60 protein-coding genes (1 of these 60 cut by a window edge) are annotated in these 55882 nt (G+C 57.3%); 20 read left to right on the top strand and 40 right to left on the bottom strand.

Annotated features, from left to right (window positions below):
- Window positions 1-495: 495 nt before the first annotated feature.
- From AC13E3_RS17035 to AC13E3_RS17090, 12 genes are all read right to left on the bottom strand, one after another.
- Window positions 496-1491 carry a branched-chain amino acid ABC transporter permease gene (locus tag AC13E3_RS17035; RefSeq protein WP_136632273.1) on the bottom strand — a complete coding sequence of 332 codons (996 nt, stop codon included), beginning with the start codon at window positions 1489-1491 and terminating at the stop codon, window positions 496-498.
- Window positions 1492-1493: 2 nt separating this feature from the next.
- Window positions 1494-2381, bottom strand: coding sequence for a branched-chain amino acid ABC transporter permease (locus AC13E3_RS17040; protein ID WP_069184247.1), 888 nt, complete (start codon window positions 2379-2381; stop codon window positions 1494-1496).
- A 105-nt stretch (window positions 2382-2486) separates the two neighbouring features.
- Window positions 2487-3698: an ABC transporter substrate-binding protein gene (locus AC13E3_RS17045; protein ID WP_069184246.1), complete on the bottom strand. Its 1212-nt coding sequence runs from the start codon at window positions 3696-3698 to the stop codon at window positions 2487-2489.
- A gap of 72 nt (window positions 3699-3770) precedes the next feature.
- Window positions 3771-4493, bottom strand: a complete 723-nt coding sequence (locus tag AC13E3_RS17050; protein ID WP_069184245.1) for an ABC transporter ATP-binding protein — start codon at window positions 4491-4493, stop codon at window positions 3771-3773.
- On the bottom strand, window positions 4490-5293 hold the full coding sequence (locus tag AC13E3_RS17055) for an ABC transporter ATP-binding protein (protein ID WP_069184244.1): 804 nt from the start codon (window positions 5291-5293) through the stop codon (window positions 4490-4492). Before AC13E3_RS17055 ends, AC13E3_RS17050 begins: the two co-directional genes overlap by 4 nt.
- Window positions 5294-5371: 78 nt before the next feature.
- Window positions 5372-6172: an alpha/beta fold hydrolase gene (locus AC13E3_RS17060; protein WP_482902271.1), complete on the bottom strand. Its 801-nt coding sequence runs from the start codon at window positions 6170-6172 to the stop codon at window positions 5372-5374.
- Between the two features lie 4 nt (window positions 6173-6176).
- Window positions 6177-6593, bottom strand: a complete 417-nt coding sequence (locus AC13E3_RS17065) for a PaaI family thioesterase (RefSeq protein WP_008175922.1) — start codon at window positions 6591-6593, stop codon at window positions 6177-6179.
- On the bottom strand, window positions 6590-8239 hold the full coding sequence (locus AC13E3_RS17070; protein ID WP_008175924.1) for an AMP-binding protein: 1650 nt from the start codon (window positions 8237-8239) through the stop codon (window positions 6590-6592). Before AC13E3_RS17070 ends, AC13E3_RS17065 begins: the two co-directional genes overlap by 4 nt.
- Before the next feature lie 172 nt (window positions 8240-8411).
- Entirely contained in the window at window positions 8412-9473 is a 1062-nt protein-coding gene (locus AC13E3_RS17075) for a proline racemase family protein (RefSeq protein WP_008175927.1), read from the bottom strand.
- Complete coding sequence (locus AC13E3_RS17080) at window positions 9473-10615, bottom strand: zinc-binding dehydrogenase (RefSeq protein ID WP_092030159.1); 1143 nt, start codon at window positions 10613-10615, stop codon at window positions 9473-9475. The genes AC13E3_RS17075 and AC13E3_RS17080 overlap by 1 nt, the downstream gene beginning before the upstream one ends.
- A 100-nt stretch (window positions 10616-10715) precedes the next feature.
- A complete protein-coding gene (locus AC13E3_RS17085) occupies window positions 10716-11819 on the bottom strand; it encodes an AI-2E family transporter (RefSeq protein WP_482902272.1) in 1104 nt (367 codons plus the stop codon).
- 141 nt (window positions 11820-11960) lie between these two features.
- Window positions 11961-12659, bottom strand: coding sequence for a DUF3592 domain-containing protein (locus AC13E3_RS17090; protein WP_482902273.1), 699 nt, complete (start codon window positions 12657-12659; stop codon window positions 11961-11963).
- 212 nt (window positions 12660-12871) lie between these two features.
- On the opposite strand from AC13E3_RS17090, the gene AC13E3_RS17095 reads away from it, so the two are divergent.
- Window positions 12872-13723 carry a formylglycine-generating enzyme family protein gene (locus AC13E3_RS17095; protein ID WP_291909580.1) on the top strand — a complete coding sequence of 284 codons (852 nt, stop codon included), beginning with the start codon at window positions 12872-12874 and terminating at the stop codon, window positions 13721-13723.
- Here the strand turns inward: AC13E3_RS17095 and AC13E3_RS17100 are convergent.
- From AC13E3_RS17100 to AC13E3_RS17135, 8 genes are all read right to left on the bottom strand, one after another.
- On the bottom strand, window positions 13720-16389 hold the full coding sequence (locus AC13E3_RS17100; protein ID WP_482902274.1) for a LysM peptidoglycan-binding domain-containing protein: 2670 nt from the start codon (window positions 16387-16389) through the stop codon (window positions 13720-13722). The two genes, AC13E3_RS17095 and AC13E3_RS17100, sit on opposite strands and share 4 nt — an antisense overlap.
- Window positions 16376-17236, bottom strand: a complete 861-nt coding sequence (locus AC13E3_RS17105; RefSeq protein WP_482902275.1) for a DUF4123 domain-containing protein — start codon at window positions 17234-17236, stop codon at window positions 16376-16378. Before AC13E3_RS17105 ends, AC13E3_RS17100 begins: the two co-directional genes overlap by 14 nt.
- Window positions 17205-19319, bottom strand: a complete 2115-nt coding sequence (locus AC13E3_RS17110; protein WP_482902276.1) for a type VI secretion system Vgr family protein — start codon at window positions 19317-19319, stop codon at window positions 17205-17207. The genes AC13E3_RS17105 and AC13E3_RS17110 overlap by 32 nt, the downstream gene beginning before the upstream one ends.
- Before the next feature lie 237 nt (window positions 19320-19556).
- Window positions 19557-20444, bottom strand: coding sequence for a 3-hydroxyisobutyrate dehydrogenase (mmsB, locus tag AC13E3_RS17115; protein WP_069184229.1), 888 nt, complete (start codon window positions 20442-20444; stop codon window positions 19557-19559).
- Window positions 20445-20471: 27 nt separating this feature from the next.
- Window positions 20472-21542 carry an enoyl-CoA hydratase/isomerase family protein gene (locus tag AC13E3_RS17120; RefSeq protein WP_136631622.1) on the bottom strand — a complete coding sequence of 357 codons (1071 nt, stop codon included), beginning with the start codon at window positions 21540-21542 and terminating at the stop codon, window positions 20472-20474.
- Between the two features lie 34 nt (window positions 21543-21576).
- Window positions 21577-22356 carry an enoyl-CoA hydratase gene (locus AC13E3_RS17125; RefSeq protein WP_069184227.1) on the bottom strand — a complete coding sequence of 260 codons (780 nt, stop codon included), beginning with the start codon at window positions 22354-22356 and terminating at the stop codon, window positions 21577-21579.
- Window positions 22357-22418: 62 nt separating this feature from the next.
- Window positions 22419-23585 carry an acyl-CoA dehydrogenase family protein gene (locus AC13E3_RS17130; protein WP_291909602.1) on the bottom strand — a complete coding sequence of 389 codons (1167 nt, stop codon included), beginning with the start codon at window positions 23583-23585 and terminating at the stop codon, window positions 22419-22421.
- A 93-nt stretch (window positions 23586-23678) separates the two neighbouring features.
- Complete coding sequence (locus AC13E3_RS17135; RefSeq protein WP_069184225.1) at window positions 23679-25172, bottom strand: CoA-acylating methylmalonate-semialdehyde dehydrogenase; 1494 nt, start codon at window positions 25170-25172, stop codon at window positions 23679-23681.
- A gap of 161 nt (window positions 25173-25333) precedes the next feature.
- Between AC13E3_RS17135 and AC13E3_RS17140 the strand changes: the two genes are divergently transcribed.
- The 5 genes from AC13E3_RS17140 to AC13E3_RS17160 all read left to right on the top strand — a co-directional run bounded on the left by AC13E3_RS17140 (window position 25334) and on the right by AC13E3_RS17160 (window position 29285).
- Window positions 25334-26209, top strand: a complete 876-nt coding sequence (locus AC13E3_RS17140; RefSeq protein WP_136631625.1) for an AraC family transcriptional regulator — start codon at window positions 25334-25336, stop codon at window positions 26207-26209.
- 103 nt (window positions 26210-26312) lie between these two features.
- Entirely contained in the window at window positions 26313-26741 is a 429-nt protein-coding gene (locus AC13E3_RS17145) for an SRPBCC family protein (protein ID WP_069184223.1), read from the top strand.
- Between the two features lie 147 nt (window positions 26742-26888).
- A complete protein-coding gene (locus AC13E3_RS17150; protein ID WP_291909611.1) occupies window positions 26889-27689 on the top strand; it encodes an oxygen-binding di-iron domain-containing protein in 801 nt (266 codons plus the stop codon).
- Between the two features lie 87 nt (window positions 27690-27776).
- On the top strand, window positions 27777-28502 hold the full coding sequence (locus tag AC13E3_RS17155) for a YebC/PmpR family DNA-binding transcriptional regulator (RefSeq protein WP_209398551.1): 726 nt from the start codon (window positions 27777-27779) through the stop codon (window positions 28500-28502).
- 36 nt (window positions 28503-28538) lie between these two features.
- Complete coding sequence (locus AC13E3_RS17160) at window positions 28539-29285, top strand: glutamine amidotransferase (protein ID WP_291909616.1); 747 nt, start codon at window positions 28539-28541, stop codon at window positions 29283-29285.
- Between the two features lie 21 nt (window positions 29286-29306).
- Here AC13E3_RS17160 and AC13E3_RS17165 read toward each other — a convergent pair whose 3' ends face one another.
- The 3 genes from AC13E3_RS17165 to AC13E3_RS17175 are packed head-to-tail and all read right to left on the bottom strand — an operon-like array spanning window position 29307 to window position 32072.
- A complete protein-coding gene (locus AC13E3_RS17165; RefSeq protein WP_069184220.1) occupies window positions 29307-29657 on the bottom strand; it encodes an FHA domain-containing protein in 351 nt (116 codons plus the stop codon).
- 10 nt (window positions 29658-29667) lie between these two features.
- The gene (locus AC13E3_RS17170; RefSeq protein ID WP_291909620.1) at window positions 29668-30423 is read right to left on the bottom strand and encodes a protein phosphatase 2C domain-containing protein; all 756 of its coding nucleotides are present in this window, start codon (window positions 30421-30423) and stop codon (window positions 29668-29670) included.
- A complete protein-coding gene (locus tag AC13E3_RS17175; RefSeq protein WP_482902277.1) occupies window positions 30423-32072 on the bottom strand; it encodes a protein kinase domain-containing protein in 1650 nt (549 codons plus the stop codon). Before AC13E3_RS17175 ends, AC13E3_RS17170 begins: the two co-directional genes overlap by 1 nt.
- 159 nt (window positions 32073-32231) lie before the next feature.
- Here AC13E3_RS17175 and AC13E3_RS17180 point away from each other — a divergent pair, with 159 nt between their 5' ends.
- From AC13E3_RS17180 to AC13E3_RS17195, 4 genes are all read left to right on the top strand, one after another.
- The gene (locus AC13E3_RS17180; RefSeq protein WP_482902278.1) at window positions 32232-33680 is read left to right on the top strand and encodes a phospholipase D family protein; all 1449 of its coding nucleotides are present in this window, start codon (window positions 32232-32234) and stop codon (window positions 33678-33680) included.
- 18 nt (window positions 33681-33698) lie between these two features.
- Window positions 33699-34763: a carboxysome shell carbonic anhydrase domain-containg protein gene (locus AC13E3_RS17185; RefSeq protein ID WP_069184216.1), complete on the top strand. Its 1065-nt coding sequence runs from the start codon at window positions 33699-33701 to the stop codon at window positions 34761-34763.
- A gap of 107 nt (window positions 34764-34870) precedes the next feature.
- Complete coding sequence (locus AC13E3_RS17190) at window positions 34871-35272, top strand: PA2779 family protein (RefSeq protein WP_291909629.1); 402 nt, start codon at window positions 34871-34873, stop codon at window positions 35270-35272.
- Between the two features lie 9 nt (window positions 35273-35281).
- Window positions 35282-36283, top strand: coding sequence for a PA2778 family cysteine peptidase (locus AC13E3_RS17195; protein ID WP_482902279.1), 1002 nt, complete (start codon window positions 35282-35284; stop codon window positions 36281-36283).
- Here AC13E3_RS17195 and AC13E3_RS17200 read toward each other — a convergent pair.
- The 3 genes from AC13E3_RS17200 to AC13E3_RS17210 all read right to left on the bottom strand — a co-directional run bounded on the left by AC13E3_RS17200 (window position 36280) and on the right by AC13E3_RS17210 (window position 38353).
- Window positions 36280-36819 (bottom strand): class I SAM-dependent methyltransferase, encoded by a 540-nt coding sequence (locus AC13E3_RS17200; protein ID WP_482902335.1) that lies wholly within the window; start codon window positions 36817-36819, stop codon window positions 36280-36282. The genes AC13E3_RS17195 and AC13E3_RS17200 overlap by 4 nt on opposite strands.
- 103 nt (window positions 36820-36922) lie before the next feature.
- A complete protein-coding gene (locus AC13E3_RS17205) occupies window positions 36923-37909 on the bottom strand; it encodes a CobW family GTP-binding protein (protein WP_482902280.1) in 987 nt (328 codons plus the stop codon).
- A 48-nt stretch (window positions 37910-37957) separates the two neighbouring features.
- Window positions 37958-38353 carry a hypothetical protein gene (locus AC13E3_RS17210; RefSeq protein ID WP_482902281.1) on the bottom strand — a complete coding sequence of 132 codons (396 nt, stop codon included), beginning with the start codon at window positions 38351-38353 and terminating at the stop codon, window positions 37958-37960.
- A gap of 134 nt (window positions 38354-38487) precedes the next feature.
- Between AC13E3_RS17210 and rluF the strand changes: the two genes are divergently transcribed.
- Complete coding sequence (gene rluF / locus AC13E3_RS17215) at window positions 38488-39426, top strand: 23S rRNA pseudouridine(2604) synthase RluF (protein WP_008175982.1); 939 nt, start codon at window positions 38488-38490, stop codon at window positions 39424-39426.
- 27 nt (window positions 39427-39453) lie between these two features.
- Here the strand turns inward: rluF and AC13E3_RS17220 are convergent, their stop codons facing one another.
- The 8 genes from AC13E3_RS17220 to AC13E3_RS17255 all read right to left on the bottom strand — a co-directional run bounded on the left by AC13E3_RS17220 (window position 39454) and on the right by AC13E3_RS17255 (window position 45562).
- Window positions 39454-39798, bottom strand: a complete 345-nt coding sequence (locus AC13E3_RS17220; protein WP_008175984.1) for a YdbL family probable chaperone protein — start codon at window positions 39796-39798, stop codon at window positions 39454-39456.
- 29 nt (window positions 39799-39827) lie between these two features.
- The gene (locus tag AC13E3_RS17225) at window positions 39828-40010 is read right to left on the bottom strand and encodes a YnbE family lipoprotein (RefSeq protein WP_014576371.1); all 183 of its coding nucleotides are present in this window, start codon (window positions 40008-40010) and stop codon (window positions 39828-39830) included.
- A 38-nt stretch (window positions 40011-40048) separates the two neighbouring features.
- Window positions 40049-41476, bottom strand: coding sequence for an intermembrane phospholipid transport YdbH family protein (locus AC13E3_RS17230; RefSeq protein WP_482902282.1), 1428 nt, complete (start codon window positions 41474-41476; stop codon window positions 40049-40051).
- Window positions 41477-41499: 23 nt separating this feature from the next.
- The gene (locus AC13E3_RS17235; protein ID WP_008175992.1) at window positions 41500-43068 is read right to left on the bottom strand and encodes a bifunctional GNAT family N-acetyltransferase/carbon-nitrogen hydrolase family protein; all 1569 of its coding nucleotides are present in this window, start codon (window positions 43066-43068) and stop codon (window positions 41500-41502) included.
- 72 nt (window positions 43069-43140) lie between these two features.
- Window positions 43141-43683, bottom strand: a complete 543-nt coding sequence (thpR, locus tag AC13E3_RS17240; protein WP_008175993.1) for an RNA 2',3'-cyclic phosphodiesterase — start codon at window positions 43681-43683, stop codon at window positions 43141-43143.
- 4 nt (window positions 43684-43687) lie between these two features.
- Window positions 43688-44446, bottom strand: coding sequence for an SDR family oxidoreductase (locus tag AC13E3_RS17245; protein WP_482902283.1), 759 nt, complete (start codon window positions 44444-44446; stop codon window positions 43688-43690).
- 30 nt (window positions 44447-44476) lie between these two features.
- The gene (locus AC13E3_RS17250; RefSeq protein ID WP_286803485.1) at window positions 44477-45169 is read right to left on the bottom strand and encodes an SDR family oxidoreductase; all 693 of its coding nucleotides are present in this window, start codon (window positions 45167-45169) and stop codon (window positions 44477-44479) included.
- Between the two features lie 66 nt (window positions 45170-45235).
- Window positions 45236-45562: a putative signal transducing protein gene (locus AC13E3_RS17255; RefSeq protein ID WP_264622635.1), complete on the bottom strand. Its 327-nt coding sequence runs from the start codon at window positions 45560-45562 to the stop codon at window positions 45236-45238.
- A 106-nt stretch (window positions 45563-45668) separates the two neighbouring features.
- Between AC13E3_RS17255 and AC13E3_RS17260 the strand changes: the two genes are divergently transcribed.
- Window positions 45669-46739, top strand: a complete 1071-nt coding sequence (locus tag AC13E3_RS17260; RefSeq protein ID WP_482902284.1) for an alpha/beta hydrolase — start codon at window positions 45669-45671, stop codon at window positions 46737-46739.
- Here the strand turns inward: AC13E3_RS17260 and arfB are convergent.
- Window positions 46736-47149 carry an alternative ribosome rescue aminoacyl-tRNA hydrolase ArfB gene (gene arfB / locus AC13E3_RS17265; protein ID WP_008175998.1) on the bottom strand — a complete coding sequence of 138 codons (414 nt, stop codon included), beginning with the start codon at window positions 47147-47149 and terminating at the stop codon, window positions 46736-46738. The two genes, AC13E3_RS17260 and arfB, sit on opposite strands and share 4 nt — an antisense overlap.
- A gap of 72 nt (window positions 47150-47221) precedes the next feature.
- On the opposite strand from arfB, the gene AC13E3_RS17270 reads away from it, so the two are divergent.
- The 3 genes from AC13E3_RS17270 (at window position 47222) to AC13E3_RS17280 (ending at window position 48977) form a co-directional block, all read left to right on the top strand.
- Window positions 47222-47890, top strand: a complete 669-nt coding sequence (locus AC13E3_RS17270) for an SOS response-associated peptidase (RefSeq protein WP_008175999.1) — start codon at window positions 47222-47224, stop codon at window positions 47888-47890.
- 86 nt (window positions 47891-47976) lie between these two features.
- A complete protein-coding gene (locus AC13E3_RS17275) occupies window positions 47977-48546 on the top strand; it encodes a DJ-1/PfpI family protein (protein ID WP_008176000.1) in 570 nt (189 codons plus the stop codon).
- A 50-nt stretch (window positions 48547-48596) separates the two neighbouring features.
- Window positions 48597-48977 carry a ribbon-helix-helix domain-containing protein gene (locus AC13E3_RS17280; RefSeq protein WP_008176001.1) on the top strand — a complete coding sequence of 127 codons (381 nt, stop codon included), beginning with the start codon at window positions 48597-48599 and terminating at the stop codon, window positions 48975-48977.
- A gap of 14 nt (window positions 48978-48991) precedes the next feature.
- Here AC13E3_RS17280 and AC13E3_RS17285 read toward each other — a convergent pair whose 3' ends face one another.
- Window positions 48992-50020: an Acg family FMN-binding oxidoreductase gene (locus AC13E3_RS17285; RefSeq protein ID WP_008176002.1), complete on the bottom strand. Its 1029-nt coding sequence runs from the start codon at window positions 50018-50020 to the stop codon at window positions 48992-48994.
- 174 nt (window positions 50021-50194) lie between these two features.
- Between AC13E3_RS17285 and AC13E3_RS17290 the strand changes: the two genes are divergently transcribed.
- The gene (locus tag AC13E3_RS17290; RefSeq protein ID WP_008176003.1) at window positions 50195-50695 is read left to right on the top strand and encodes a C40 family peptidase; all 501 of its coding nucleotides are present in this window, start codon (window positions 50195-50197) and stop codon (window positions 50693-50695) included.
- Window positions 50696-50715: 20 nt separating this feature from the next.
- Here the strand turns inward: AC13E3_RS17290 and AC13E3_RS17295 are convergent, their stop codons facing one another.
- Together AC13E3_RS17295 and AC13E3_RS17300 are read right to left on the bottom strand one after the other, a co-directional pair.
- The gene (locus AC13E3_RS17295) at window positions 50716-51189 is read right to left on the bottom strand and encodes a DUF4442 domain-containing protein (RefSeq protein ID WP_062785436.1); all 474 of its coding nucleotides are present in this window, start codon (window positions 51187-51189) and stop codon (window positions 50716-50718) included.
- 99 nt (window positions 51190-51288) lie between these two features.
- Window positions 51289-51894: a LysE/ArgO family amino acid transporter gene (locus tag AC13E3_RS17300; RefSeq protein ID WP_482902285.1), complete on the bottom strand. Its 606-nt coding sequence runs from the start codon at window positions 51892-51894 to the stop codon at window positions 51289-51291.
- Window positions 51895-51982: 88 nt separating this feature from the next.
- Here AC13E3_RS17300 and AC13E3_RS17305 point away from each other — a divergent pair, with 88 nt between their 5' ends.
- Genes AC13E3_RS17305 through AC13E3_RS17315 form a run of 3 tightly spaced genes read left to right on the top strand, consistent with a single transcriptional unit; the run spans window position 51983 to window position 53696 of the window.
- Entirely contained in the window at window positions 51983-52864 is an 882-nt protein-coding gene (locus AC13E3_RS17305) for a LysR family transcriptional regulator ArgP (protein ID WP_053114686.1), read from the top strand.
- Window positions 52865-52885: 21 nt separating this feature from the next.
- On the top strand, window positions 52886-53239 hold the full coding sequence (locus tag AC13E3_RS17310) for a gamma-glutamylcyclotransferase family protein (RefSeq protein ID WP_008176007.1): 354 nt from the start codon (window positions 52886-52888) through the stop codon (window positions 53237-53239).
- A gap of 37 nt (window positions 53240-53276) precedes the next feature.
- Window positions 53277-53696 (top strand): DUF2721 domain-containing protein, encoded by a 420-nt coding sequence (locus tag AC13E3_RS17315; RefSeq protein WP_008176008.1) that lies wholly within the window; start codon window positions 53277-53279, stop codon window positions 53694-53696.
- Here the strand turns inward: AC13E3_RS17315 and AC13E3_RS17320 are convergent.
- Window positions 53687-54277: a CPBP family intramembrane glutamic endopeptidase gene (locus tag AC13E3_RS17320; RefSeq protein WP_482902286.1), complete on the bottom strand. Its 591-nt coding sequence runs from the start codon at window positions 54275-54277 to the stop codon at window positions 53687-53689. The genes AC13E3_RS17315 and AC13E3_RS17320 overlap by 10 nt on opposite strands.
- A gap of 30 nt (window positions 54278-54307) precedes the next feature.
- Window positions 54308-55153, bottom strand: coding sequence for a crotonase/enoyl-CoA hydratase family protein (locus tag AC13E3_RS17325; RefSeq protein WP_014576353.1), 846 nt, complete (start codon window positions 55151-55153; stop codon window positions 54308-54310).
- 138 nt (window positions 55154-55291) lie between these two features.
- On the opposite strand from AC13E3_RS17325, the gene AC13E3_RS17330 reads away from it, so the two are divergent.
- A protein-coding gene (locus AC13E3_RS17330) for a ribonuclease Z (RefSeq protein WP_482902287.1) crosses the window boundary here: on the top strand, window positions 55292-55882 show its 5' portion. Its footprint extends 381 nt past the window's final position; only the first 591 of its 972 coding nucleotides appear in the window; its start codon is at window positions 55292-55294; its stop codon lies beyond the right edge, outside the window.

Genomic DNA, 55882 nt, shown 5'->3' on the forward strand with positions numbered 1-55882 from the left:
CTTAACCAATCCCGTTAGTCCCGAGGCCTTTGAAAAGGCCTCCGTTTGAGGCTGAGGTGTGTCATATGCATCGCGGTAAGTCCAAAACGGAGACAACTCCATTGGCATTGGTCGCCTTATCCGAATGTTCGCTTTGCGACCAGAGCTACTGGCGGCCAATTTATTGTGGCAACCTCCAGCTACAGTATGAGTATGGTGGGACGACCACTGCTCACTTTTAAGCATCCCCGAAGAAGCTATCTTTATCTGTGCTCTTACTCGATCACATCGCTGGTCGTGAAATACCTCGGGTGAATCGTCGCTTGCGGCGAGAGGGCAGAGCCCTTGGAGCAGGCGCTTCTCTTTTTACACACCGAATTACACACTGTGTAAAAACAAAAGATGCCCCAAAAGCCCTTGCTCATGGGGCACTCACTCACTCACTAAGTGAAGTACATAATATTCGCTATATACTCCCCAGAGGTGGCCCTTTTGGTTTTCAGGGAAAAAAGTGCGTCAGCCCAGATTCTTTTTCACGAACTTCTGGATCTCACCCACGATACCGCTTCGGAAAGCCAGAACCGTGATCACGAAGATGCCTCCAAGAATCGGATCTACCCAATCCCGTAAGGGACCTTGGGAAAGGTTGTACTCGATATTCACCACGAAGGTGGCACCCACCACCGGGCCAAGCAGGGTTCCCATACCACCGACCAGAGTCATCAGGATAACCTCGCCCGACATGTGCCAGTGCGCATCGTTCAGGGAAGCGAGCTGGAACACGACGGATTTCATGGAACCTGCAAGACCGGCCAGCGCTGCGGAAATCACGAATGCCAGCACCTTGTAACGATCCACGTTATAGCCAAGCGATACAGCACGGGGCTCGTTCTGTTTGATGGCCTTCAATACCTGACCGTACGGACTACTGACAATGCGCTGCACCAGCAGATAGCAGGCGATAAACACCGCCAGCACGAAATAGTACATGTTCAGGTTATCTTCGAGATTGATGAATCCCAGCAGCTCACCCCGGGGGATACCATGCATACCATCTTCGCCGCCCGTGAACTCGGACTGGACGAAGAAGAAGAAAACCAGCTGCGCCAGGGCCAGGGTAACCATGGCGAAATAGATGCCCTGCCGACGAATCGACAACAAGGCAAAGCCAGTGCCCAGAGCCGTGGCCGCCAGGGTGCCGGCGATGATCCCCATCTCCGTGGTAAGCCCGGAGTAGTTACTGAGCAGGTAACCGGTGGTGTAGCCACCTGTGGCCAGGAAGGCCGCATGACCGAATGACAGCAGGCCGGTGAACCCAAACAGGAGGTTGAAGGCCACCGCAAACAGTGCGAAGCACAGGATTTTCATCAGGAAGACCGGGTAAATCACAAACGGCGCAGCGAGCAGGATAAGCAACAGCACGCCGTTGAGCATCATTTTCTTGCGATCCTGGTTGGCCTGTTCCTGAACGATAGACTTGTGAATATCGGCGGAATTGACTGGCTGATTCATGTTTATGCCTCCTTACCGAACAAGCCACTGGGACGGAACATCAGAACCAGAACCATGACCAGGAAGATGACCGCCGAGGAAGCCGGCGGGTAGAAGGTTTTGGTGAGGCCTTCAATAACACCCATGAGAATACCGGTGATGATAGCGCCGCCAATGGAACCCATACCCCCGATAACCACAACCGCAAAGACCGTAATCAGGGTGGCAGACCCCATGACCGGGGTCACCGAGTAAATCGGCGCGGCCAGGACGCCGGCAAACGCTGCCAGCGCCACACCAAAGCCGTAAGTCAGGCTGATCAGGAGGGGCACGTTGATACCAAAACCCTGCATAAGCTGGGAATCCTCGGTACCGGCCCGCAGGTAGGCACCCAGCTTGGTTTTTTCAATCACAAACCAGGTTCCGAAGCACACGACCAGTGCCGCAACGATAACCCAGGCCCGGTAATACGGCATGAACATAAAGCCGAGATTCACACCGCCTTTGAACATGTCGGGCATGGTGTAGCGAAGGCCAGACACACCAAACCAGTTCACGAGCACGCCGGTGATGATCAGCGCCACACCGAAAGTCAGGAGCAGGCTGTAAATATGATCTTGCCCCGCGATGCGGCGCAGCAGGAAATACTCTATGACGACGCCGAAAGCGCCGACCAGCAGGGGGGCCAGCAGGAGCGCGACCCAGTAATTAACGCCCAGATAGTCAAACATCAGGACGGTGGTCATGGCGCCGAGCATGTACATGGCACCATGGGCGAAGTTGATGATCTTCAGCAAACCGAAGATGACCGCGAGCCCAAGGCTCAGAAGGGCGTAAAAGGCGCCATTGATGATTCCGATCAGGAGCTGGCCGGAGAGCACAGCTACAGGGACGCCGAAAATCATGGACATTGGGCTAACTCCAGAAGCAGCACAGGGGTTGGTTGTTGTTCTTACTCAATTCTCTGAGTTGCGGGCTCACCCTGCCCTGTTGCCGGGTGAGCCCTGATGCCGGTCTTAGTTGTTAACCAGCTTGCACTTGCTCTCGGAGAGCGGACGGTAAGATTCTTCCGCCGGAATAGTCCGCAGGATCTTGTACAGATCCCACTCATTCGTGGACTCAGCCGGGGTTTTCACTTCCGCCAGGTACATATCGTGCACCATGCGGCCGTCAACACGGATCTTGCCGTTCTTGGCAAACATGTCGTTGATGGGCGTATCCATCATCTGTTTGCGCACTGTCTGGGCATCATCAGACCCGGTCGCCTTGACTGCGTTCAGGTACTGCATGGTGCTGGAGTAGATACCGGCGTGAACCATGGTCGGACGAACACCGGTCTCTTCCATGAAGCGATCAGACCATTCACGGGTCTCGTCGTTCATGTCCCAGTACCAGCCGGTGGTCAACTGGATGCCCTGAGCGGTTTCCGCACCCAGTGCGTGCACGTCAGTCAGGAACAGCAGCAGAGCCGCGAGCGTCTGGCCAGACTGGGTGACACCGAACTCACTGGCTGTTGTGATGGCGTTGGTGGTGTCAGCACCGGCGTTTGCCAGGCCGATTACATCAGCGCCGGACGCCTGGGCCTGCAGGATGAAGGAGGAGAAATCCTGGGTCGGGAACGGATGGCGCACGGTGCCGATCACTTCACCGCCGTTAGCCTCAACAACGCGGGTAACGTCGCCTTCCAGAGCGTGGCCGAACGCGTAATCCGCAGTCAGCATGTACCAGGTTTTGCCGCCCTCTTTAACCACCGCACTGGCGGTACCGTTGGCCAGCGGATAAGTGTCGTAAACGTAGTGGATGTGGTTCGGGGTGCAGTGCTCGTTGGTGATACTGGAAGCGGCTGAACCGGAGATGATACCCAGGCGATCGTTCTCTTCCAGAATCTTGCTCACGGCAATGGAAACGGAAGAAGCCACCATACCGGCCACCAGATCAACATCCTCGTTCTCAACCCAGCGACGAACGGTGCTGGAGGAAGTATCGGGGCTGTTACGGTCATCAGCACTGACCACTTCGATCTTGGCGCCATTTACCTGACCACCAAAGTCAGCGATCGCCATTTCCAGGGCCTTAAGCCCGTTGGGGCCTGCCAGGTCACGGTAGGTGCCGGACATATCTGCCAGGTAACCGATCTTGACCGTGTCGTTGGAAATAGCCGCTTGGGCTCCGCTTGCCATCATGGCTGATGCAACGGCTGATGTCAGAAGCTTTTTCATCATTGTCATTGTTGTATCTCCGCTACTGTCTTGCGTTGGTTCGGGTTGTTGTTGCTTTTCTTGCTCTCGTCCTATCCGGGATCAGACCCCCAAATAGCGATCCAGCACCGACTGCTTGGAACTCAGTTCGTTGGCGCTGATTTCTTCCACAATCTGACCGTGCTCAACAACGTAATGACGGTCGGCTAACGGTGCTGCGAAGTGGAAATTCTGCTCAACCAGGACAATGGTCAGACCCTTGTTTTTCAGGGCAATCAGGACCTCACCCAGCTTTTCTACAATAACCGGGGCCAGACCCTCGGTGATTTCGTCCAGCAGCAGCATGTTGGCGCCTGTGCGCAGAATGCGCGCCATAGCCAGCATCTGCTGCTCGCCACCGGACAGCTTGGTGCCCTGGCTGAAACGTCTTTCATACAGGTTGGGGAACATGTTGTAGATTTCTTCCAGGCTCATGCCGCCACTGCGCACCACTGGCGGCAGCGTCAGGTTCTCCTGGACACTGAGCGAGGAAAAAATGCCCCGATGTTCGGGGCAATACCCGACACCCAACCTGGCAATGTGGTGAGGCGCACAAGACATGGTTTCCTCACCGTTAATCATGATTGAGCCGGTGCGCCGGCCAACCATATTCATAATGGCTTTGAGGGTTGTACTCCGACCTGCACCATTGCGGCCCAGCAAGGTCACCAGCTCACCACGGTGCACCACCATGTCGATGCCATGGAGGATATGGGATTCGCCGTAAAAGGCGTGTAATCCCGAGAGTCGGAGCTGCTCGTATTCGCGATCTGATTTACTGGTCATTGCGCCGCCTCCGACTGCTCGCTGTCAGCGGTAGTACCCCGCTCTCCACTACCATCACTACCCATGTATACCTCGCGCACCCTTGGATCTGCAGAGACCGAGGCGTAATCACCCTCGGTCAGGACAGCGCCCTGAGCCAGCACGGTGATGCGATCGCACAATTTGCTGACCACGCTGAGGTTGTGCTCAACCATCAGAACGGTTCGTCCCGCTGCCGCCTTGCGTACGAGCTCTACCACACGATCCACGTCTTCCGAACCCATGCCCTGGGTTGGCTCGTCAAGCAACAGGATTTCCGGCTCCATGGCCAGCGTGGTTGCCAATTCCAGTGCACGCTTGCGCCCGTAGGCCAACTCAACGGTGGTGGTGTTGGCAAACTCTGCAAGGCCAACGGCATCCAGAAGCTCCATGCAGCGCTGATTCAGCTTGTGCAGGGAATTGCCGGATTTCCAGAAACTGAAGGAGGTACCCTCGAAGGTCTGCAGGGCTACGCGGATGTTCTCCAGCGCTGTCATGTGAGGGAATACGGCAGAGATCTGAAACGAGCGGACAATGCCCTGGCGGGCGATGGCGGCGGACTTCATGGTGGTTATGTCCTGATCCTTGAACAGGATCTGACCACGAGTCGGGATCAGGAATTTGGTGAGCAGATTGAAGACCGTGGTCTTGCCAGCACCGTTAGGGCCGATCAGGGCGTGAATATGGCCTTTCTGGACCTTCAGGTTCACGTCGTCGACCGCAACAAAGCCCTTGAATTCTTTGACAAGGTTACGGGTCTCCAGAACGTACTGTTCACTCATGAGCCAATCTACCTTTGTTATTGTTGTGCGTTTTATCTGTTTACCAGATTAGATTGACGTATACGTAAACGTCAACACTTAATTGCAGTTTTTAAGTACACTCTCGCTACGCAAAAAGTCGTATAGAAGGTCTACTACCTGGTCCTGCTTCTCCAGGTGCGGAGAATGCCCAGCATCCTCCAGAATCACGCCGTGAGCGCCCCCGATGCCAGCAACGATGTCTGTAACCTGCTCAGGCACGCCGTATTCGTCGTTCTCCCCTTGAATGATCATAGCCGGACATTCGATCGCTGCCAGCCAGCGACGGAAATCCATCGCTGACTGAAAGCCCTCATCGCGCCAGACTGTCTGCCAGGCGTTGAAAAGGTCGTCGGTCCGGTCGCCATGATAGCGTGCCAAACGCTCCCGGATATCGGTCTCCCGATAACGAACAGCCATCTCCTCGATGCCGGCAAGGGTAAGGTGATCCGCATAGATATGCGCAGCCATGGTTATCAGAGCCTTCACGCGGTCACCCATGGTACCGGCCGTCACGAGAGCAATGGATCCACCATCACTGTGCCCTACCAGCACGATATCCTGAATTGCGAGCTTGTCCAGCAACCTGGGCAACCACCGATGACCGGCAACTTCCAGGTAATCATACGGGCGAGGTAGCTCTTCGTCAGAAGAGTGGCCATAACCCTGACGATTGTAAATCAGTGCGTCGCAGCCGGTGGCTTTGGCCAGTTTTTCCGGGAACTTCCGCCACAGGGCAATGCTACCGAGGGATTCATGCAGAAAAACCAGCACTGGCCCTTTCGACTCCTCATGCTGGATTCGCCTGACCTCCAGCTCCACACCCTCACCGACCGGCACCATCGTATCTCGAATCTGCATGGCGCTACCGGTTTGGAGGAATTGAATAGGTCATGGTGGAGTGAGCAACCGGCTCTTCGGCACCTTCCGAGTAAACGAACACTTCGCCCACGCCCATGGTACGGCCGACTTTCAGCATGGTGGCACGGGCCCAGATGGGCTGATGCGCCACCGGCTTGCGCAGAAAATTAATGTTCAGATTGGTGGTCACCGCCAGGGGAACCAGGCCAATCTTGCTCAACAGCGCCGCATAAAGGGTGACATCCGCCAGCCCCATCATGGCCGGCCCGGAGACGGTGCCCCCGGGCCTGAGATGCGCCTCATCCACTTCCAGTTTCATTTCTGCCCAGCCATCCCCGAGCTTCTGCAGGGTGCCGTAGGCCTCCCCCTGCGGAAACTGCTCGTCAAGGAAGGCCTGCAGCTCTTCGAACGTAATGATCATGCGCCGATTTCTTCCTTGGCCTGATTACGCAGGACAAACCGCTGGATCTTGCCGCTGGGAGTCTTCGGCAGCTCATCGACAAACTCAATCTCCCGGGGGAAGGCGTGGGTCGAGAGCCTGCGACGAACCAACTCCTGCAGTTCGTCTTTCAGGGCCTGTTCGTCTCCAAGAGCGTAATCGCCCTTGATCACCACATAAGCCTTGATGATGGAACCGCGCTTTTCGTCCGGCTTGCCGACAACGCCGGACTCCGCCACAGCGGCGTGCTCAAGCAGCGTGCTCTCGACGTCTGCCGGTCCCACCCGGTAGCCGGCCGTGGTGATGATGTCATCATCCCTGCCACTGAAGGAGAAGTTGCCATTGCCGTGGTTGATGACCATGTCACCGGTGAGGTAGTAGCCGTTAACGAACGGGTCCTTTTCACCCCAGGTGTAACCGTCGAAGTGAAAAAGCGGGGACGCTTTTACGTCAACCGCCAGCTGACCAACTTCACCCTCGCCTACAACCTCGTTTTTCTCGTTCAGCGCGACCACCTTGTGGCCAGGAGAAGCATAGCCCATGGAGCCTTCACGGACCGGATGCGCCAGACCGTGGAAGTTGCAGCAGGTCATGCCAGTCTCGGTCTGGCCGTAATGATCTTTAACCGGGCAGTAGTGACGGTTGCGAATCCAGTTCACCACTTCCGGGTTCAGAGGCTCGCCGGCACTGCTGGCAACCCGAAGGCCCAGGTTCTCGCCTTCCGGCAGCACGTGATCGTTTGCCTTGAGCAAACGGTAAGCCGTAGGCGCCGCAGCCAGGTTGGTGATCTTGTACTTGCGGATCATGTCGTAGGTGGATTCCGGGGTAAAACCACCCGGGTTGAAGTGCGTGGCGTGGCCCATCAGCAGCGGCCCAACCACGGCATAGTAAAGACCGTAGGCCCAACCGGGATCGGCCACGTTCCAGAACCTGTCACCATCCTGCAGATCAATGGCGTATTTCATGTAAACGTAGAACGCCAACAGCGCTTTGGCCGGTACCGCAACCCCCTTGGACTTACCCACGGTGCCAGAAGTGAACATCTGCAGGAATGGATCGTCGCCCTTGATCATGACAGGCTCGAAATCGCTCGACTGGGCCGCCAGGGTCTCTTCGAAGTCAGGGATGTCCGCGCCAATCTCACTGGCGTTTACACCCACAATCGGCGGGCAGACCTTGACGTCGTTCAGCTTGGGATAGTTCTCCGGGTTGGTCACCACCAGCTTGGTGCTGGCTCGCTCGAACCGGTACTCAATGGCCCCGGAACCAAAGGCCGTGAACAGCGGCTGATACACGGCACCAGCACGCAGGGTTCCGGCGATAACGATCAGCAGCTCCGGAGTGCGCGGCAGGAGTGCAGCCACCCGGTCGCCCTTTCCGATGCCCTGGGATTTCAGATAATTGGCAAAACGCGCAGAGGCCTCTTTCAGCTCGGCGAAAGTCAGAGTGCCGTCACCGCCATCTTCGGTTTCGTAGTAAAGCGCAACCCGACTCGGGTCATCTGCCCATTTGTCGCAGATTTCGTGACAGACATTGAGCCCGCTATCCAGACGTCCATCCAGGATGTCCGCTTCCAGAGCAGCAGGATCGAAGTTGTTGTAAACGTCGGTATATTCCGGAAGGCTCATTCTCAACTCCTGTTGTTTTTATCATTGAAAGCACGGGTCAAGGTTTAGCACAGGCTTCACTTTACGTAAAGGTAAACTTTAGACCAAAAAGGAAGAAATCTGTGTGGCTTTATGAGCAGGAAAAGCGGGTGCGACAGGCCTGCCGCACCCTTGAAGGGATCAAACACGAAAATCAGGATTTCGGCGTAATCTTCCCGGGATGGCGGCTTGAAAGTATGTGGTGCAGGGAGTCGCATTCCACCATGGGATCATCGCAATTGACCACGATGTCGGAGCGGGCAATGACATAACCCTTGCCGGTGATGCTGTTTTTGATCACCTGGTACTCACCCTCTTCCTCAACCGAAGTGAATTCACCGATAAAACCCGTCTCTCTGAGGGAAACGGTTTCCAGCTTGTCGCCCGGCTTGATACTGCCTTCGTAGTTCATCAACGCCAGACGGGCGGACGTGCCAGTGCCCGTTGTGCTCCGACAGATCACCCCGGGATGCACATAGGTTGCCGAGCGGGACCGGTAATAGCCCTCTGCCACATGTTCCACAGGGCCCATGAAGTGCAGGAACGGCAGTGGCCCTACGTCGCCAAGCGTATAATGGGAAAAGCCCCGCTCTGCCTGAATCGCCTCGACAATGGCGTGGGCGGTTTCTGCGAGTTTGCGTTCTTCGTCCAGGGTCAGATCGAAGCCCATGCTGGCTGCATCCACCAGCGCATAAAAGCCGCCGCTGTATGCAACACTGTAGGTAATCTCGCCCAGCGAAGGCACGTCGATGGTGGCCTTGTAGGTGTGGATATAGCTGGGCAGACCCTCACAGGTGATGGCTTCTACCACTCCGTCGTGCACCGTCGCCTCAATCTGGACCAGTCCGGCGGGCGATTCCAGTATAAAACTCTGCTGGCCTTCCTGTTTGGGCACAATGCCCGCTTCCAGCACCGCAGTAGCCGTGCAGATGGTGTTGGAGCCCGAGTAGATAGGGTAGCCCATGACTTCCATGATGATGTAACCGGCGGCAGCTCGCGGATCCGTGGGCGGCACCAACAGATCCACAGACATTTCCGGTATCCCGTAGGGCTCTTCCAGCAAAAGCCGGCGTAGACCGTCGGCGTCATCCCGCAGGTACTCCATCTGCGCTCGCACGGTATCGCCGGGCAACAGATCAATGCCACCGGTCACGATCCGGCTGACATCACCGCCGGCATGGGTATCCATCAACTGAATGGTCAGTTCCGGTTTCATCAAGCGCTCTCCAGTGACCAGGGTTGGCCGTGTTCTTCCCATTGTGAGTCGGGAACGATCACGATCTTGCCGAGATAATTGCTACCCCGGTTCACAAAATATTCTTCTGCCCGGTGCAGGTCAGAGAGCCGAAACGCACCGTGCAGAACCGGTTTCAGTTGCCCTCCCCGGATCCAGGCCATCAGTTGTTCTGCCTCTTCGCGGGTGCCATGAGATACCCCGAAAATCTGTACCTGGTAGAGGTAGATCCGGGTCCACAGGATTTCGCTGATGTTGCCGCCACTGGCCCCTGCAATACTCAGGCGCGGGTAGGTGCTGCGGGCGTTCATATCGAAGATCATGGTATCGATGAACACATCGGTCATCTCTCCGCCCACCAGATCCATCACCGCATTAATGGGCTTGCCTCCGGTTTCCGCTTTCACCCGATCTACAAAGCTGTCCATATCGGAGCGATCCAGCACCGCCTCGGCGCCCAGTTCCAACAGCGCTGCCGCTTTGTCCTGTTTACTGAGAGCATAGGGAATAGCCCCCATAATTCGGCAAAGCTGGATCAGGGCCGTGCCAACGCCCCCGCTCGCGCCGGTCACCAGGACCCGCTCTCCGGCCTTGATGTTGGCCGAGGTAAGCATGTGCATGGCGGTCTGGTAGGAACACATGCCCATGGACGCCACTTCGGCATCCGCCAGTTCGGCATTGGGTATGTGATGGAACTGGTCAGCCGGCAGCGCTACGTATTCCGCGTAACCGCCGTCGGCACCGTGGCCGTAGTAATCGGGCGTGAGATTGATGTCTCGGCGGTCATTGGCGTAGATGTTGAAATCCAGAAGGCCCCGTTCTCCAATGCGGGACTCATCCACACCGTCACCAACAGCCACGACACGCCCGGCGATGTCGGCCCCCTGAATCCGCGGAAAAACCAGCGTGGGCTTGCCGCCCATCTGGAAGGATGTCATTTCGCCTTTTTTGGTGGGATACAGCCCTTCCCGTGCCTTGCGGTCGGTGTTGTTCTTCGCCGTTGCCGTAACCTGAACAAGCACCTGGCCGGCTCCGGGCGCAGGAACAGGCACATCTTGGTACTCCAGTTTATCGACATCACCGTGACCGGTAAGAACCATGGCTTTCATGGTGTTCGGGATCATGGGCTGACGATCCTCCCTGTTTGCTGAATTTCGGGTATTCAAAGAGGATAGGTGAGTTTACCGGGCGTGTCAGTGCGTGTTGCGGGTATCCATTATCAGACTACCGGGCAATCACTTTATAGATAGGACGCAGCTTGGGAATCTGTTTGAGTACCACCTGGATGACCGTCATCAGAGGCACCGCCAGTAGCACGCCCACCGGCCCCCAGAGCCAGCCCCAGAAGAAGATCGAGACGAAGATGATCACCGGATTGATCGCCATCCGAAAGCCGTGAATCCAGGGTTCGATAAAGAACCCGACCAGCGTGGTCAAACCCAGGAAGCCAAGTGGCGCAATGGCCATCATCCAGAACTCATCAAGGCTAATGGCAGAGACAATCGTCAGCATGGAGATAGAGAGAATAACCCCCAGGTAGGGAATGAACCGGGCAAGCCCGGCGACCAGTCCCCACACAGCCGGATCCGGCAGCCCGACGGCCCAGCAGATCAGGCCCGTTGTGGTGCCGACGGCCAGATTACTCAGGCCGAGAACGCCCAGGTACTGGGCAATCTGATGCTGGGAATCGTGAGTAATCCGAAGTACGGTTTTTCGCTGATCAATCGGGAGCTGCCGGACAAAGTTCTTGATCAGACGATCTCCACTGACCAACAGGAAATAGGTCAATGCCAGTGCCAATGCCAGGCCGGCAATGCCGTTTCGAGCCTTGGTCATCAACTGGCTGCGCCAGGAGTCCGTTTGCAGAACCACCGCCGTTGGCTGTTGCTGTTCTGACTCTGAGAGTTCCTCCACCGACTTTTCAACTTGCTCAGCAGATTCGGTAACCCGGGCGATCTGGCGACTGATTTCACTTTCACCGACCAGCAAGCGCGAGATGCCCTGCGGGACCTCTTCCGCCCACTTCAGCGCAGGCGTTGCCACAGCCAAAGTTATGCCGACGATTCCGGCCAGTACCAACAGGACCAGAACCAGGGAACTGATCATCCGGGGAATCCGCCACTTAACGTAAGCCTTCTTGACCAGAGGCGAGAGTAGCAGGCTTGTCATCACCGCGAGAATGATGGGCAGGACGATCTGGTGAGCGACGTACAGGGTGTACAGGATGCCCAGGCCGAATAGCCCGTAGATCGGCGTGGCAAGATCTGATGAAATCAGCGGGCGCTTATTCTCGCCAACCGGTTCCTTATCTGTGGATTGGTCGTCCATGGTGAAGCCTGTATACCGTGGAAAAAAGCTGGCCTGGTAAATCCAGGCCAGCGTTAAAGACGGTCAGTCTACATTCACCATTGACCGGGCGCACCCAAGAGAGAGTTACGTGAGGTTCACATGAGTCGTATTTCAGCGCAATTAGCTCGCCATCTTCGGCAAAAAGGAGGTATCCACCCAGTACCGCTTGGGGTTCGTGGGGTTGATGTAAACGGGAATGGACTCGCTCTGGATATGGTCAGAGGGATCGAACCAGAGGTTGCCACTCCTGAAGACATGGACATCGGAAGTGACCGGATTTTGCCACTGGCAGACGATCTGATAGGGGCTCTTGCCGTTCATGACGATCATCTGGTTCTTTTCGACACCCTGAAACATTCCCTGAACCCGTTGCCCGGTTTTGCGAAGTTTGGCAGCCCCACTGTTCCTGACAGCCGGCACAACAAACATACCGGCTCCAACCATAAAGAAAACGCCTCCCAAACCGCCTACGATCAGGGTTACTCCCCACAGCGAAAAGAATCCATCAATTCTTGCAGACTCAGCATCGCCGGGCATGAACAACACACGAACTGTCTCTCCGCGACTATAACTCGGGGGATTGCTGCCGCTGGATGAGAGGAACTCTGTGAGCCTGCCTTTTTCGTCTTCAAAGCGGACGAGAGGATAGTAGGCATTGGAATCACTGGATCGTGATCGAATCAGGTCGGTTACAACACCCGGTTTGGCTGTCGCGGTTTCAAGAAACGTGGAAGTGCTCTGGAAAGAGAAAAAGGCGCCGACAAGCATGCCGACACCCACGATTGCAAAAATCACCCGCAGCGTATTGAAGGTTTTCATATCAGTTCCTTTGAAGTTTGCTTCCTTATTTCGAAAACACCCTGTTTTCGAACGTCGAAATTATACTTGATTCAACAGGGCTTGGAAGTCATGAGATGAGACGCGGTTCCGCCAATGGGCACAAACTGTCTCTCTGGTAATTCTGTTGCTTCAAGCAAGTTGATAGAATGCTGCTAACACATGGAGTGTTAACCCCACTGCACGGAGCAAGCATGCGTTACCTCGTTTTTTCTTCACTTGTTGTCACCTCTGCCCTTTCCGGATGCAGCCTCTATTACGAATCCCAGGCAAAAGACATGGTTCAGCGCCAGATGGACGCCATGGTTTTTGTCGAAGGTGGGGAGTTTATGATGGGGAATCCCGGGGGGTGGAGTGTTCGTAGCGACACCATCCCGGCTCATCGTGTCATCGTTGATGATTTTTATATTCAGAAATACGAAGTGACACAAGGGGATTTCGAGTTGTTCATGGATGTGACTAACTACAAACACTCGAACAACTCTTATGAAATTCTCAGGGAAAAACATCCAGAACGTTTCCAGCCGAACCTACCAGCGGTGGTGTCGTGGACGGATGCATCGGAGTTTTGCAGGTGGCTAGGGTCTCAAACTGATACGAGTATTCAACTTCCAACCGAGGCGCAGTGGGAATATGCGGCCCGAAGCGGAGGGAAAATGTTGCGCTATGCAACAGAAAACGGAAATGCGGAAGAAGGCATAACCATGGCGCCACGCCCATCTCAGTATCGAGAGCAGAAAAAAACGCTCCCAAAGCCGCCAGGAACCTTCCCGGCGAACCCACTTGGCCTTTACGACATGTCGGGCAATGCCGCTGAATGGGTGAGCGATTATTATCGCGCCGATTACTATGAGCGCTCCCCGATCAATAACCCAGAGGGACCCGAGACTCCAATCATAGAAAGCTGGAGCAACGAGCCATTCCGAGTCCTCCGAGGCGGCGATTTTAGAGATTTCTCTGGCAACACAACCGTCACAAGGCGCAAAGCCATAGAGCGGGTAACAAACGAATCCACTGGCTTTCGTTGTTCCTTCTCAGAAGATTAAACTACTGAAGAAAGCCAATTCTCAACCCTTTCAGATTGCGTCGATTGGAACAATCGACGCGGGAAGAGCTTGTAATAGTTGCTCATTAAATCTTGGAGCGAGCCCTTCCCTGAATCATTCCCAATTCTTTTCAGAACTTCTATGAGTTCTCGATGGCTGCGAATTGTTTCAAAAACTTCAATCATAGCTTTCGTTGCGATGTCACGATGCGGATCTCCTCGACCCAGAATCGGCCCACTATCCCGAACCATTATCGTCAGCAATTGCGCTTTGGCAGACGGAGTCAGTAACCTCAGTCGATTATTTTTCAGCACCCCCTCCGCAACCTTTCGTACCTCTTCATCTGCTCGGTAAAGCGAGCGCCAGAGTTCCAATAAAGTATCTGCTCCCTTCGCAACTAACGCCGAAAAAGCCTCCTCACTGCAAGCAAATATACTCAAGAGGCGAGATAAACTGTCGAAGGCCTCTTCAGAAATCCAGTCTAAAAAGCGAAAATCGCTCTGCTCGAGCGACCACCTAATGAACTTAATCAGCTCCCACACCTGCCCAGCATTCAGCTCAGCAGCAATGCCACCGCTCCCACCGGGGCCAAGAACCAAACTCCCCTTGAAGTAGGCAACGAGCCTGCCTTCAACAAGCTCAATTTTGTAGTCAAAACCTAAACCGATTCCGGATGAAACCGCAATTTCTGGCTTTACCTCAGCCAGCAATTCAAACTCGGAATCCCCTCTTGTTAGGTCATCAGTGGCTTCATCAACTTCCCTATAGACAGCCTTCCACTTAATCCCAAATCTGGCTTCATTACTTACAGTTGCGCCAGCGAAAGCTTCACCATTTGCCTCTCCAGAGATACCAACATTCCCGGGTGCGCTGGATAACTTCGCGTTTGAGGCGAGAGAAAGACAGGCACCCGCAAAGCCCTGAATCCGATACTCTGCATCTGCCCTGAAGTAACCACAATGAACCCGTATCGGATCACCCTCGTGGTTCTCGTACTCAAGAACAATCTTGGCTCCGGTCTCATCAGGAATCCGGGCGGCAAAGGTCGCTTCACCCTGCAGCAGGCTGTATGCGCTCTGCATCTGGGTACCGACGTAAACCTCACCCTTTTGTGGATCGTAGCGAGACTCCAGACTGCACTGAGCCGCAAACCGGAACATCTGGGCTTCGGCACTTGCGGCGAAACGACCATCTTCGGTTGAAGCTTCTTTTTTAAATAATTCAATTTCCAACTGGTTAAAGAAGTTGTCCTCTTTGCTCTGCCACTCAGCCAACTTCACCTTGAGCGACCGGTCGTTCTTAAGGCCGTTTTTCGCCTCGTCCCAGGCTCGTTCAAAGTCGGAAGCACTCATCACTGCACGAACATCCGAAGTCTTGAGCGCCTTCCAGTTACCGCGCAATTGATTCAGAACCTCCTGGCGGGCGTAGCGGTAACCCGCGCCACCGGTATGCTTAAGCTCAACCAGGGGGCGAGACTTCATCGAGCCGAGGTTTGGCTTGGCGAGAACATCGACGGCTGAAGGCGGACTGGTTTCCACCAAACGCCTAAGGGTTTTCTCTATATCTACGATAAGATCCCGTCGTTCCTGCTGTTCGTTACGGTGCTTTTCGACTTCTTCATGGTGGATTACGTTCCAAAGCCGGACGACCCAGGACACTCTCGCTGCATATTCGTTGACGTAATCCATGTAGGGAATCAGCTCATCATCGAGCTCGTTCAGTCGCTTCTTTTTGTCTACCAAAGACTGAAGATCAGCCTCAGCAATGAAATCCGGCCAACGCGTGTATTTCTTCAGTTCCTGGGTTTCGTGTTTGAGCCTTTGCACTTGGTGGCTATCTGCGTCCTGATCGTTCTGAACCATCCGATACTGAAGCTCAGCCTCCAAAGCCGCCCTGAGGAACCTGAGCCTCTCGTCCATTTCATCCAGATCTTGCCGACTGGCTTCAGTTATTAGCTCGTGGGCCTCAACCTTTGCCTTCACTCCGGGCAGTGTCGCTTCCAGTTCGGCACAAAGCGTTGTGAAAACTCTTACTGAGAGCAGGTCTTTCCTTTCAGTTAGGTTGGCTTCGCTCGCGGGCAACAGAATCTGGCTACGGATCTGGTTGATCTCATATTCAATCCGTTTTTCTCTACGGCGCTGATGCTCGAGTCGTTGTCGCTCTCGTTTCCAGCGGGCCTCGTAGTCATTGAGCAGCTCCTTTGCTGTAGAGCTTTGCTCAGTTTCGGGGAGTGCCCCCAACTTTCGAAGGCTGCCCCAAGCCTTTTCGCGCGCAGCAGGTATATCCTCTACAGGCCCCGCCTCGGCCCTTTTCAACTCAGCCAAAGGCTTGTTGAGAGTCTCAATCTCCCTATACAGATCCTGCAGCTGAGTGCGGCTAAGCGCATAAACCGTGTCCTCCTCACCAGTAACATGAACAAGCGCTTCGCACTCGATCGAGCACTGAGAGCACTCGAGATCATCTTTTGTATCATCGTTAGCCGACTGCGCTGCCGGAAGTACACCCCGATCAGCGGAGTTTTCAGGGATAGTTAGATTCCAGCCAGCCTCTATGTGGTTCACATCCTTGATAATCGGGTTCTCACTTTTGATCGCATCTAACGAGACCTGATATTTCGAAGCAATAGCTGAAAGTGTCTCTCCTGACTGAACTTCATGCTGTGGCATCCTTGCCCTCCAATATGGTCTCCATCGCATTCAAACGGTCCGCCGGCGTCATCTCCGACCTTCTAATCACTTCCTGAACATCTGCCCTAGCAATCGGATCAGAGCCAATGCGGATGCAAAGTCGTAACCAACGCTCTTGTAAAGAAACAGTTTCAAAACCAAGTTTCGAGGCTCTCTGAAGCTGCTCCAAAACCCAGACTCTTCGGTCTCCGGTTTCAGGCAAATAATCCCGATAGACTTGCTCATAGACCATTGCACGATCAGCCGATCTGAAGGCCGGCAACTCGGAGAGTTCAGCCTGAACCAACGAAGGTTGTTCAGGGAGTTCTTCCTTTATGGCGTTGTCAGGCGACCGGTATCCATGCCAACCAGACCCGTTATGCCAGTAGATCGTCACACCGGAACTAATGATCTGTTTTTCTCGCGCTGCAAAAGCCGCCAGCAATGGACGAAAAGATCTTGGATCGTAAAATCGGAAAAGGCGCTCATCTGACTTTCCAAGGGATAGCAACCATCCCTGAGCCCAATTGAAGACACATGTCGAGCTTTCCGGCGAGTCAATGACGATTCCCAGCGGCATAAAGCGCAATTTCTCTTTAAGCTTTTTAAGAAATTGGGTGTCTCCATTGAACGCCAAGAGTATGGGTCCCTGATTCCATGAGGCCTGCCATCGGGTATTCTCCAGAAGGCTCCACCACTGAACCGAGCCGTGCTGATCAGCTTCGTAAAGAAACCTGAGGAAGCGATCGTCGACCGCAAGGTCAATGATGGCAAAGTCCGCGCTGGAGGGTTCCTGGGCCAGCAAATCCAGACTATCAAGCGTGCTGATGTAGTTTGCAGCGTCCATTCTCGTCAAACTCACAATCGGAAACGACTGGCGCTCCCTGGTTGGCTGATTCCTTCAGCAGTGTTGAGTGATCTGCCAGAACCTGCGGAGCACTCTTTCCTGTATCACGTTGGTCGGTTTCCTCTAGCTGCGCAGCGCCCGAACTTCCGTCTTGGCCAACAATGCCGGCAGGCAGTGCAGGGGCTTTATCTGCCACCCCACTTCCACTCCCTGGCCCACCACCGGAATTCATGCGAACCGAAGGCCCGGAGACCGTAACGCCACTGGGATCCAGCTTCAGAAAGCTGCCCCCAGCCTTGAGCGTGAGTTCGGCGCCTGCTTCAATCACGACTTTCATGCCCGCCTTGTGGTGAATCTCGGTGCCGGCTTCAACGAGCTGATTTTTGCCCTGCTTGCTGTGAAGACTGCCACCGACCGATAGGCTGTAATCGCTTCCGACCGATTCTCGCTGTTCGCCATCGACCGCTCGGTGCGCATTGCCTTTTACCTGGCAAAAATCATGATTCTCCACGGTTCGGTGACTGTCATTCCTGATCACCTCGGTTCGGTTGTTTTCCGTCAGCAGGTCCAGATCTTTCTGGGCGTGAACGTAGATCTGTTCCTGGCCCGCCTCATCCTCAAACCGCAGTTCGTTGCTGCCCTCGCCTTTGTGGGTTTTGGTTTTAAGGGTGGTGCGGGTTTTGTGCTCCGGCAGCCCATAGGGTGGCGTGTTGGAGATGTGATGGGTTCGCCCGGTGATGATGGGCTGGTCCGGGTCGCCATCCAGGAAGGAGACAATCACTTCGTGGCCGATTCGTGGCAAGGCCATGAAGCCATACTGCCCGCCGGCCCAGCCCTGACTGACTCGGAGCCAGGCGCTGCTGTGCTCATCATTCTTTGAATATCGATCCCAGGGAAAGCGCACTTTCACCCGACCATATTCGTCGCAGTGGATCTCCTCGCCTTCCGGGCCGGTAACAATCGCGATTTGCGGGCCGTCCATAAGAGGACGGTGGGCCCTCTGCGGTATCCAGGTCAGATCGGCCGGTATTGCATTGAACTGGTTGTGGTAAGTGGTGGGTTCGCTGCCTCCCTCTTCTTCCAACGCCTGGGGCTGAGAACCAGTATGAGTAACTTCGGTTAGCAGCCATTCCCGGTTCAAGCCGGCGCTGTCATGTTCTTTCAGTTCAACCTTGGCGCCGACGCTGAAGTCCGGGCGATTGCTCTCACCGGATGCGGTATTGGCATCATTACGCAGAGACTGAAGTCTGGCTTCGGTAAACGGCTGGCCACTGGCATCGGCCTTGAAGCGGCCGGGGTAATCGTAGTGCTGGTAGTCTTCCCGGTGCTTCAGGTCGCCGGAAGCATGCTGATGCATCAGACCATAGGCGGGATTCTTAAAGGTATAATCCTTCATGGCCACAGAGGCCACCCGCACCCGCTCTTCATATCGAAATCGGTACACGACCGGGCGCCTGCTGCTGCCGCCGGCTTTGGCGTTATATTCTGCCGGCTCAAGCTTCGGTGCATCGCCATGATGGTCGGCGATTATAAGCGCCGGCTGTGTTTCTGCGTCCACGCTCCCGTGTTCATACCTGTAATGCCAACCCTCTTCAGCCGCAAGGCGCTCGAGGAAGGCCAGGTCGCTTTCTCGATGCTGAACACAATACTCCCGCTGCTCTGGAGTGCGTTTCAGATCGAAAACCGAGTCGATAATGCCGCGCTCTTCCATCAAAGTTCGCGCGATGGCCTCGGTACTTTGGGTCTGAAAGATCCGGCTATTGTGCATCAGGCCAAGGCGCCAGAGCGGCGGCTGGATGATTAGTTCATAGCGGGTTCGCCGATGACCGGCATCGCCCCGAACGAATTCGTTGACCACACCGGTGAAGCGCCTGAGCGGCTCGCCATCCTGCCAGACCACAAGATCCACCGGTTGTTCAAGAATTTCCGCGGCCTGAATTGACGGATCGGTGCTGGCCAGCTCAAGCCGACCGTAAAAAACCTCGGACAGGCGTTCGGTCAGGGTAAAGCCAACAAGTGAAAAAATATCAGAGGGGAGACCGCCAACACGGACGGTGAACTGCAATCCATTTGCCTGGGGCATGTCTTCAATCCTTTGAAGTCATCAATCCGGATGATTCTGCTACAGAAACTGCACTATCCCTGGCAGCTCTTCCATCGTAGCGGGTGAAACATTAACAGCGTATTCGCGGTTATTCAACGAAAAGACCGAAGGTTAATCCCTTGCCTGTGGAAGATCGGGATTCGAACAACGCCACAGGCGCCCCTTAACTACAAGGTAGCGCCCGTCCGGCGTTTTGATCGTGTCCTTACCCAATCTTTATTCAGGCTTGTAAAGCCGCTGGATGCTGGAGAAATCCAGGCTGCCATTACCCTGCCCGGCGTGCAGCTGGAACAGGTTACGGGCCAGAGAGCCCATGGGAATAGAGGCCTGGTTCTTCACAGCGTTGTCGAAGGCCAAACCCAGATCCTTGGTCATCAGGTTCACCAGGAAACCGCCTTCGTAGTTACGGGACGCGGGTACACCTTCCATCACACCTGGCCAGGGGTTGTAGACGTTCAACGCCCAGTTGCCACCAGAGCTCTGCTTCATGATTTCCGAGAGCACCGCCGGATCCAGACCGTTCTTTACGCCGAGCGCCAGCGCTTCGCTGGTGCCAGACATCAGGATGGCCAACAGCATGTTGTTGCAAATCTTGGCCACCTGGCCAGAACCGTGATCACCGGCGTGGAAAATGTTCTTGCCCATGGCATCGAGAATCGGCTTGGCCTTGTTGAAGGCCTCTTCGGAGCCGCCACAGATGAACGTCAGAGTGCCGGCCTTGGCACCGCCAACGCCGCCAGAGACTGGCGCGTCAAGGAATGGAATGTCCTTGGCGCGTGCCACTTCGGCTACGCCACGGGCTGTTTCTGGGGCAATGGTGGAAGAGTCAATCACCAGGGTTCCAGCCGGCAGTTTTGCTAGCAGGCCATCATCGCCCAGGTATACCGCTTCCACATGCTGGCCGGCCGGCAGCATGGTGATGACGCACTCTGCGCCGTTGGCTGCTTCGTGGGCGGTGTCTGCCGTTTTCGCGCCCTCGGACACCAGGGCGGCAACAGCGTCTTTGGACAGATCGAATACGGTGACCTCGTGGCCCGCTTTCACGAGGTTGCTGGCCATGGGGCCGCCCATATTACCGAGGCCGATGAAGGTAATTTTTGCCATGTCTTTCCTCCTTGTTCTTGTAATAGATCAGCTAAAAAAGTCGTCGATCCACGCACTATCCATTTCCGCAAGAGACGCATAGCGCCAGCGGGGCTGCTGATCCTTGTCGATCAGAAGCGCGCGGATACCTTCGGCGAATTCGCCCTTGGTGAGGCACTTGGTGGAAAGTACCAGTTCCTTATCGAGCACCTCTTTCAGGCTGTTGTGTTTGCAACCGTGCAGGTGCCGCCAGACCAGAGCCAGAGATGTGGGTGACGCACTCGCCAGGGAGCGGGTTGCTTTTGCCACCCATCCGTCGCCTCCGGACAGTTCTTTCAACTGGCTAACCGTTGCTTCCAGAGAGTCCGCATCGGTTACCCGGTTGATCTCATCGAAATGCGTACGAACCGGTGATTCCGGCATGGCATCGATGCTCTCACGCTCGAATTGGCGGAGCACGCTGCCAACCACGGCGTGAGGATCCTCGCCCTGCCAGTCACGCTTGCAGAGTGCAGCAACAACATCGGCCTTCAGATCATGCCGGATGAAGCGATCTGCCAGCCCCGTGAAAACTGCATCGGCACCGTTTAGGCGGGCGCCGGTCAGCCCCAGAAACAGGCCTGTGCGGCCGGGGGTCCGGTTAAGGAACCAGCCGGCGGCGACATCGGGGTACAGGCCGATAGTGATCTCGGGCATGGCGAGTTTCGAGCCTTCGGTCACCACCCGGTGGGAAGCGCCCTCCATAATGCCCATGCCGCCACCCATCACGATGCCATGTCCCCAGCATACGATCGGTTTCTGGAAAGTATGGATCAGGTAATCCAGCTCATATTCCTCGTTGAAGAACGCCTCGCCCTCGCTTGCACCCTGCGGTTCAGTCATGCTGCGATACAGCGCGACGATGTCTCCACCGGCGCAGAACGCCTTGTCGCCTTCGGATTCCAACCAGACAGCCTGGATTGCGGGATCTTCCGCCCAGCGCTTCAGTTGTGGCGTCAGTAACCGGATCATCTCCAGAGAAAGCGAGTTCAGCGCCTTCGGCGTATTCAATCGGGCCACGGCGATCAGCGTGCCGTCGCCCGTTTTCCATTCTTCAAAGACAATGGGTTGATCACTCATAACAGGTCCTTGAGCCAGCCTTTTCCAGCCGGCTTCAGCGGTTTTTCCATTCCGGTTTGCGCTTGTCGAGAAATGCGTTTACGCCTTCTTTCTGGTCTTCGGTGGAGAACAGCTCGACAAACAGTTCCCGCTCCATGCGCCAGCCGTCGTCGTGGCTGCGGCCATCACGGGCGCTCATTACCAGGGTCTTGCACCGGGCGGTAGACGACGGGCTCTGCTGGCACGCCATTTCCGCCAGCTCCAGCGCCTTATCAAGGCTCTGTCCGCTCGGCACCACTTCCTCAACCAGGCCGATCCGCAGTGCGGTATCAGCTTTTACCCGCTCACCGCACAGAATCATCCGCTTGGCCCAGCCCTCACCTACCAACCAGGGCAGGTTCTGGGTACCACCGGCGCAGGGTAGCAAGCCAACGCCGGCCTCGGGCAGCGCCATCTGGGCGTGCTCTTCGGCAATGCGGATGTCGCAAGCCATGGCGCATTCCAGGCCACCACCCATCGCATACCCGTTCACTGCAGCGATGGAGACACCCCGGAAGCGGCCCAGCGTGGAAAACGCCTCGCCGAACAACTGAGCCATCTCATTGGCCCGTGCCTTGTCGCCATCGGCGAAGGTTTTCAGATCGGCGCCGGCGGAATAGAACTTCTCGCCTTGCCCGGTCATCACCAGAGCAAAGATGTCCCGGTCTTCGTTCAGTTCATTGACGATTTTCGTCAGGGCAATCAGGGAATCCTTTGTCCAGGTGTTAGCCGGTGGATTATTGATAGTCAGTACCGCGATGTGTCCGCGTTTTTCGAGCTGAATCAGGTCACTCATTTCTTATTCCTCATCCTGAAAATGGGGCCAGACGAAATCGTCATCTGGCCCCATTTCTATGATTATTGAATTGCCTCAGCCACGCCGTCATCGAGTAGGCGACGGGCAACAATCAGACGCATGATTTCGTTGGTGCCTTCCAGAATCTGGTGCACTCGCAGGTCGCGCAGGTAACGCTCAAGCGGATATTCGCGAATGTAGCCATAGCCGCCGTGAAGCTGCAGCGCTTCGTTGACTACCTCGAAACAGGCATCGGTGGCGAAACGCTTGGCCATGGCACAGTGCAGTGTCGCTTCCGGATCGGCGTTGTCGAGCTTGAACGCGCCAAGGCGAACCATCTGCCGCGCGGCAACCAGATTGGTGGCCATGTCGGCCAGCTTGAACTGCAAGGCCTGAAAAGCCGCCAGCGGTTTGCCGAACTGTTCGCGCTCATGCATGTAGTTTCGGGCGCGGAGAAGAGCCGCCTGAGCACCGCCTAGGGAGCAGGTAGCAATGTTCAGCCGGCCGCCATCGAGGCCTTTCATGGCGATGGCAAACCCATCACCTTCGTCACCCACCCGGTTGCTGGCCGGAATGCGGACATTCTCGAGGCTGATCATCCGGGTCGGTTGACTGTGCCAGCCCATTTTTTCTTCGTTCTTGCCGTAGGAAATGCCATCGGCATCTGCGGGAATCACAAAGGTGGAAATGCCTTTATAACCAGAATCCGGCGCTCCGGTCCGGGCCATCAGCACCAGAATATCGGTGGCACCGGCGCCGGAAATAAATACCTTGCTGCCGGTGATCACATAGCTGTCGCCATCCCGCACGGCCTTGGTGCGAAGGCTGGCCGCGTCTGAACCGGCACCCGGCTCGGTCAGGCAGTAGGAGGCGAGCCATTCGCCACTGGCGAGCTTAGGCACGATTTCCTGCTTGAGATCATCAGACGCAAAGCTGGCGACCATCCAGGTAGCCATATTGTGGATGGTGATAAACGCAGCGGTTGAAGGACACGCAGCGGCGAGTTCCTCCACGATAACCGACGTATCCAGACGGGAAAGGCCCATGCCGCCGAGTGCTTCGGGCGTGTACATACCCATGAAACCCATCTCTCCGGCTTCCTTCATCACATCGACCGGAAAGATATGCTCGTCATCCCACTTCGCCGCATGGGGAGCCATGGATTTTTCAGCGAACGCCCGAGCCGCTTCGCGAAACGCCAGCTGATCTTCGGTGAGGTTAAAGTCCATCGTTACGCTCCAGATAGAGAAGGCTTGGCATTGGGCAGGGAAAACAAGGGGCCGGAAACAGGTTCCGGCCCAAATACCCCACCTTCAACGCAATTAACGCAACTGGATAGAGAAGTTAGCTTCGGTGCTGGTTGCTTCACTGGAGAACCAGCGGGAGGTAACCGTCTTGGTCTCAGTGTAGAAGCGAACCGCCTGCTTGCCGTAGGCATGCTGGTCACCGTAGAAGGAACCTTTCCAGCCGGTGAACGAGAAGAACGGCAGGGGCACCGGAATGGGTATATTCACGCCCACCTGTCCTACATCGATTTCATGCTGGAAGCGACGTGCGGCACCGCCGGAGCTGGTAAAGATGGACACACCGTTGCCGTACGGGCTCTTGTTGACCAGTTCGATGGCATCACCGAGGGTGTCGGTTTCGACGCAGGACAGCACGGGGCCGAAGATCTCTTCGTTGTAGATGTCCATGTCGGTGGTTACACCGGAGAACAGCGTCGGACCAACCCAGTTGCCGTCCGGCAAACCATCTACTGTGCAACCACGGCCGTCCAGCAGGAGCTTGGCGCCCTGGGCTTCGCCAGTCGCAATAAGAGATTCAATGCGGTCCTTCGCCTTGGCGGAGATGATCGGGCCATAGCTGGCACCGGAGTCGTTCCACGCGCCGGGACGCACTTTAGCCATGGCTTCTTTCAGCTCGGGGATCCACTGCTGGGCTTCGCCCACGAAAACGGCGACGGAAATTGCCATGCAGCGCTGGCCGGCAGCACCTACTGAAGCACCAACCAGGGCATTGATCACCTGCTGCTTGTCAGCGTCCGGCAGGATCACCATATGGTTCTTGGCGCCGGCAAAGCTCTGTACACGCTTCATGTTGCGGGTGCCGGTTTCGTAAATGTAACGGCCGACTGGCACAGAACCTACAAAAGAAACGGCCTTGATGGCGGGATCAGTCAGCAGTACGTCAACCTGCTCCTTGCCACCGTGAACCACCTGCAAAACGCCCTTGGGCGCACCGGCTTCTTCAAACAGCTCTGCCAGGCGCATAGGGGTCAGCGGATCCTGTTCGGACGGTTTCAGGATAAAGGTGTTGCCGCAGGCAATGGCCATCGGGAACATCCACAGCGGAATCATGGCCGGGAAGTTGAACGGGGTGATACCCGCGCATACGCCCAGCGGCTGGATCCAGGAATGGGTATCCACCTCGCGGGCCACGTTTTCAACGGTTTCGCCCATCATCATTGAAGCGACGTTGGCAGCGTGCTCGACCACTTCAATGCCACGCCAGACATCACCTTTGGCATCATCAAAGGTCTTGCCGGTTTCCTGCGCCAGGATTTCGGCGATCTCATCATGATGCTCTTTCAGCAGAGCCTGGTAACGGAGCATAACCCGGGCGCGCTCTGAGACAGGCACTTCCTTCCAGGTCTTGAACATTTCGCCAGCGCTTTCGATGGCCTTACGCATTTCCGCATCGGTGGTGCACGGCGCCTTGGCGATCACTTCGTTGGTGGCGGGGTTGGTAACGTCGATCCATTCACTGGTTTGGCTATCGACGAACTCACCTGCGAGATACAGCGGTACATTTTTCATGTTGATGTCCCTGTTTGTTGTTGTGCGGGAAGCCGGCCAGAACCAAAGGGTTGCGGCCACGTTTAACCAAAGGCTAGCACGGGATCGACCAAGGGGTGATTGACTAAATTTCGCCCGTAATGGACTATCTTTCGATTAAGCCTAAAAACAAAAGACCTGAAATGACCCAAACCTCACAGTGGCCGGTGCCCAAAGACAGCATTCGCTACGTCGTGCCTGAACCAATCATCCGACTGCTGGCGAGCCATCCGCTCACCCGGGATCTTTACCCGCTGGCGTTCGGCCACTATCGGCGCGCCGTGGGCCACCATATGCACCGGGAGCACCATCACGACAATCTTTTGATCTACTGTACCGAGGGCCGGGCGTTCCTGAACGTCGGCGGTGAGCCCTACACGGTGGAGGCTGGCGACCTGCTGCTTTTGCCGGCCGGCGCCAACCACCGCTATACCGCCGATCCGGACAATCCATGGACCATTCACTGGGTGCACTACACCGGACCATTGGCTGAGGATTTCCGACACTATATGGGTTTTGACGGCCCGACCCGCATTCGCCACCTGGGCCGCCAACCCCGGCTTCTGGTTGACTTCAATGGTCTGCTGTCGGTGCGGCAGACCGGTTTCCGGGCCCGCGGCCTTATCCACGCGGCCAACCGGCTACGGCAACTGTTAGCGGCGGTTCCGATCAACGCCGACGAGACCGGGCATGAACGGCAGGCCGAGCTGGAAACCATCCACAACTATATGCGGGAGCACCTGGATGAGCGTATCAGCCTGGAGCAATTGGCTGACCTTGCCGGCCTGTCCCCCGCCCATTTCGCCACCCGCTATCGGGAGCAGACCGGAACCTCCCCGATCCAGCACTTCCTGCACCTCAAGGTAGAGCGGGCTTGCCAGATGCTGGATACCAGCAGCCTGAGTTTTGCGGACATCAGCCGACGGCTGGGCTACGACGACGCCTACTATTTTTCACGGCTTTTCAAAAAGGTAATGGGCCAGTCGCCCCGGGACTACCGGCATACTGCGCGGCACTGAACGGTCAGACCGGGCCAGATTGAAACCTGCCGCTTTCTACGACTTTTGTTGTAGGAGCCAAGGGTTTAGGCTTGGTATATCAAACGACAAAAAGAGTGAGCTGATGGCCATGTACACCATAGAAATTGATGAAACCTTCGATGTACCGCGACGAAGGGTGTTTGCCCTGTTCGCCGACCACCACCGTTTTGGAAAACTGCTGGGTGCGCCCGTCAAACGCATCAAGGACAGCGACCAGGCCGACCCGAACGGGATTGGTTCCGTTCGCAAGATCGGCATTGGGCCGGTGGGCCTGGAAGAAACCGTGACCAACTTCGAGCCGGATTCACTGATCGAGTACACCATCACCAGCATGAGTCCGATCCGCAATCACCTTGGCCGTATCCGGTTCGAGGACACGCCTGAAGGTCATACCCGGGTGAACTACACCATCACCTTCGAAGACATCGTGCCGTTTACCGGCAAGGTGGTCAGCAGCGCCCTGGAGCAGGGCATTCGCCGCGGGATCAAACGGGTGCCCCGGCTGGCCTGATGGTCGGCAACAACAAATCGTTACTTGAGGAATATCAGAGAATTGACCTGAGGCAATAGTTGGCTTTTGTCAATTTTGTAATCTCCGCGCAGCTTGCAATATCCGGCCATTCCGGCCGGACCACACTGTATTCAGCGGGAGACCGAAATGGCAGCCGAGCCGATTGTCCTGTTCGATAATGGACACCACAAATGCCTGATGTTCGATTCCCTGGTGACCGGCGAGGGCGTCCAGTCCAACCAGTTCCTGATTGTCGACGGAAAACACGAAGCGCTCATCGATCCGGGCGGTGACCTGACCTACACTCCCCTGTCGGTGGCCGCGTCTCGTTATATGAACATTCGCGATATGGACTACGTGTTCGCCTCTCACCAGGACCCGGACATCATTGGCGCCATCGACCGCTGGATTGTTCATACCCGCGCGAAAATCGTCACCTCGAAACTATGGGCACGGTTCCTTCCGCACCTGGTTTCCAGCTACGTGACCAATCAGCTCAGTGGCAGCGTGTACGACCGCATCGTCAGCATTCCGGATGCCGGTGCCAATGTGAAGTTTGGCGAGTCCTATTTGCAGTGCCTGCCAGCCCACTTCATGCATTCGGTAGGCAATCTTCAGTTTTACGATCCGGTCTCCAAGATCCTCTTCTCCGGCGACCTTGGAGCTTCGCTGGGTGGTGAGGACGATCATCTGCCAGTGAAAGACTTCGACAAGCACATACCGAGCATGATTGGCTTCCATCGGCGCTACATCGCGTCTCAGAAGGTCTGCAGACTGTGGGCCAACATGGTCCGCGACGTGGACGTTTCGATGATCGTGCCCCAGCATGGCAAACGCTTTGAAGGGCCAGTAATGGTTGATCGCTTCCTGAACTGGGTCAGCGACATCGAGTGCGGTATCGACCTGATGACACAGGATAACTATCGCCGACCGGTTGATTACGTCTAGGCCAGAACGGTTGCCAAATAAGCCTGTCCCAAACCGGCAATGTTGAGTAAAATCCGGCCTTTTCCAGAGAACCAAGAGGCAGCGCAGATGGGCAGAGCCTACCAGAACCGCAAAGAATCCATGGCCAAGACGGCTGCGGCAAAAACCAAGGTCTACAGCAAGTACGGCCGCGAGATTTACATGAGCGCCAAGTCCGGAGGCCCCGACCCCCAGGCCAACCTGTCCCTGCGCGGGTTGATCGAGCGGGCCAAGAAAGACCAAGTGCCCTCCCACGTGATCGAGAAAGCCATCGACAAAGCCAAGGGTGGCGCTGGCGAGGACTATTCCCCCGCTCGCTACGAAGGCTATGGACCGGGCAACTGCATGGTAATTGTCGACTGCCTGACCGATAACCCGAACCGCACTTTTGGCGATGTGCGTCTGGCCTTCACCAAAACCAAGTGCAAGATCGGAACGCCCGGTGCGGTGTCTCACATGTTCGACCACAGCGCTATCTTTGCGTTCAAGGGCGAGGATGAAGAGGCCGTTCTCGAGGCGCTGATGGAAGCGGATGTGGATGTCACCGACATCGAAAATGAAGACGGTCTGATCACCGTGTTCACGCCGAACACCGAATACGCTAAAGCCCGTCAGGCGCTGGTGGACGCCATTGAAGACATCGATTTTGAGGTGGATGAAATCCAGTTCCTGCCCAAAACCACCACGCTGGTGGAAGGTGATGATATCCCCCTGTTCGAGAAATTCCTGGACATGTTGAACGAGCTGGACGACGTACAGAACGTATTCCACAATGCCGAGCTGCCAGACCAGTAAACAGCCCGGCCTCCGGCCATGCAGGAAGATAACACCATGCAGAAGAACGCTCCCGCAATCCGCAAAGCGCGTATAGTGGTCCTGAAAACAGGAACCACCTACCCGGACCTTCGGGCAGAGTTTGGCGATTTTGACGAATGGTTCCTGCGGGGGCTTTCAAAGGAGCTGGAGATCACTGTAGCCAACGCCGAAGCCGGCGAACTGCCGGGCAACCCGGAGGACTGGGACGGCATTGTGGTGACAGGCTCGCCTGCCATGGTCAGCGACCGGGCCGAATGGAGCGAAAACGCGGGTCGTTGGCTGGCAAAGGCTGTGAAAAGTGAAGTGCCGGTACTGGGTGTCTGCTACGGCCACCAGTTACTGGCCCACGCGCTGGGCGGGGAAGCGGGTTACCATCCGAATGGCCGGGAAACCGGCACCCACGAGATTGAACTTCTCCCAGAAGCCGCCTCCGATGTCCTGTTCCGCGACCTCCCAAAGACATTCCCGGCACAGCTGACGCATCGGCAATCCGTACTGCGCCTGCCCGAAGGCGCGGTGCTGCTGGGGCGTAACCGGTTCGAGCCGCACCAGGCCTTCAGAATTGGCCCCTGCGCCTGGGGCGTGCAGTTCCATCCGGAGTTCACGGACGCCATTATGAGTGCCTACCTGAAAGTACAGGCGCCGGACCTGGCCCGGGAGGGGCTGGATGCCGAGGCCCTGATCGCCGGGGTAAAACCAGCGCCAGACGCGTCCTCACTTTTGTCCCGTTTCAGCCGATTTGTCCAGGATCGGATCCGGTAAAACGGGCAGCAACCGCTCCTGTCAGTCGAGGATGTAAGCGGTTTTTTCCAGCGCCTGCTCTTCTTCGTCGATAAAGCGAAACTCGTTCCAGCCAATGCGCACCATGTCGTTGCTGTTGAGGCGCTGCCGGTCAGCAACCCGTAGCTCGTTCACGAAGGTGCCATTGGTGCTGTTGCTGTCGGTGATGTAGTAATCCACCGTTCCTTCAAGATAGGCGTTGGGCACCGCTTCTATCAGGGCGTGCTGACCGCTCACGGAAATCTCATCGATCTGGATATCGTTATCCGGGCGCCGACCGATGCGGGTTTCCGGTTGCCCGAGTTCAAAGGTGGTAACAACCACGTTATCCACCAGTTGCGAAAGCGAAGCCATGTCAGTTTCCTCAATACTCCAACGTCAGTAATACCACAGACACATTGTCGCCAGCCTCGTTTGCCAGGCCGGCATCAATCAGTGCCTGAACCGTGCGCTCCATGCCGCCACTTTCCTTTTGGATCTCAAGCCACCGGTATTCCGGGACCGAATCGGTTAACCCATCGGAACACAGCAGGAGCACGTCCCCCTCTTCAAGGGTCTCACGCCGATAACTTGGATCCGCCTGCTCCACTGCTCCCACTGCCCTGGTCAGAACATTCCGGAACGGCACATTGGGCACATCCGCCGCGGTAATGCTGCCGTCTTCCAGCATATTCTGGACCACGGTATCGTCCCGCGTCAGACATACCGCCTGACTGCTACGCAGGCTGTAACACCGGGAATCGCCGACATGGGCAATGTGCGCTTGATCATCAATCACCCATGCCACCACCAGTGTGGTGCCCATCTTTTCAAGTTTCGGGTCCCCGGAACGGCGGTTCACTATCCGCTCATTGGCCAGCGAGAAGGCCCTCTCCAGATGTTCCCGGATGGCACCATCGGTGCCGTCGAACGCGGCACCAGCAATGGCCGGTTCCAGGGATTCGATAACGGCATCAACTGCCAGACGGCTGGCGACCTCCCCCCCCTGATGCCCACCCATGCCGTCGGCAACCACCAGTAACGCCTGATCACCGGCATCATTGATCCGCCAGTCGACAACGTCCTGGTTCGACTCCCGCACGGCTCCCCGGTGACTCTGACCAGCAACGTGATAGCGCATCAGGACACCTCCTGGCCAGCTTCGCGAACGGCCAGACGACGCACAGCCTCTGCCATGGTTGCTGCACTGGCAAAGCGCTTGTCCGGCTCTCGCTGGATGGCCTTGTTGATCAGACGGACCACCCCGTTTGGCAGATCCGGGTTGAACTCGCGGACGCTGCGCGGGCGCTTGTTAAGAATCTGGTAGGTCAGGTTGGCCAGGGTGTCGCCCTGATAGGGCGTTTCGCCGCTCACCAGCTTGTAAAGGGTCACGCCCAGGCTATAGATATCAGAAGCTCCGGTGACCTTCTGGCCCTTCAACTGTTCCGGCGACATATACAGCGGGCTGCCCATGACCGCCCCAGTGCGCGTTCGGGAGTCATCGGAAATCTTGGCAATGCCGAAATCGGTGATCTTGATGTCGCCAGAGTCGGGATTGAAGATAATATTTCCGGGTTTGATGTCGCGATGGACGATTTTCTGGCTGTGGGCGTAGGCCAATGCGTCTGCCACTCGGGCAACGATATCCAGCACCCTGGGCAGGGGCAGTAACCGGCCGGATCTGCCGAATTCACTGAGGGGCCGCCCTTTCGCATGGTCCATGGCGATGTAGGCGAGGTCGGCCTCCTCGCCCACGTCGTACACGGTAACGATAGCCGGGTGGCTCAGGCGGCCAGCGGCTTCTGCCTCCCGGAAGAATCGCTCCTTGAGATCCTGCAGCTGGCCATCATCAAAGGCCTGGTAGCTGAGGGTCTTGATAGCAACGGTTCGGGCAATCTTCGGATCCTTGCCCAGATAGACCACACCCATGGCACCACGACCAATCTCCCGCTCGATTTCATAGCGCCCCAGGGTCGGGCGACTCACTGACGGTTCCGGCATCAACAGGGTGCGGGTGTTGTCGAAACTCCCTCCCTGCACCAACGAGTTATCCGGTGCGAGCTTCTCCAGTGCCGACAGCCTCGCGGCGGTGTCCCGAAAACCTTTTTTTCGTTCCTGAATACTGCGGTAGGTGCTGACCGCCTTGTCGTACTGGCGTTTGCGCTCTTGCTGGATGGCGACATCGTAGCGCAGCTCGATCTCGCTCTCACAGTCGGGGCAGCGATCCAGCGCTTCAAGGGCCTCGTCTGTATGGCCTTGCTGCAGAAACACCTTGGCCAGCTTCAGCCGCGCATCGCGCACATTGTCTGTCAGTACACGGATGTGTTTCCGTGGCTGCAGCCAGAACAGCATCACCACATAACCAACCACCAGCAAAGTGAGCACAACGCCAAACGGAACCCAGACGTTGTGGTAGAACATCAACGCGGCCTGGATCACCACGAGCGAGCCGCCAAGCAAAAGCGTGACAGGCAGGGAAACGGCTGCGCCCATCGCCGGGATAGCAAGCACCAGATACAGGGCCGCAATCGCCAGCCCTGCGGTCACTGCCATGTCGGACCAGAGTGGTTCCGAAAGGCCCCGATCAGCCATAGCCGGCCCGAATGCCTCCTGCGGGACAATCGTGGACGGGTCAGAGCCGTCTGGCACGCCGAAAATGCTGAACAGTGCGCGGTCGGCCCAGCCAACGAGAGCAAGCTGGTCACCCATCAGGGCAAACACAACAGCCAGAACGAGAATAACGGCCCGCAAACTGAACAGGCGCGGAATGAAAGAGAGTATGGCGTTCACAGGCAACTTTGTTATAAATGGTTGATCTGACTAGTTTAGGAAGCGTGGCGGAACTTCGATACAACGGCCGGGGTGTTTTTTGTAAGTGTTTGTTTACCTGAGAGAGAGGTCACGTATAGTTATGCCGTCGTTTACCTCAGGGATGATGGAAATACACACATGACACTGAAGTTACTGATTCTCCTGCTGTTGCTCACCCTGGCCGGCATCGGCCTGTACCACACACAAAAGCCACTGCCACCGGGCATCAGCTATCGTGGAACCGCTGTGCCTTTGGAGGAACCCGTCCTGCTGACAGACGTCACCCGTCACTATCAGGACGGCCGGGAAGAGCGCGACCATGAAATCTTCGACGAAGTGTTCCGGCTTGTGGGACAGGCCAACGAGTTCATTCTCGTCGACATGTTTCTATTTAACAGCACCGCACCGGAGAATGTCGCCCACCGCCCTCTGGCACAACAACTGACGGAGGCACTACTGGCCAGGAAGGCAGAAAAACCGGAGCTCTCCATCACAGTGATCTCCGATCCTCTGAACACCATGTACGGCGGCACTATCTCACCCTGGTTCGAGGCCCTGCGTAATGGTGGCATTCCAGTTGTGGAGACCGCGCTTCGTCCACTCAGAGACAGCAACCCGACCTGGTCTACGATCTGGCGCCTGTGTTGCCAGTGGTTCGGAAACAACCCACGGGACGGCTGGCTGGACAACGCCCTGGGCACCAGGCCCGTTACCCTTCGAAGCTACCTCGCGCTGCTGAACTTCAAGGCCAACCATCGCAAGGTTGTAGTTGCGGATGAGGCCGGTTCCCTCAGAGCCATTGTTACCTCGGCCAATCCCCACGACGGCAGCAGCCGGCACAGCAACCTGGGGCTGAGTTTCAAGGGCCCGGCGGTGATTGATCTGCTGAAAAGCGAGCGTGCCGTGCTCGCCATGTCCGGCGCCAACACCCAACCGATCGATGAGCAAATCAGTCAGGTTTCAGAAGCGACTGCGCCACCCGATGACACTGCAATGCCCCGGGTGGCAGTGCTGACAGAATCAGCCATCCTGGATGAGGCCCTGGCGATGATTCGAAAGGCCTCAGCAGGCGACCAACTGGATATGGCCATGTTCTATCTTTCCCACCGCGATATCGTCGAAGCCCTGATAGATGCGGCAAAACGGAACGTGGCGCTGCGGGTCTTGCTTGATGCCAACAACGAGGCCTTCGGCCACCAGAAGAGTGGCATTCCCAATCGACAGGTAGCCATGGAACTGGTTCGGGCAGGCGTTCCCGTCCGTTGGTGTAATACCCTGGGCGAGCAATGTCACAGTAAGCTTCTGTTGCTGGGCAAACAAAACGGCGCAACAGAGCTGTTGCTGGGATCGGCGAATTTTACCCGGCGCAATCTTGACGACCTGAATCTCGAAGCCGATGTCTGGGTGTCGGTGGCCGACCAGTCGCAGGTTGCCACCCGGGCCAGAGACTTTTTCGACCAACAATGGCAACAAGGGTCCGGGGACGATCCGGTAATGAGCCTGCCCTACGAGGACTGGGCCGATGAATCCAGGCTTCGCTACTGGCGCTACCGGATAATGGAGGCCACCGGCCTGTCGACCTTCTGAACATCACAGGACACAGCCATGACAACACCGGTACATGCACGCCCCATTTCAGAACGGATCGACTGGCTGATGGAACTGAGCCGGGCCCACTCGGCCAGCTTCTGCAGTCCGGAAAACCATCTGGCCAGGCAGCGTTACCTGGCGGAGCACAACACCCAGATCATTGCCATGAAGTGCATGGACGGTCGCATTCACCTGCCCTACGTGACCCAGACGCCCCTTGGGGTCATACACCCCTTCAGGAATCTCGGCGGCATCTTTGAGCTGGGCTGGCCCTATCTGGGCGACATGCTTGCGGACACGGTACAGCAGGCAGTCAGTCAGGGGCGCCGGGTGCTGATCATCATTACCTATCACTACTCAAAAGGTTTACGGGAACGGGGCTGCGCCGGCTTTGACTGCGACCGTGAGGCCGCCATGCGCCATGCGTTCCAGATCCGCAGCCAGGTGGAAAAACTGTTCGGGAACGGCCACCGCACGGTCTATCCTCTGGTATGTGGTTTCGAGAGTGACGAGGATGCGCTGGTTCTGCACGGTAGCCAGGAGCGAACGCTGGATCTGTCCACCATTCCTGTGTCGAGACTTGACGACATGGCCTCCGAAATCGCATCCCTTTGTCCGGATATGCCGGAACCGGTGCAACGCGATCTGCTGCCCCTGGTTGAGGGCAATATCCGACACGTCAACGAGATCCGCCAGTTTGACCGGGAGCTGAACATCGAGCACCGGGAATGGGTAATCTGCCTCGGCCGGGGATTCGATTTCCTGCACGCGCCGAACGTGGCCCTGATCATTGGTCCCTACAGTCCGGATCTATCTCACCCCATCCGCCAGGCGGCAGGGATTATCAAAAGCAATATGGACAGCGGCCGGATTCCCGACGATGGTTTCCTGCTGCTTTGCTCTGCGCCCTATCAGGAGCCGGGCACGCAGAAAGCCCGGGCGGAACTGAAATCGGCATTCCTGGCAGACTTCGGGGCCGAGGTTATCCGCCAGGCTTTTCCTGAGCTGGCCACCAGGATGGTTACTCGCTCAGCGATCCTCCATTGGCCGGAGCGCAAGCTTGAAGTCCGGGGATCATGAACATTTTGTAGGTTGAGGGAACGCAACAGACTGATCTATCGTGAAAGTAGTGCAACATGACCCAACACATCAGCTACAGCGGAAGTAGCCAATAACAGGAGTGAATCATGTCAGGCATTCGCAAACACCTGAGGTACGTTTCCTTTTTCATGGCGATGATGATGGCGCTGGGCTCTGTCTGGTCGGCTACCGCTACTGCCGGCATGGTTGGAACCGGCGAGATGATCGGCCAACAACAGGTTCAACTGGATCGGCAAGAGCTTATCAGCATGCTCGACAGACAGGACGTTCAGGCCAAGCTGGCAGACCTCGGGGTCAGCCAGGACCAGGTCAAGGAACGCATCCAGAACCTCACGCCGGCGGAACTGGCGGATTTCGAGCGTCAGCTTGCCGAAGCACCTGCAGGGCAGGGTGTTGTCGGCATTATTGTGCTGTTCCTGCTGGTGTTCATCATCACCGATATGCTCTGCGCCACGAACATCTTCCCGTTCGTGAACTGCATCCGCTAGCAGCGGGCAGTGACAGTCCTGTTCTCCAGACTGAAAGCCATTTCCGGCGGGCTGACCGTGTTTTTGACGGTCAGCCTGCTGGCTGGCTGTGCGAGCACGCCAGAATGGCCGTCACCTAAAGACGACCAGCTCTCAAGGCCCGATCGGGTTACTCTGGACGATGTGCCTTTCTACCCGCAGGAGAAGTATCAGTGCGGGCCGGCGTCCCTGGCAATGATGCTCAATAGCCAGGGACTTCACACCGACCCCGACATCCTTAAAGAACTCGTCTACATCCCCGGTCGCGAAGGGTCCCTTCAGGTCGAGATGGTGGCCGCCGCGCGGGCGCACGGCATGCTGGTTTACCCGCTGGATGGAGAGCTCGAGAGCCTGCTGGTCGAAATCGACTCGGGCAACCCGGTGCTGGTGATGCAGAATCTGAGATTCGACTGGTGGCCCCAATGGCACTTTGCAGTTGTCATGGGCTACGACTCGGAGGAGCGAGACCTGATCCTCCATACCGATACCCGCAAGCGGGAGGCCATAGATCTGGAGGTTTTCAGGAACACCTGGGGGCGGGCGGACAACTGGGCCGTGACCATTCTGCCGCCGGACCGGGTGCCTGCGACCGCAAAACCACTTCGTTTTCTGCAATCCGCCCATGACCTTGAAACAACCGGGCGAACCACCGCCGCTGGCATCGCCTATGAGACGGCCGAGAATACTTGGCCGGATCAACCGACGGCCACCATGGCCAGAGGCAACCTGGCCTGGAAACTGGGCCGCCAGGATGAGGCAAGGGGCCATTTCCTGCGCGCGGCAACACGTTTTCCGGAGTTCGCCGAGGGCTGGAACAACCTTGCTTTCGCATTGCAGGAAAGCGGCTGTTCGGGGACAGCAAAGCAGGCTGCACGGTGTGCTGCGTCTCTGGCACCGGATCGTTTTGGTCAGTCGGAATTGCTGAGCCATGACGATGCCAAATCCGCAGAACACTGTCCTGCACTACCGGAGTGCTCGCAAAAAAGGCCCTAGGCTGGCTTCCGGAACAGCGCCACATCCTTTCTCGGTATCTCCAGATGCCAACCAAACCGGTTGGCCAGCAGCTTGAAGGTGAATTCCCGGTAGAAAACCACATGGGTCGGGTCGCGGCGATAGTGCCAGTTGTCGAACCGGTCATCGTCGGTCTGGAAGCAGGTCATCACGCCCAGCCAGCCACCAAGCCTGAGCATCCGGTCCAGATCCCTGAAGACGGCAGCCGGCGCATAGAGATGTTCGACCACCTCGGTGCAGGTGATGAAATCGTAGGTTTGATCAAGGACGGACGTCGATGAATAAAAGTAGGGATCGTAGAGACTGACGTCCATACCTTCCGCCTCAAGCATCTGCGCCAGAGCCGGGCCTGGACCACAGCCGAAATCCAGGCCGCTGGCGCCCGGTGGCAGACGCTCAAGAAGAGGTGCCGTCAGTTTCGAGAGAAATTTCCGGTAACCCGGATCAGACGGGTCATTGTCGTGGAGCCGATAGATGTCCCGTTCCTGCTCTGGCGATAGCCGGCAGGACGCATCCATCACCGTGGCCTGGCAGACATCGCATCGAAGGTAACGCTGGGTCTTGACCACCCGGAACTTCGAGAGACTGCCCTGCTCACACACCGGACACAGGCTCACTCGTTCACCTCGGATCCAGACCTGCGGCCGCCCGCATCCGGGCATCAAGTTCCCGGGCATCAATCTGATCAGACGCGATTATTTCCGCCCGGCTATAGGCCTGCGGTTCACCCTGAATGACGGTCAGAGCACCATCGACAACATTGATTGCCCGCCAGCCATCGACTGTGTGAACGACCGCCTTGAAGCGCACAAACGCCGAGTCCATGGCCATCACCAGCAATGCGTTCTCGTCCAGGATCAGTTCCGGATGAATCCGCCAGCCAACACTGAAGTGCCCCTGCCCCTGATTCGTAATCTGTTGCCAGGGCTCGTCATCAATAGCGGGGGCCGGCGATGCAGCCTTATGATGGTGGTGATGGTGAGCGTCCGGATTGGTCACTGGCAGGGCATCGGACTGGCCGTCCAGCCATCCCGGCGCAAGCTGTCCGAACCGTGTGTGGTGAATCGCCCGCTTGGCCGGCTCCAGCTGAGCCGCCCAGTTATCGAAATGGGCCAGTTGTTCGGGAGTGCAAAGATCAGTCTTGTTGGCGACAAGAATATCTGCCGCAGCCACCTGATCCCGGAACTGGACATTGCCCAGCACTTTCGGCTCCTCGAGCCTGCGAGGGTCCACAAGGCAGATCACCGGCCCCATCGACAGCACATCCTGGTAGTGTTCGCTGGTCAGGGTATCCAGAATCTGGGAGGGGTGCCCTAATCCGGTGGGCTCGATCAGCAGCCGATCCGGCTTGGCCTTGTGGATCAGCTGGTTGAGCCCGATCTGCATCGGCAGTCCGGCCACGCAGCACATGCAGCCACCGGGTATTTCCTTGATGAAGGCGCCCTCGGTTTGCAGCATGGCGCCATCAATGCCCACCTCGCCGAATTCGTTGACCAGAACGGCCCAGACCTCGTTTTCCGGTTTGTTTTTCAGCAAATCCAGAATGGCGGTGGTTTTACCGACACCGAGAAAACCAAGTATCAGACTGGTGGGAATAGGTTGAGCCATGGCGTCGGAGGCACTCCTTGAAGAATCGAAACGTTATATTATAACACCTTATCCCCCAGGACGATCCTTCTTCAGGAACATCCCGACGGCCTTATCCGATAGCAGCGCATGCGCGAGAGCCGGATAGGGCAAATAGTGAACAAACAGGGTGGCAAGGGTGACCGCATCCATCCCGGCATCCAGGAACATCCAGGCCCCGAAGGCGACGAACAGGGCGCCCAGAAAACCGCCATAGATCCACAGCGCCCGTGAGCGCTCCTCAGGCATCGGCAAACGCTCAAGGGTCCGTGCGATTGAGAAGCTCATGTAGACGGCAATCAGGGCCGCAATGACCAATGAGGCCAGCAACCCGGTAAATCCGATCAGATACCGGAACAGGTAGTTGGTCAGGAAAAACAGGGCAATGCAGGTAACGGCAACAATGGTGATGCGTGTCTTTTCCATGGCGGCTCAGGGTTTGTTGGTTTTAAGGATAGGCGCAAAGAATGGCAGAGACGCCGGGAAAGAACCACCCCTGCTGCGACCGGGGTTCCAGACTGATATGATGCCCGTCATTCTCACTGGCAACCGGACACCCGATGACCACTGGCAATTCCACCCGGCTCAACAAATACATCAGCGAAAGCGGCATGTGCTCCCGCCGGGAGGCCGATCGCTATATCGAGCAAGGCAACGTCTACATCAACGGCAAACGAGCAACCGTGGGCGACCAGGTGCTTCCGGGTGACACGGTCAAGGTGAACGGCCAGGTGATCGAGCCACGGGCTGAAGAAGATCTCGTGTTCATTGCACTGAACAAGCCGGTAGGGATTGTCAGCACCACGGACAGCGCGGAGAAACACAATATCCAGCGCTTTGTGGGTCACAGCGAACGCATCTTCCCGATCGGACGTCTGGACAAGGACTCCCAGGGCCTCATCTTTATGACCAGCAACGGCGACCTGGTCAACAAGATACTGCGGGCGGGCAACAACCACGAAAAGGAATACCTGGTTACCGTCGACAAGCCGGTCACCCGGGAATTCGTGGAGGGTATGGCCAATGGTGTGCCGATCCTCGGAACCATGACGAAAAAGTGCAAGGTGTCTCGGGAGTCACGATTTGTCTTCCGGATCACCCTGGTTCAGGGCCTCAATCGCCAGATCCGTCGCATGTGCGAGTATTTTGGCTACGAGGTTACCAAACTGGAACGGATCCGGATCATGAACGTGAGCCTGAAAGGGCTTGCGGTGGGCCAGTGGCGGGACCTGAGCGAGAAAGAGCTGGCCGGGCTGTTCGATGCCATCCGGGATTCGTCTTCCGAAGCCCCGTCCGGCGCTGGCAAGCCAGCAAAAAAGAAGTCCGGAACGAAGGCCAAACCAAAGCCTGATCGCAAGCCTGGCTCTGCATCCGCACCAGGTAAGCCCGGTGGCGCCAGGCGCCCCGGCCCGAAAGGCAAGCCCGCACCTGGCAAAAAGCCGGCATCGGGCAAACGGCCAAAAGGCGGCAAGCCAAGGCAAAAGAGCGTTAAACGGTAAGCGAGGCTCGCACCTGGCCGCGCCGGGCTACTTTTTCACCCACTTACCGCCCATTTGCACATACTGGCCGGACGGAGTCTTCTCAATCGCCTTCTTGCCTGCAACCGTCTCCACCTGGGTTACCGGAATGTTGTGTTTTTCGGCAATGCGCTTGTACTCATCCCGACGGGCGCTGTTAATGGCTTCCACCACTTCCTTCGCCTGCCCTTCGGCGCGCACCACTTCCAGATAACCCGTCGGTGTTTCTCCAACCAGCCCCTGCTGCTTGACCGAGTCCAGTTTCTGTTTGGCTTCATCCAGCCCCATGGCAAGCACGGAGGCGCTGATACCGAACGCCAGAACCAGCGCAAACATCTGTATCAATCGTTTCATCTTCAACCCCTCAAACTTTCCGGACACAGTCAGAACAAGCCCTGTTCGCTGAACAGATCATCCACTTCCTTATCCACTTTCACGTAGATTTCGTGCTGGATTTTCACGTTCAGGTTGACCGTAATCGGCTCCTTTGGCGCCGCCATCTGCACTGTCGGCGTGCAGGCAGCCATCGCCAGAGGAAGCATCAGTATCATCAGTGTTCTTGCCATGGGCGACCTTTCAGGCCACCAGGGCCGCACGGGTTTTATCATGGTGCTTTCTCCTCACCGGATTCCTGCAGCAATTTCCGGACGCGCCTGGTAACAGCTTCATTGACCCTGCCACTCAACTGCAGACTGGTGAGCAGCGCGGGAATGTCTTCCTCAAGATTGACATTGAGTACCACCGGCTGCCCACCCCTCAGGTCCGGATTCTTACCTTCGAGGCGAAGGCCAAGGCTCAACTTACCCTGTTCATCGTAGTCTATCGTGCTGTTGAGGACTGAATAGTGAAAGTTTTGCAACGCCTGGACCACGATGCCCATGGCCTGGTTGCCACCGAGCATCGCCTGGAGCTTGTCCGCCGGCAACTGCAAACGGCCGCCAGGATCTATTGCGGAAATACTGCCTGCACTCACCTGCACCCCGTCGCCACTGATGCCCAGAGGAACTCGCCCTCGAAGCAACCCGCTTCCAGACAGTCCTTCGGCTGGATACACGGCCATCAGACGGCTGAGGGAGACGTCCTCAACCTCCACAGGGATGCGACCAGACCCACCGCCTAAATCGTACCTGGCAGGAGGCACTCTCAGGGTACCTTCGAGGAACCGGGCCCTGGCCTGCTGAACCTCCAGAGTGCCGGCCAGCAGTTCCGTGACCGGCGCGCTGTAATTCCCTGAAAAAAGAACCGAGGTGAGCCCTGATACCGCGGTCCGGTTAAATACCCCGCCAACATCCTGCAGTTCAACGCTGCCACTGGCTGCAAGTTCACCACCCTGGCCGGTCGAAACCTCCATCGACAACCGGGCATTGCCAGAATCCACTGTCAGCAGATCCGGCCATCCGACCAGGGTTTCTGCCAGGGCCTGAACGCCCTGTTTACCGTCGATAACAGAGTCGATGGCGACGGATACGCCGCCTTCGGGATTGAGCTGGATATCGAGATCAGCCGTAAAGCCGGACTCGGAAGCCAAGGTGCCCTGCACCCTGAGATCTGCCAGGCGGCCCTTTGCCCTTCCCTGAAAGTTCCACGTTTGCGGCAGTAATTGCGGATGTTCGACGCGCGCGGCATCGACCCTGATGTCGCCATCAATGGAAATGCGCTGCGCCCAGGGGCCATTTGCGCCATAGTCCAGGGTTACCGTTGTATTGCTGAGATCCGTGCGCAGGTTGTTGAGCGTCAGCGGCTGGTCTGCACCGACAAACGTGAGATGTTTGGTCAGAACAAGAGACGAAGGAGCAAAATCGATGGTTGCGACATCACCGTTGGCGGTCACAGAAGGCCGGACATCTGCACGGCTGCCTGTTACTTCCCATCCGCCGGACCGTATATCCGGCAATGCCATACCCACCGAGCTCTGTTCAATGGCAAAGGACCAGCCTGCAACCGCCAGGGGCCAGGCCACCAGAGCCATACCACCGGCCCAAAGAAGCCCGCGGCCGATGCGTTCAGGCTTTACAGACCCTCTACTGGGCAAAACGACGCTCCTGTCGGCTCGGTTTACTCACCACGCCAGGTCACGCTGTAAAGATCGTGCCGGCGGTCCTGAAGGTTTTTAACGGTACCACTGTTGCGGGCAGTGATCAGTACTTCCGGGCGCAGATCCGCAAAGGCAACCGTCTCCACGTTGGGCTCGGTGTCAGCGGCGATGCCATCCCGGGCGAAGGGAAAGTCGCAGGGCGTCAGGATGCAGCTCTGGCCATACTGGATTTCCATGTTCGGTACGTTCGGCAGGTTTCCGACGTTGCCGGACATCACCACGTAGACCTGATTCTCCACAGCTCTGGCCTGGCAACAATAGCGAACCCGCAGGTAGCTCTGCCGCTCATCGGTACAGAAAGGCACAAAGATGATATGCACGCCCTGGTCCACCAGGTGGCGGGTCAATTCCGGGAACTCCGCGTCGTAGCAGATCAGCACACCGATGGTGCCGCAGTCCGTCTCGATGGCGCTGACCCGGTTGCCGCCCTGAACGTTCCACCAGAACGCCTCGTTGGGCGTCGGATGAATCTTGGGCTGGCTGAACACCTGACCATCCCTGAGAAACACGTACGCCATGTTCCGGATGGTGCCGTCTTCCTCACGGACTGGCGTTGAGCCGGCGACAACATTGATGTTGTGGCGCAGAGCCAGATCCCGCATCAGTTCACGATAACGCTCTGCGTAATGGGTGACTGCGGCAAAGGTCTCGGCGGGGCTGCCCTTGCGGGCTTCGATGGAAAGCAGCTGCAGGGTGAACAGCTCGGGGAACACCACAAAGTCGCCCTTGTAGGTGGAAACAACATCGACAAAATAGCGGACAATCTCGCTGAATTCGTCGAACGATCCGACCGGGCGTTGCTGGTACTGAACCGTGCCTATGCGCACGGTATCGCGCATGCGTTGACCGTAGCGCTTCCGACGGCCGTTGTTCTCCGACTGGGGTACTTTCGGGTTACGCCAGACCAGATGAATACCATAGCCCATGGAATCGTGGTCGGCATCGAGATAATGCGGAATAATTCCGTGCACTTCGAAGCCCTGATGAAGCTGGAAGGAGAGCACCGGATCCTTCTGTTCCTTGCTTCGAATGGCCTCCACATATTCCTCGACGCTCGTGAACTTCTTCAGCCGCTGGCGCAGGCTCGGCAAACGGCCGGCAAACACCACTCCCTGCAGGTTCAGGGCCTGGCATAACTGCTTGCGCTCGTTGTAGAGCCGCTCCCCAATGCGGTAACCCCGGCATTCCGGATCAACACAGACTTCCATCCCGTACAACCAGTCCCCCTCCGGGTCATGCCGCGAGGCATAACCGTTACCGGTGATGGAGGTCCAGTCGTGGGCAGCGAGTGCGATCTCTTCCGCGATCCGGAACGTGGCGCAGTAGCCGACCACGGTGTCTCCGAGCATGGCAACAAACTGGCCGTCGGGAAAGGTATTGATCTGCCCAGTCAACGGCCCCTTGGTATAGCCGTACATGCCCGTGCCTTCATAAACCCGGCGACTGAGCTGGATGATGCCTGGGATATCTGCAAGCGTGGCATTGCGGACGTACAGACGCTGATCAGGATCGGAAAACGGGGGGCACATAGACACCTCAGGAAAGGCGTTGATTTCCCCTCATCTTTGGTGGGACGACAGGGATTCGTCAAGACAAATCGGCTATCCGGCGTTGCGCAGGGAGAAGCGATCGACCACTGAATACACGGAACCGGCCGGGCCAGGCTTGCTTTCGAAAAGCACAAATTCAGTCACCCGGAACTGGCCGAATCCATGGTCACCATATTCAACCAACAACGGTTCAACAGAACCCGGCTGGCGTTTGAAACGGGCCAGCGTAATGTGCGGGCGAAATGCCCGACGTTCAGCCACAAAGCCCAGACTCTCCAGTCGCCGCCCGAGAGTCTGGTGCAGCGCAGCCACCGGTGCCGCCGGCTGAACACCGGCCCATAGATTCTTCGGCCTTTCGGGCTGGCCGAAACAACCAACGCCGGCAACCTCAAGCGGGAAGGATTCCGAATCTATCTCACGGGCTGAACTGGCTACGGCTTCGAGACCTTCCCCGCTCACCTTCCCCAGAAACAGGAGGGTGATGTGCAATTGCTCAGCACTCTGCCATCTGGCGCCTGTCACCGGTGATCTGACCTTCAACAACCGGGCCTTGATTTCAGCCGGAAGCTCCAGCCCGAAAAAAAGCCGTGGCAACGCTCTATTCCTCGTAGATCATCTTGCGCACCATGCCGCCATCGGCCACAAAATTCTGGCCAGTGATAAACGAGGCCTCAGGCGAAATGAGGTAGGCCGCCAAGGAGGCAATATCCCCAGGTTGCCCTACCCTGCCCGCCGGGTGCTGCAGGTGGTCGTTTTCGGAAAGCGGTTCAACCGGCTCTGCGCCGCCCTGCCAGGCCCGGGTATCGATCCAGCCGGGACTGATGCAGTTAACGCGGACATCGGGCCCCAGGCTCACAGCAAGGGCATGAGTGAGTGCCACAATGCCACCCTTGGTAGCGGCGTATGCCTCGGTGTCCGGCTCGGACTGAAGCGCCCTTGTGGAGGCCATATTAACGATAGCGCCTTTCGTTTTTCGAAGGTGCGGCACCGCATGCTTGGTGACCAGGAACGGCCCGGTCAGGTTCACGTCCAGGCGGCGCTGCCACTGATCCAGGCTCAGTTCCTCAATCGGCCCCGTCTCGGGATTGGCGATTCCGGCATTATTGATAACGGCGTCCAGACGGCCGCCCCAGCGAAGGGCTTCGGCAACGATGCGCTCCACATCGGTTTCCGAAGCCACATCGCCGAGCAGAAAGTGCAGTGCATGATCTGCACCGGCGGCCAACCGCTCACCGACGGCACTGTCGGTGTCACAGAACGCCACCTTCCAGCCAGCAGCGGCCAGGTGAAGCACAATGCCCCGGCCCATGCCTTTGGCGCCGCCGGTCACCAATGCGACGCGATCGGTTTGACTCAAAACAACCTCCGTTACGACCGCCCCTACCGGTTACTCAACCTTGGGCGTGGGCCGGACAAGAATTTCATTTACATCGACATGTGCCGGCTGAGCCACGGCATACATGACCGCATTGGCAATGTCCTCCGGCTTCAATGCATGGCCAGGACGTTCATCAAAGAAGGGCGTGTCCACCATGCCCGGTTCGATCAGGGTAACGCGGATACCGGAGCCTCGAAGCTCCTCACGAACACCATAGCCAATGGCGGTTACCGCCCACTTGGTCGCACTGTACATGGAACCGGGAATGGTGGCACGGCCTGCCGCAGACCCGGTTAACAGCAAGTGGCCCTTGCTCTCTTTGAGCGCCGGCATGCAATGCTGGAGGGTCAGGCCCACCCCGTAGATATTGGTGAGGATCATATCCTTCCAGACGTCCGGGTCAGCGCCGCTGAATCCGCCCGGCTCACCACCGCGGCCGGCGTTGGCAAACACCGCATCAATGCGGCCAAAGGTTTTCAGGGCCTGGTCGACCATGTTTTTCTGGTCATCACCGCTCTGGACGTCGCACTGGACCGTCAACACCTTTTCCTCGCCACCCAGCTCCTGCTGCAGGCCTTTGAGTTTGTCTTCAGAGCGCGCGGCCAGAACCAGCCGATAGCCCTGTTTCGCGGCCGCTCGCGCTGTTTCCGCGCCGATGCCTGACGACGCGCCGGTAATCAGCATTACAGGTTGATCTGTCATAAGCTTTTTCTCCTGTTGCTTGGGAAGTGTGGGTAGGGCTACGCCCGGTGACCCCAGACCGATCAGTCAGTAGATCTGCAGCAGGATGAGAGCGACGATGGCCAGGGCCAACAGAAACCAGCGGGCGTAGTGGTCGGGGCGGTCCTCTTGGTCGCTGGCAGCCCGGCTGAGACTGCTGCCGGACGTCTGCTCATACTCGAACACCAGTTGCCGCGCCCGGTAGAGATCCTCATCATCGACATGCACGTTGCTGAAGCCCGCGGCACCAATATCACCCATGGCACCCTGAAGGTAATGACCTCCGACATGGGCCTCAATACCGTTGGCTTCCAACAGACCAGCCACAATGTGGGCTTCGGTTATGTCTCTGGCCCGATAGGCTATTTGCAACACGCGACTCCTTCTGTGACCGTTCCGGGCAGAACCGGGACAAATCTGCGAGTATCATTTGAAGGATAGTTCGACCTGCCCGGTGGGGCCAATAACATACGGATCGACCATGCTCTGGATTATTCTCGCCATCATCGTGTTCATCGTTGCCGCAACCCTGCTTCTGTTCCGGCTTGAGGATCTGTCTCATCTGGACCGGGATGATTACCCGATCAAAGACGCAACACCCAGCGAAGCCAACCGGGAGGTGCTGGGACGCATCCGCGAGCTTGGGCAATCTTCAAAAGGCCTGCGCGGTAAGGCGCGGCTGATGGCGCTCCGAAAACACATGGACGGGCTGAGTGAAGGCATTGAACTGGCCTCGGAGCTGCGCCATTGCGAGTCACCCCGTGGCGAATGGGTTCTCGCCCCGGGATGTGATACCCGCCGCCGCATCCTGTACATTCATGGTGGCGCCTGGGCCGCTGGCAGCCCCAGAAGCCATCGGGCCATTACCGACCGTTTATCGCAGATAACCAGAGCCGCAGTGTTCGCACTGGACTACCGTTTAATGCCGGAGAACCGGTTTATGGACGGTGTAAGGGATTGCCGCGAAGCCTATACATGGCTCCTGAAACACGGCCCTGATGGCGCCGAACCGGCTGATTTCATGGTGGTCGCCGGGGATTCTGCCGGCGGTAGCCATACTCTCGGGCTGATTGCGTGGATTCGTGACAATGGCCTGCGCCAGGCGGATGCTGCCATCGCGTTCTCACCATCCACCGATCTGACCCTGACCGCGCCGAGCAACCGCAACAACATCGGTACCGATCCACTGCTCGGGCCTGTGTTTGGTGGCCTGTCGAAAATCCCACTGCCGGTTATCTGGTGGGCCACACTGGCGGCATTCCGGGTCTCCCCGACCAGCCCTGTCGCCTCACCATTACGCGGGAATCTGAAGGACCTGCCCCCAACGCTCATACAGGCCAGCGACACCGAGATGCTGCTGGACAACGCCCGGCGTTACGCCGCGCGGGCAGAAGCGGCAGGTTCTCCGATTACCCTTCATACCTGGCCGGGAATGGTGCACGTATGGCAGATCTTTGTGCCCTTACTCCCGGAAGCGGAGGAGGCCTTCGATGACATCAGGGCTTTCCTGGAGCAGCTGGAGTCCCGGGGTAGCGAACAGGCTTCGGCCTAAACCTGGACCTTGCCCCGCAGGGCCTTGGTTTTACCTTTTTTGGTTTTCTTGTCCACACGCTTGCGCTGTGAGGACCGGGTCGGTTTGGTGGGACGTCGGGCCTTGCGGGGTTTGACGGCCTCCTGGATCAGCTCTTTCAGCCGCTCCAGCGCATCCTCCTTGTTTAACTCCAGGGTTCGGAAAGATTGCGCCTTGATGATCAGCACACCCTCTTTACTGATTCGCTGATCATTGAGCGACATCAGTCGCTCCTTGTAGAACGGTGGCAGAGAGGAGTGAGGAATATCGAAGCGCAGGTGCACCGCGGAGGCGACTTTATTCACGTTCTGGCCGCCGGCACCCTGGGCCCGGATCTGGGTGATTTCGATTTCCCAGTCAGCAAGTTCAACAGCGTTGGATAGTTTCAGCATCTGCTAAGGTTAACAGAATCCAGAACCGTGGGCTTTCAGCACCGGGATTTGTGTGAGGAACAACCAGTTATCATGTGCGGACGATTCACCTTCTATACCCCACCGGACACCCTGATCCTCGAGTTTTTTCCCGAGGGCATGGAGGTGGACGGGCATTTTGACCCCGGCTACAACATCCCTCCCGGCACAGGTATTCCAATGATCCGGATGAGCATGAACGGCAGCCTGATCATGGCTCACTCCCACTGGGGCTTCCGGCCGGCCTGGGCGGATCAGAAAGCGCCGGCTCCGATCAATGCCCGCGCAGAAACAGCAGCCACATCAAAATACTTCCGGGACGCCTTTGCCCATCACCGTTGCCTGATACCGGCCAATGGCTGGTACGAATGGCAACAAACGGAACATGGGAAAGAACCTCACTACATAACGCCAGCGAATTCCGGGAAGTATCCGGCGATTTTCTTCGCCGGCCTCTGGACCCCGAGAGAAGGCGACGAGACCACCGCCTGCGCCATCATCACCGAACCGGCCAGCGAACACCTGAAGCATATCCATGAACGTCAGCCCGTGGTGCTTGATCCGGCCTGCCTGAGGGACTGGCTGAATCCGGAAATCACCGACCGGACACAATTGCGAGCAGTGACCCATCGCCTGGATCCTGAACAGCTGAAAGCCATTCCCGTTTCGCCGGAGGTGAATAATCCGAGGCATAACTCGCCGGACCTGATCCGGGAAGCCTGAGGCCTGTAGTAATCCTCTAATACCCGCTTCTTCACCGACGCTGATACTGTTTCCAGACTTGGCACGACAATCACAAGGAGACAGCCATGAGCGGGAAGAAGATTCTGATGATTACGGGTGACTTCACCGAAGATTACGAAACCATGGTGCCGTTCCAGGCACTGCAGGCCGTCGGGCACACGGTTCACGCTGTCTGCCCCGACAAGAAAGCCGGCGACACGGTTGCCACCGCCATCCATGATTTCGAGGGTGACCAGACCTACACCGAAAAACCGGGGCACCGGTTCGCCCTGAACGCGGATTTTGACGGGCTGGACCCCGCGAACTACGACGCATTGGTGGTGCCCGGCGGTCGCGCTCCTGAGTACCTGCGGCTTAACAAGGATGTACAGAATCTGGTTCGCCATTTTTTCGAGACTGACAAGCCAGTGGCAGCGATTTGCCATGGTGCCCAGCTGTTGGCCGCAGCCGGGGTTCTGGAGGGGCGCAAATGCTCGGCCTATCCTGCCTGCCAGCCGGAGGTGGAACTGGCCGGCGGCACGTTCGCCGGTATCGAGGTTGATCAGGCGGTCACCGATGCTAATCTGGTAACAGCGCCTGCGTGGCCCGCTCATCCGGCCTGGCTGGCGCAGTTTTTCAAGCTGCTGGATCAGTAATGCAAACGGGGCCGGCCCACCGGCCCCGCCACGCTCTCAGGGAGGCCCGCATGTGCAAGCTCTTTATCAACGCCGATCCGGAGCTTTGGGTCAGCCGGACCCACTCCCTGCGAATCGATGGCATGGTGACCAGTGTGCGAATGGAAAACGCCTTCTGGCAGGCACTGGCCGATCTGGCCGAACGGGATGGCATGAACCTGCCCCAGATGATCACACGGCTTTACCACGAATCCATTGATGCCGGCCACGACCTCGGTAACTTCACGTCCTTCCTTCGGGTGTGTGCGCTCCGCTATCTGGAGCTCCAGCTGAGCGGCGACGTTCCCCGGGATACCCGGGTTCCGATTGCCTCGCTGGATGCAGACCGCATTCTTGCCAGCAAATCCGGTGAGCCGGCAACACCGGAGGTGGTAACCAAGGCCAGGCACTGATAAGAGGAGGTCAGTCAGCGCTGGCGTCCCTGACCCGCCTGTTTTGCCTTGATATCCCGGGTGTCTGCGGTTTCCACAACCTCCTGAAGATTCCGCCTCGGAGCCGCCGGCAAATCTGTCGCCGGGTAACCCAACCTGAGCAGAATCTGCGGGAAACCCGAACGCCCAAGGAGGTGCTGAAGTTTCGGGCGAAGCACGGCGACCTGAATGGGCTGGTTCAGATAGGAAGCCTGCAGCCCCTGCCCCAGGGACCGGAGCAAAACCCGCTCCAGCGCCTGCCCGGCCTTCAGCCAGTCTTCTACGCCATCCCCGGCCGTTCCCAACGCAGCAATCACGGGTGATTCATCCGCCAGTTGACGGTCCTTGGCGCCAACGCCGTTGCCCATATCAAATGTGCGCACCACCAATTGGGCCACGGGCGCAACCATGCCGGGAACCGTCAAACCGTCTCCCTTGCGGCGGGGATGCATCCAGGCAGCCAACTCCCGTCGCCAACTCGGGTTGGACCATTGGGCAGCGTCGCCCTCCGCCACCAGCTCGGCCACCTGATGACGCGCATGCTCCGATTCCAGAACCTGGAACCATGCTCCTTCGGTCTCCGCCGACTCTTCAAGGATGCCCAGCACCTCGGAAGGCACCTGCTTTGACTCAAACCGCTTGCGATAGGTGCGTCGCCTGGCAATCGCCCGGAACAGTTCCGTTTGACGGCCCTCCTCCCCGGATACCGGTGTGAACGAGACGGTCGCCAGCAGATCCTCGTCGCCCGGGTCCGGCAAAAGCTGGCATTCGGTATTGAATCCTGCATGAGCGGCGGCAATCCGAAGATTAAACAGGGCACACCCGCAGCTGATGGTCAGTTCCCGGTCGTCGGGGTCGTTGACCGGCAATGCCCGTAACCGGTCCGCAAACAGGGAAATCCCGGTTTCGCCGAGTTCAAATCGCCAGGGCTGGGTGTTGTGGCTTGATGGCGCCAATGTTGCGCTCTCGAGGATGGCCGCCAGGGTGTCTCGCGGTATGGGGGTGTTGCGTGTTCCTTCGCTCATTGCAGCTCTCCCGAATGGTCTCGTGACAGACTATTCCTGCGTGAAAGGAAAAGATAGCCGGTGATGCCCGGCGACTTAGTGGAGCCGCATCAACAAAATCTCACGCTCCGTAACCTGACATTCCCGGGCGCGACAATTAAAGTGAAGACAGTGAAAACTTGCACAGGGTCTGAGATGCGTTATTCCTTCAGAAACATCTTATTTCTGGCATTCGTGGCGCTTGCGCTCGGCGGTTGCGCCAGTAGCGGAAAGCTGCAGCCGGGTTCTACGCCTGGACTACAGACCGTTCCTGTCGAGGCATCCAGTTCGGAAAAGGCCCAAAAACTCTGGCAGGTGTTCGAGCGTTACCGGGGCACCCCCTATGAATACGGTGGCACCTCCGGCAATGGCTTCGATTGCTCAGGATTCATTCTTACCGCCTACCAGGAAGGTCTGGGCAAACAATTGCCCAGGACAACGACCCAAATGCTTGCCAGTGGTGACGTGGTTCATCCCGGCGAGATTCGACCGGGCGATGTGGTGTTCTTCCGGATTGGCGGAAAGGAACAACACGCCGGTATCTACATGGGCGGGGACCGCTTTATCCACGCATCAACATCGGCCGGCGTAATCCAGTCCTCGATCAGCGGCTACTACTGGAAAGGCCGCCTGACCGAAGCGAGACGCTTTGACTGAGCCAGGCTGAATAGCCCGCTTCAACGCTTTTTCCGGCGCACATAGAGTACTTTGTGGACGCGCGCGACGAGCTCACCGGATTCATCAACAATATCCACGTCCCACTCTGGCAGCATTTTGTCTCCGTTTGCCGTTGCGGCGCGGATCTCTTCAACACGCTCATCGGTCAATTCAAAGCGTGCCATCACCTTGCCCTTGCCGGGACGGATAAAATCAATACTCGCCGATTTATCCCACACGATGTAGTCATTGCCCAGCCGTCGCATCAGCAGCAGCATGTACATGGGATCAACCATGCTGTAGAGCGAGCCGCCAAAGTGCGTGCCCACGTAATTGGTGTTGTACCAGTGCTGGCCCATCTCCACCCGGGCCGAGCTGAAATCCTCAGCAATGTGGGTCACCCGGATTCCAGCACCGATATAGGGAGCAAACGTGGAAAGAACACGGCGCATGGCCCCGGCACTGGCAAGCCAGCGACGTAGAGTGGCGTTCATCAAACATCCTCGATGGTATAAATGACTGCAAATTCAGTAGCACGCTATCTTCCAACCCGACGCGCGCCGATGCAAGAAATTCATACGATCGTTTGAATATTAAAGACCACTGAACGTGAGATGCAGGGCGATGGCGGCCATCATGATTCCAATGACACCATCGATAATCCGCCAGGCCAGCGGCCGGGAGAGAATGGGCGCCAGCGCCGAGCCGCCCCAGGCAAGCAGGCCGAACCAGAGAATCGAGGCACTGCTCGCACCGGCCACAAAGGTGGTCGCGTCCTCTTGCTGGGCTCCGATGGCAGGAATCAACAGCAGCGTATCCAGATAAACCTGAGGGTTGAGCAGAGTGACTGCCAGGGTCGTGAACACCACGGCTTTAAGGCTTCGTTTGGTTACCTCACCCGCTTCAAGAGCCGCTCTGCCGCGGCTGGCGCGAACGAAGGACTGAATCGCAAGCCAGCCAAGGAAGGCCACACCCAGCCACCGGAGAATCTCCAGGGCATCAGGCATGGCCATCAGGGCAGCACTGATGCCGAACATGCCCAGGGTAAACAGGGTGATATCGGCCACTATGCACAGCCCGGCTGACCACCAATGATGTTCCCGGCGTATTGCCTGGCTCAACAGGTAGGCGTTCTGCGCTCCGATCGCCACGATAATGCCGCCACACACAATCAGACCGGTCAGGTAACTCTCAAGCACGTGAATCTCTCCTTAATGAATGGCGCAAGGTTACCGCTTCCCAGCTATACTTGAAATTCATACTAATAATGCTGCATCAGTTTTACTTATGATTGACTACAAATTGCTGGAAGCCCTGGCGACGGTCATTGAGTGCGGAGGGTTCGAACGTGCCGGCCTGGCGCTCGGGCTGAGCCAGTCGGCCATTTCCCAGCGAATTCGCACCCTTGAAATCCGGCTCGGACAACCGGTTCTGGTGCGAAGCCCGGCACTCAAGGCCACACCGGCCGGACAGCGTCTGCTCAACCACGTTCAGCAGGTGCAATTGCTGGAGCGCGACCTGACCAAGTCCATCCCGGCACTCTCGGAACCCACAGCAAGACTGCGCATCGCGCTGAATGCCGACAGCCTGGCCACCTGGTGGGCGGCCGCGGTAGGCAACTTCTGTGCGGAGGAGACCCTGCTGCTGGATCTTGTGGTCGAGGACCAGGACATTGGCCTTCGCAGGATGCGGGAAGGGGATGTGGCTGCCTGCCTGTGCAGCAGCCCCCAGCCTGTTGCCGGTGCCCGCTGCGTGCCCATTGGCACCATGACCTACATGCCACTGGCAACTCCGGACTATGTGCGCCGATACTTCGGGAAAGGCCTGAGCGAAACCAGCCTGAAGAATGCCCCGGCCATTGTTTTCGGGCCGAATGACCAGCTGCAACACCGGTTCCTGGCCCAGTGCGGCTATCACGGCACCTTCCCCCACCACCTTTGCCCATCCTCGGAAGGTTTTGTAAAACTGGCGCTGGCCGGCATGGGGTATGGCATGATTCCGGAAATGCAGGCCCGCCCGGAAATATCTGCCGGGCGCCTGGTGAGCATCGCGCCTGAACAAACCCTGGAAGTGCAGCTATACTGGCACTTCTGGCGCCATGGCGGCGGCGTGATGGACCGCCTGACCAACGCCTTGCGGTCTGCGGCCACGTTGAATTCAAACGTGTAAACAGGGGGAGCAACGATCAGAATGAAGCACCTTGTGGCGGTTTACGGCACGTTGAAACGTGGCCGGAACAACAGCCATATTCTGCGAGGCGCCCGTTTTGTCGGGACAGACTGGATGCCCGAACTGAGCCTGTATCACCTGGGCCCCTACCCGGGTGCCATAGAGGAACCTTCCCCGGGCGTCCGCGTGGAAGTCTATGCGGTTACCGATACGATGCTGAAAACACTGGACGAACTGGAAGACTTCTTTCCTGAACGCCCGCAAAGCAGCCTGTATATCCGCCAGACCATGGACACTCGCCACGGGTCTGCCTGGGTGTACATTTACAATCGGCCGGTTAAAACGATCCAGCGGCTGCGCTCCGGGAGCTGGTAGACCATAGCCCACACACCTTCACCATAAGGACACCAGATTGGACCTGACAACGCCTGCCCTGCTCTTCCCGGCGATTTCACTGCTGTTGCTGGCCTTCACCAACCGGTTTCTGGTGTTGGCGCAGCTGATCCGCCAACTCAAGCAGATGGACACCGAGGAAGACCACGCCCTGATTGCCCGACAGATCGGAATGCTGCGCAAACGGATTGTGCTGACCAAACGCATGCAGGCGTTCGGCGTACTCAGTTTCTTCCTGTGTACGGTTTCCATGTTCCTGCTTTTCCTGGGTGCCGATCTGCCAGGGGTGATCGCGTTTGGCGCCAGCCTGGTACTGCTGTCTTTCTCGCTGCTGTACTCGCTGTACGAAATCCAGATCTCAACCAATGCCATCAATGTCGAGCTGGCCAGCTTTGAGGCCCGCAAGAGTGCCGGCCGGGAAGATGTCGACTATTCGTGAGGCCTGTTTGCGCCGGAATTCACGACCCGGACACCAAACCAGCGCGGAAACCGGAGCAGACAAAACAGGGCAATCATGTCGTAAAGGGCGTGCCAGACCATGACCAGAGCAAGGCTTTCGGATAACAGGTAGGCCGCCCCCAGAACCATGCCAAGGCCGGTAGCCACCAGAAAATAGGTAAATGAGACATAGTGCACCAGACCGAACAACACCGATGCCGCAAGCACGGCCGTTACAGGGTCCGTCTTTGTCATCAGCCAGCCCTGGATTGCGCCCCTGAATAACAGTTCCTCACCGACTCCGGCCAGGAGGGATAGCAGAATGAGCACAGCCGGGGAGTAGCTGGAGGCAAAGTCATACAAACCCTGCATCTGCCGCTCGAGGTTCTCCGGGAACAAGCCGGGCACCCGCGTAAGCAACAGCAAAACGGCGTAGGTAAGAGCGGCTCCAACCGTCCCCAGGATGATACTGGGCCACAGGCCTGGCCCAACATGCAGCACCGGAATTCCGAATAGCAGTATCGCCACTAATCCGATAACGCCAATGGCGCCCTGGAATAACAGAGCGGCACTGGAGGACATACCCGAGTTTCGTCGTTTACCCAACGCCATTTACTGGTCGAACAAGGGCTTCACTGGAAACAGCGCGTCGTATTTTGGCGCCTGCTTCTGGGCTTTGGCCTGGAACGATTTCATCATGTCCGTCGGGCGGAACATGCCGGCCTGCCAGGTGGCCATATACTTGAGGCTGTCTTCCACACTGTGGTCGCGACTGTAATTAAGCATTTCCTTGCAGCCAGTGACGGCCAGAGGAGAGTTCGCCGCAATCTGGCCGGCAATGGCCATAACGCCTGCCAGCATGGATTCCTGGTCGGCGTAAACGGCGTTCACGAAGCCCAGATTCTGCGCTTCAGTGGCGGAGAATTTTCGGCCGGTGTAGGCCAATTCACGAACCACGCCCTCGGGCATCAGTTTGGGCAGGCGCTGGAGCGTGCCGACGTCGGCGGTCATGCCCAGCTCGGTTTCCTTGATGGTGAAGTAGGCATCTTCCGTGCAATAACGGCTATCGGCGGCACACACCAGATCCAGAGCGCCACCGATACAGCCACCGTGGATGGCTGCCAGCACGGGAAGCCGGATTTTTTCCAGAGAGGTGAGAGTATCCTGCAACTGCAGCACAACTCTGCGAAGGTTTTCCGCCATGCGCCCGGGGTCACCGTTCATGGGCACGGCTTTGGGATCGCTGAATACACCCAGATCCATGCCCGCAGAGAAGTGTTTGCCGGTGGAGGAAATGACGATCACGCGGGCATCGGTGTTGGCCTCAATATCCTGCATGCACCGGGGCAACTCGAGCCAGAACGCCTTGTTCATGGTGTTCAGGGCCTCCGGACGACTGAACTGAACGTGGGCGATGTAGTCTTTAACCTCAATCGAAAAACTCTCGTAACTGGACAACTCAGACAAGACAGCACTCCTTATATAAATGTCGCTAACCGGCTCATTAGCGGTCGCCCCGGCTAATGTATCGTCAATTCTGCTACCTTCGTATTATGGCGAACAGAGAGACGACACGTTAACCCGAAAAGGCCTGGTATGGAATTCACCTTCCTCGGCACGTCAGCCGGAACGCCGACAAAATCGCGCAACGTTACCGGTCTGGCGCTGAGCCACGGCGGACCAAAACACTGGTACCTGATTGACTGCGGTGAAGGCACCCAGCACCAGTTGCTGAGAACCCATCATTCCGTGATGCAGCTGCAGGCAATATTTATCACCCACATCCATGGCGACCATACGTTCGGGCTGCCGGGACTGCTGACCAGCGCCTCCATGCTCGGCCGCAACGCTCCTTTGTACCTGGTTGCGCCAAGACCGGTAAAAACCTTCATAGAGGCCGCCATCGGTAATAGTGACTCCAGCCTGAGTTTTGAATTGAGATTTGTCGATTCCGAAGCAGAGAACTTCCACTGGGAAGACGACTCCCTGTCGGTAACTGCAGTCCCCCTGTCCCATCGTGTCTCCTGCAGGGCCTTTGTGTTCACGGAAAAGAATCTGGAACGCCAGCTGGTCCGGGACAGGCTCGAAGCGGATGGTATTGAGGCCGGTCCCGCCTGGGGCCGCCTGCAACAGGGCGACGACGTGGTACTGGAAGATGGGCGCCTCGCCCGTTGTGATGATTACACC

This window comes from Marinobacter sp. L-80 (assembly GCF_056859395.1).

Bases quoted from the DNA above. Each gene is read 5' to 3' on its own strand.
- AC13E3_RS17035 (WP_136632273.1), bottom strand. From the start codon at position 1,491: ATGAATCAGCCAGTCAATTCCGCCGATATTCACAAGTCTATCGTTCAG.
- AC13E3_RS17040 (WP_069184247.1), bottom strand. From the start codon at position 2,381: ATGTCCATGATTTTCGGCGTCCCTGTAGCTGTGCTCTCCGGCCAGCTC.
- AC13E3_RS17045 (WP_069184246.1), bottom strand. From the start codon at position 3,698: ATGACAATGATGAAAAAGCTTCTGACATCAGCCGTTGCATCAGCCATG.
- AC13E3_RS17050 (WP_069184245.1), bottom strand. From the start codon at position 4,493: ATGACCAGTAAATCAGATCGCGAATACGAGCAGCTCCGACTCTCGGGA.
- AC13E3_RS17055 (WP_069184244.1), bottom strand. From the start codon at position 5,293: ATGAGTGAACAGTACGTTCTGGAGACCCGTAACCTTGTCAAAGAATTC.
- AC13E3_RS17060 (WP_482902271.1), bottom strand. From the start codon at position 6,172: ATGCAGATTCGAGATACGATGGTGCCGGTCGGTGAGGGTGTGGAGCTG.
- AC13E3_RS17065 (WP_008175922.1), bottom strand. From the start codon at position 6,593: ATGATCATTACGTTCGAAGAGCTGCAGGCCTTCCTTGACGAGCAGTTT.
- AC13E3_RS17070 (WP_008175924.1), bottom strand. From the start codon at position 8,239: ATGAGCCTTCCGGAATATACCGACGTTTACAACAACTTCGATCCTGCT.
- AC13E3_RS17075 (WP_008175927.1), bottom strand. From the start codon at position 9,473: ATGAAACCGGAACTGACCATTCAGTTGATGGATACCCATGCCGGCGGT.
- AC13E3_RS17080 (WP_092030159.1), bottom strand. From the start codon at position 10,615: ATGATCCCGAACACCATGAAAGCCATGGTTCTTACCGGTCACGGTGAT.
- AC13E3_RS17085 (WP_482902272.1), bottom strand. From the start codon at position 11,819: ATGGACGACCAATCCACAGATAAGGAACCGGTTGGCGAGAATAAGCGC.
- AC13E3_RS17090 (WP_482902273.1), bottom strand. From the start codon at position 12,659: ATGAAAACCTTCAATACGCTGCGGGTGATTTTTGCAATCGTGGGTGTC.
- AC13E3_RS17095 (WP_291909580.1), top strand. From the start codon at position 12,872: ATGCGTTACCTCGTTTTTTCTTCACTTGTTGTCACCTCTGCCCTTTCC.
- AC13E3_RS17100 (WP_482902274.1), bottom strand. From the start codon at position 16,389: ATGCCACAGCATGAAGTTCAGTCAGGAGAGACACTTTCAGCTATTGCT.
- AC13E3_RS17105 (WP_482902275.1), bottom strand. From the start codon at position 17,236: ATGGACGCTGCAAACTACATCAGCACGCTTGATAGTCTGGATTTGCTG.
- AC13E3_RS17110 (WP_482902276.1), bottom strand. From the start codon at position 19,319: ATGCCCCAGGCAAATGGATTGCAGTTCACCGTCCGTGTTGGCGGTCTC.
- mmsB (WP_069184229.1), bottom strand. From the start codon at position 20,444: ATGGCAAAAATTACCTTCATCGGCCTCGGTAATATGGGCGGCCCCATG.
- AC13E3_RS17120 (WP_136631622.1), bottom strand. From the start codon at position 21,542: ATGAGTGATCAACCCATTGTCTTTGAAGAATGGAAAACGGGCGACGGC.
- AC13E3_RS17125 (WP_069184227.1), bottom strand. From the start codon at position 22,356: ATGAGTGACCTGATTCAGCTCGAAAAACGCGGACACATCGCGGTACTG.
- AC13E3_RS17130 (WP_291909602.1), bottom strand. From the start codon at position 23,585: ATGGACTTTAACCTCACCGAAGATCAGCTGGCGTTTCGCGAAGCGGCT.
- AC13E3_RS17135 (WP_069184225.1), bottom strand. From the start codon at position 25,172: ATGAAAAATGTACCGCTGTATCTCGCAGGTGAGTTCGTCGATAGCCAA.
- AC13E3_RS17140 (WP_136631625.1), top strand. From the start codon at position 25,334: ATGACCCAAACCTCACAGTGGCCGGTGCCCAAAGACAGCATTCGCTAC.
- AC13E3_RS17145 (WP_069184223.1), top strand. From the start codon at position 26,313: ATGGCCATGTACACCATAGAAATTGATGAAACCTTCGATGTACCGCGA.
- AC13E3_RS17150 (WP_291909611.1), top strand. From the start codon at position 26,889: ATGGCAGCCGAGCCGATTGTCCTGTTCGATAATGGACACCACAAATGC.
- AC13E3_RS17155 (WP_209398551.1), top strand. From the start codon at position 27,777: ATGGGCAGAGCCTACCAGAACCGCAAAGAATCCATGGCCAAGACGGCT.
- AC13E3_RS17160 (WP_291909616.1), top strand. From the start codon at position 28,539: ATGCAGAAGAACGCTCCCGCAATCCGCAAAGCGCGTATAGTGGTCCTG.
- AC13E3_RS17165 (WP_069184220.1), bottom strand. From the start codon at position 29,657: ATGGCTTCGCTTTCGCAACTGGTGGATAACGTGGTTGTTACCACCTTT.
- AC13E3_RS17170 (WP_291909620.1), bottom strand. From the start codon at position 30,423: ATGCGCTATCACGTTGCTGGTCAGAGTCACCGGGGAGCCGTGCGGGAG.
- AC13E3_RS17180 (WP_482902278.1), top strand. From the start codon at position 32,232: ATGACACTGAAGTTACTGATTCTCCTGCTGTTGCTCACCCTGGCCGGC.
- AC13E3_RS17185 (WP_069184216.1), top strand. From the start codon at position 33,699: ATGACAACACCGGTACATGCACGCCCCATTTCAGAACGGATCGACTGG.
- AC13E3_RS17190 (WP_291909629.1), top strand. From the start codon at position 34,871: ATGTCAGGCATTCGCAAACACCTGAGGTACGTTTCCTTTTTCATGGCG.
- AC13E3_RS17200 (WP_482902335.1), bottom strand. From the start codon at position 36,819: ATGGATGCGTCCTGCCGGCTATCGCCAGAGCAGGAACGGGACATCTAT.
- AC13E3_RS17205 (WP_482902280.1), bottom strand. From the start codon at position 37,909: ATGGCTCAACCTATTCCCACCAGTCTGATACTTGGTTTTCTCGGTGTC.
- AC13E3_RS17210 (WP_482902281.1), bottom strand. From the start codon at position 38,353: ATGGAAAAGACACGCATCACCATTGTTGCCGTTACCTGCATTGCCCTG.
- rluF (WP_008175982.1), top strand. From the start codon at position 38,488: ATGACCACTGGCAATTCCACCCGGCTCAACAAATACATCAGCGAAAGC.
- AC13E3_RS17220 (WP_008175984.1), bottom strand. From the start codon at position 39,798: ATGAAACGATTGATACAGATGTTTGCGCTGGTTCTGGCGTTCGGTATC.
- AC13E3_RS17225 (WP_014576371.1), bottom strand. From the start codon at position 40,010: ATGGCAAGAACACTGATGATACTGATGCTTCCTCTGGCGATGGCTGCC.
- AC13E3_RS17235 (WP_008175992.1), bottom strand. From the start codon at position 43,068: ATGTGCCCCCCGTTTTCCGATCCTGATCAGCGTCTGTACGTCCGCAAT.
- AC13E3_RS17250 (WP_286803485.1), bottom strand. From the start codon at position 45,169: ATGACAGATCAACCTGTAATGCTGATTACCGGCGCGTCGTCAGGCATC.
- AC13E3_RS17260 (WP_482902284.1), top strand. From the start codon at position 45,669: ATGCTCTGGATTATTCTCGCCATCATCGTGTTCATCGTTGCCGCAACC.
- arfB (WP_008175998.1), bottom strand. From the start codon at position 47,149: ATGCTGAAACTATCCAACGCTGTTGAACTTGCTGACTGGGAAATCGAA.
- AC13E3_RS17270 (WP_008175999.1), top strand. From the start codon at position 47,222: ATGTGCGGACGATTCACCTTCTATACCCCACCGGACACCCTGATCCTC.
- AC13E3_RS17275 (WP_008176000.1), top strand. From the start codon at position 47,977: ATGAGCGGGAAGAAGATTCTGATGATTACGGGTGACTTCACCGAAGAT.
- AC13E3_RS17280 (WP_008176001.1), top strand. From the start codon at position 48,597: ATGTGCAAGCTCTTTATCAACGCCGATCCGGAGCTTTGGGTCAGCCGG.
- AC13E3_RS17285 (WP_008176002.1), bottom strand. From the start codon at position 50,020: ATGAGCGAAGGAACACGCAACACCCCCATACCGCGAGACACCCTGGCG.
- AC13E3_RS17290 (WP_008176003.1), top strand. From the start codon at position 50,195: ATGCGTTATTCCTTCAGAAACATCTTATTTCTGGCATTCGTGGCGCTT.
- AC13E3_RS17295 (WP_062785436.1), bottom strand. From the start codon at position 51,189: ATGAACGCCACTCTACGTCGCTGGCTTGCCAGTGCCGGGGCCATGCGC.
- AC13E3_RS17305 (WP_053114686.1), top strand. From the start codon at position 51,983: ATGATTGACTACAAATTGCTGGAAGCCCTGGCGACGGTCATTGAGTGC.
- AC13E3_RS17310 (WP_008176007.1), top strand. From the start codon at position 52,886: ATGAAGCACCTTGTGGCGGTTTACGGCACGTTGAAACGTGGCCGGAAC.
- AC13E3_RS17320 (WP_482902286.1), bottom strand. From the start codon at position 54,277: ATGTCCTCCAGTGCCGCTCTGTTATTCCAGGGCGCCATTGGCGTTATC.